At 49.2% G+C, this 55,824-nt stretch carries 51 protein-coding genes and 1 pseudogene; 23 read left to right on the top strand and 29 right to left on the bottom strand.

Going from position 1 to position 55,824, the window contains the following annotated elements; all coding sequences use genetic code 11:
• Positions 1-400: 400 nt before the first annotated feature.
• From H6A28_RS15205 to H6A28_RS12375, 3 genes and pseudogenes are all read left to right on the top strand, one after another.
• Positions 401-601, top strand: a pseudogene (locus tag H6A28_RS15205) (AAA family ATPase); the annotation flags it as partial.
• A 471-nt stretch (positions 602-1,072) separates the two neighbouring features.
• The gene (locus tag H6A28_RS15200) at positions 1,073-1,816 is read left to right on the top strand and encodes an AAA family ATPase (protein WP_239465355.1); all 744 of its coding nucleotides are present in this window, start codon (positions 1,073-1,075) and stop codon (positions 1,814-1,816) included.
• Complete coding sequence (locus H6A28_RS12375) at positions 1,800-3,131, top strand: McrC family protein (RefSeq protein WP_204480641.1); 1,332 nt, start codon at positions 1,800-1,802, stop codon at positions 3,129-3,131. Before H6A28_RS15200 ends, H6A28_RS12375 begins: the two co-directional genes overlap by 17 nt.
• Here H6A28_RS12375 and H6A28_RS12370 read toward each other — a convergent pair whose 3' ends face one another.
• Positions 3,132-3,434: a type II toxin-antitoxin system RelE family toxin gene (locus H6A28_RS12370; protein ID WP_204476397.1), complete on the bottom strand. Its 303-nt coding sequence runs from the start codon at positions 3,432-3,434 to the stop codon at positions 3,132-3,134.
• The gene (locus H6A28_RS12365; RefSeq protein WP_204476396.1) at positions 3,431-3,688 is read right to left on the bottom strand and encodes a hypothetical protein; all 258 of its coding nucleotides are present in this window, start codon (positions 3,686-3,688) and stop codon (positions 3,431-3,433) included. The genes H6A28_RS12370 and H6A28_RS12365 overlap by 4 nt, the downstream gene beginning before the upstream one ends.
• A gap of 125 nt (positions 3,689-3,813) precedes the next feature.
• Here H6A28_RS12365 and H6A28_RS12360 point away from each other — a divergent pair, with 125 nt between their 5' ends.
• The gene (locus tag H6A28_RS12360) at positions 3,814-5,433 is read left to right on the top strand and encodes an RluA family pseudouridine synthase (protein WP_204480639.1); all 1,620 of its coding nucleotides are present in this window, start codon (positions 3,814-3,816) and stop codon (positions 5,431-5,433) included.
• A gap of 368 nt (positions 5,434-5,801) precedes the next feature.
• The gene (locus tag H6A28_RS12355) at positions 5,802-6,374 is read left to right on the top strand and encodes a hypothetical protein (RefSeq protein WP_204480634.1); all 573 of its coding nucleotides are present in this window, start codon (positions 5,802-5,804) and stop codon (positions 6,372-6,374) included.
• Positions 6,375-6,484: 110 nt separating this feature from the next.
• Here the strand turns inward: H6A28_RS12355 and fucP are convergent, their stop codons facing one another.
• From fucP to rlmN, 9 genes are all read right to left on the bottom strand, one after another.
• On the bottom strand, positions 6,485-7,690 hold the full coding sequence (gene fucP, locus H6A28_RS12350) for an L-fucose:H+ symporter permease (protein WP_204476393.1): 1,206 nt from the start codon (positions 7,688-7,690) through the stop codon (positions 6,485-6,487).
• Positions 7,691-7,702: 12 nt separating this feature from the next.
• Positions 7,703-8,425 carry an HAD family hydrolase gene (locus tag H6A28_RS12345; protein WP_204476392.1) on the bottom strand — a complete coding sequence of 241 codons (723 nt, stop codon included), beginning with the start codon at positions 8,423-8,425 and terminating at the stop codon, positions 7,703-7,705.
• Positions 8,418-9,428, bottom strand: a complete 1,011-nt coding sequence (locus tag H6A28_RS12340; protein ID WP_204476391.1) for a lysylphosphatidylglycerol synthase transmembrane domain-containing protein — start codon at positions 9,426-9,428, stop codon at positions 8,418-8,420. Before H6A28_RS12340 ends, H6A28_RS12345 begins: the two co-directional genes overlap by 8 nt.
• Positions 9,428-10,375 carry a CDP-alcohol phosphatidyltransferase family protein gene (locus H6A28_RS12335; RefSeq protein WP_204480632.1) on the bottom strand — a complete coding sequence of 316 codons (948 nt, stop codon included), beginning with the start codon at positions 10,373-10,375 and terminating at the stop codon, positions 9,428-9,430. The genes H6A28_RS12340 and H6A28_RS12335 overlap by 1 nt, the downstream gene beginning before the upstream one ends.
• Positions 10,372-11,241, bottom strand: coding sequence for a hypothetical protein (locus H6A28_RS12330; RefSeq protein WP_204476389.1), 870 nt, complete (start codon positions 11,239-11,241; stop codon positions 10,372-10,374). The genes H6A28_RS12335 and H6A28_RS12330 overlap by 4 nt, the downstream gene beginning before the upstream one ends.
• Before the next feature lie 69 nt (positions 11,242-11,310).
• Positions 11,311-12,018 (bottom strand): nucleotidyltransferase family protein, encoded by a 708-nt coding sequence (locus H6A28_RS12325; protein ID WP_204476388.1) that lies wholly within the window; start codon positions 12,016-12,018, stop codon positions 11,311-11,313.
• 1 nt (position 12,019) lies between these two features.
• The gene (gene pdxA / locus H6A28_RS12320) at positions 12,020-13,114 is read right to left on the bottom strand and encodes a 4-hydroxythreonine-4-phosphate dehydrogenase PdxA (protein ID WP_204480630.1); all 1,095 of its coding nucleotides are present in this window, start codon (positions 13,112-13,114) and stop codon (positions 12,020-12,022) included.
• A gap of 2 nt (positions 13,115-13,116) precedes the next feature.
• Complete coding sequence (locus H6A28_RS12315; protein WP_204476386.1) at positions 13,117-14,184, bottom strand: DUF4837 family protein; 1,068 nt, start codon at positions 14,182-14,184, stop codon at positions 13,117-13,119.
• 12 nt (positions 14,185-14,196) lie between these two features.
• Positions 14,197-15,252, bottom strand: a complete 1,056-nt coding sequence (rlmN, locus tag H6A28_RS12310) for a 23S rRNA (adenine(2503)-C(2))-methyltransferase RlmN (protein WP_239465354.1) — start codon at positions 15,250-15,252, stop codon at positions 14,197-14,199.
• Between the two features lie 89 nt (positions 15,253-15,341).
• On the opposite strand from rlmN, the gene H6A28_RS12305 reads away from it, so the two are divergent.
• Genes H6A28_RS12305 through H6A28_RS12295 form a run of 3 tightly spaced genes read left to right on the top strand, consistent with a single transcriptional unit; the run spans position 15,342 to position 20,371 of the window.
• Positions 15,342-17,774, top strand: coding sequence for a DUF4922 domain-containing protein (locus tag H6A28_RS12305; RefSeq protein WP_204480628.1), 2,433 nt, complete (start codon positions 15,342-15,344; stop codon positions 17,772-17,774).
• A gap of 5 nt (positions 17,775-17,779) precedes the next feature.
• The gene (locus tag H6A28_RS12300) at positions 17,780-19,090 is read left to right on the top strand and encodes a SpoIID/LytB domain-containing protein (protein ID WP_204480626.1); all 1,311 of its coding nucleotides are present in this window, start codon (positions 17,780-17,782) and stop codon (positions 19,088-19,090) included.
• Positions 19,091-19,102: 12 nt separating this feature from the next.
• On the top strand, positions 19,103-20,371 hold the full coding sequence (locus tag H6A28_RS12295; protein ID WP_430622441.1) for an MFS transporter: 1,269 nt from the start codon (positions 19,103-19,105) through the stop codon (positions 20,369-20,371).
• Between the two features lie 22 nt (positions 20,372-20,393).
• Here the strand turns inward: H6A28_RS12295 and H6A28_RS12290 are convergent, their stop codons facing one another.
• The 3 genes from H6A28_RS12290 to H6A28_RS12280 all read right to left on the bottom strand — a co-directional run bounded on the left by H6A28_RS12290 (position 20,394) and on the right by H6A28_RS12280 (position 23,148).
• Positions 20,394-21,290 (bottom strand): LysR family transcriptional regulator, encoded by an 897-nt coding sequence (locus H6A28_RS12290; RefSeq protein ID WP_204476383.1) that lies wholly within the window; start codon positions 21,288-21,290, stop codon positions 20,394-20,396.
• Positions 21,291-21,305: 15 nt separating this feature from the next.
• Positions 21,306-21,887: a DUF6621 family protein gene (locus H6A28_RS12285; RefSeq protein ID WP_204476382.1), complete on the bottom strand. Its 582-nt coding sequence runs from the start codon at positions 21,885-21,887 to the stop codon at positions 21,306-21,308.
• A 154-nt stretch (positions 21,888-22,041) separates the two neighbouring features.
• Complete coding sequence (locus tag H6A28_RS12280) at positions 22,042-23,148, bottom strand: AraC family transcriptional regulator (protein WP_204480645.1); 1,107 nt, start codon at positions 23,146-23,148, stop codon at positions 22,042-22,044.
• A 462-nt stretch (positions 23,149-23,610) separates the two neighbouring features.
• Here H6A28_RS12280 and clpB point away from each other — a divergent pair, with 462 nt between their 5' ends.
• Positions 23,611-26,199 carry an ATP-dependent chaperone ClpB gene (clpB, locus tag H6A28_RS12275; RefSeq protein WP_204480624.1) on the top strand — a complete coding sequence of 863 codons (2,589 nt, stop codon included), beginning with the start codon at positions 23,611-23,613 and terminating at the stop codon, positions 26,197-26,199.
• A gap of 115 nt (positions 26,200-26,314) precedes the next feature.
• On the opposite strand, the gene H6A28_RS12270 is transcribed toward clpB, so the two are convergent.
• From H6A28_RS12270 to H6A28_RS12255, 4 genes are all read right to left on the bottom strand, one after another.
• Entirely contained in the window at positions 26,315-27,229 is a 915-nt protein-coding gene (locus tag H6A28_RS12270) for a glycoside hydrolase family 25 protein (protein ID WP_204480622.1), read from the bottom strand.
• A gap of 157 nt (positions 27,230-27,386) precedes the next feature.
• Complete coding sequence (locus H6A28_RS12265) at positions 27,387-29,030, bottom strand: diphosphate--fructose-6-phosphate 1-phosphotransferase (protein WP_204480620.1); 1,644 nt, start codon at positions 29,028-29,030, stop codon at positions 27,387-27,389.
• Positions 29,031-29,136: 106 nt separating this feature from the next.
• The gene (locus tag H6A28_RS12260) at positions 29,137-29,373 is read right to left on the bottom strand and encodes a DUF6965 family protein (protein ID WP_204480618.1); all 237 of its coding nucleotides are present in this window, start codon (positions 29,371-29,373) and stop codon (positions 29,137-29,139) included.
• A gap of 16 nt (positions 29,374-29,389) precedes the next feature.
• Positions 29,390-31,699 (bottom strand): BamA/TamA family outer membrane protein, encoded by a 2,310-nt coding sequence (locus H6A28_RS12255; RefSeq protein WP_204476378.1) that lies wholly within the window; start codon positions 31,697-31,699, stop codon positions 29,390-29,392.
• A gap of 105 nt (positions 31,700-31,804) precedes the next feature.
• Between H6A28_RS12255 and H6A28_RS12250 the strand changes: the two genes are divergently transcribed.
• Positions 31,805-32,563: a TrmH family RNA methyltransferase gene (locus H6A28_RS12250; RefSeq protein WP_204480616.1), complete on the top strand. Its 759-nt coding sequence runs from the start codon at positions 31,805-31,807 to the stop codon at positions 32,561-32,563.
• Here the strand turns inward: H6A28_RS12250 and H6A28_RS12245 are convergent.
• The 6 genes from H6A28_RS12245 to H6A28_RS12220 all read right to left on the bottom strand — a co-directional run bounded on the left by H6A28_RS12245 (position 32,558) and on the right by H6A28_RS12220 (position 40,063).
• On the bottom strand, positions 32,558-32,884 hold the full coding sequence (locus tag H6A28_RS12245) for a hypothetical protein (RefSeq protein ID WP_204476001.1): 327 nt from the start codon (positions 32,882-32,884) through the stop codon (positions 32,558-32,560). The genes H6A28_RS12250 and H6A28_RS12245 overlap by 6 nt on opposite strands.
• Positions 32,885-32,889: 5 nt before the next feature.
• On the bottom strand, positions 32,890-33,750 hold the full coding sequence (locus H6A28_RS12240) for a DUF4296 domain-containing protein (RefSeq protein ID WP_204476002.1): 861 nt from the start codon (positions 33,748-33,750) through the stop codon (positions 32,890-32,892).
• Positions 33,747-34,406: a lipoprotein signal peptidase gene (locus H6A28_RS12235; protein ID WP_204480614.1), complete on the bottom strand. Its 660-nt coding sequence runs from the start codon at positions 34,404-34,406 to the stop codon at positions 33,747-33,749. Before H6A28_RS12235 ends, H6A28_RS12240 begins: the two co-directional genes overlap by 4 nt.
• Positions 34,407-34,521: 115 nt before the next feature.
• On the bottom strand, positions 34,522-34,902 hold the full coding sequence (locus H6A28_RS12230) for a TraR/DksA family transcriptional regulator (RefSeq protein ID WP_204476004.1): 381 nt from the start codon (positions 34,900-34,902) through the stop codon (positions 34,522-34,524).
• 64 nt (positions 34,903-34,966) lie between these two features.
• The gene (ileS, locus tag H6A28_RS12225; RefSeq protein ID WP_204480613.1) at positions 34,967-38,455 is read right to left on the bottom strand and encodes an isoleucine--tRNA ligase; all 3,489 of its coding nucleotides are present in this window, start codon (positions 38,453-38,455) and stop codon (positions 34,967-34,969) included.
• Between the two features lie 180 nt (positions 38,456-38,635).
• Complete coding sequence (locus H6A28_RS12220) at positions 38,636-40,063, bottom strand: hypothetical protein (RefSeq protein ID WP_204480611.1); 1,428 nt, start codon at positions 40,061-40,063, stop codon at positions 38,636-38,638.
• Positions 40,064-40,525: 462 nt separating this feature from the next.
• Between H6A28_RS12220 and H6A28_RS12215 the strand changes: the two genes are divergently transcribed.
• The 5 genes from H6A28_RS12215 to H6A28_RS12195 all read left to right on the top strand — a co-directional run bounded on the left by H6A28_RS12215 (position 40,526) and on the right by H6A28_RS12195 (position 44,495).
• On the top strand, positions 40,526-40,747 hold the full coding sequence (locus H6A28_RS12215; RefSeq protein WP_204476007.1) for a DUF6140 family protein: 222 nt from the start codon (positions 40,526-40,528) through the stop codon (positions 40,745-40,747).
• Positions 40,748-40,815: 68 nt separating this feature from the next.
• Positions 40,816-41,184 carry an NINE protein gene (locus H6A28_RS12210; protein WP_204480609.1) on the top strand — a complete coding sequence of 123 codons (369 nt, stop codon included), beginning with the start codon at positions 40,816-40,818 and terminating at the stop codon, positions 41,182-41,184.
• A gap of 15 nt (positions 41,185-41,199) precedes the next feature.
• Positions 41,200-43,242 carry a zinc ribbon domain-containing protein gene (locus tag H6A28_RS12205; RefSeq protein ID WP_204476009.1) on the top strand — a complete coding sequence of 681 codons (2,043 nt, stop codon included), beginning with the start codon at positions 41,200-41,202 and terminating at the stop codon, positions 43,240-43,242.
• A 10-nt stretch (positions 43,243-43,252) separates the two neighbouring features.
• On the top strand, positions 43,253-43,765 hold the full coding sequence (locus H6A28_RS12200) for a hypothetical protein (protein WP_204476010.1): 513 nt from the start codon (positions 43,253-43,255) through the stop codon (positions 43,763-43,765).
• A gap of 205 nt (positions 43,766-43,970) precedes the next feature.
• On the top strand, positions 43,971-44,495 hold the full coding sequence (locus H6A28_RS12195) for a hypothetical protein (RefSeq protein ID WP_204480607.1): 525 nt from the start codon (positions 43,971-43,973) through the stop codon (positions 44,493-44,495).
• 19 nt (positions 44,496-44,514) lie between these two features.
• Here the strand turns inward: H6A28_RS12195 and H6A28_RS12190 are convergent, their stop codons facing one another.
• Both H6A28_RS12190 and udk read right to left on the bottom strand, forming a co-directional pair.
• Positions 44,515-45,888 carry a transglycosylase SLT domain-containing protein gene (locus H6A28_RS12190; protein ID WP_204480605.1) on the bottom strand — a complete coding sequence of 458 codons (1,374 nt, stop codon included), beginning with the start codon at positions 45,886-45,888 and terminating at the stop codon, positions 44,515-44,517.
• A complete protein-coding gene (gene udk, locus H6A28_RS12185) occupies positions 45,885-46,496 on the bottom strand; it encodes a uridine kinase (protein WP_204480604.1) in 612 nt (203 codons plus the stop codon). Before udk ends, H6A28_RS12190 begins: the two co-directional genes overlap by 4 nt.
• A 70-nt stretch (positions 46,497-46,566) precedes the next feature.
• Here udk and H6A28_RS12180 point away from each other — a divergent pair, with 70 nt between their 5' ends.
• The 6 genes from H6A28_RS12180 (at position 46,567) to hisB (ending at position 51,961) form a co-directional block, all read left to right on the top strand.
• Positions 46,567-46,866 (top strand): Dabb family protein, encoded by a 300-nt coding sequence (locus H6A28_RS12180; RefSeq protein ID WP_204480602.1) that lies wholly within the window; start codon positions 46,567-46,569, stop codon positions 46,864-46,866.
• 19 nt (positions 46,867-46,885) lie between these two features.
• Positions 46,886-47,371 carry a PaaI family thioesterase gene (locus H6A28_RS12175; protein WP_204480600.1) on the top strand — a complete coding sequence of 162 codons (486 nt, stop codon included), beginning with the start codon at positions 46,886-46,888 and terminating at the stop codon, positions 47,369-47,371.
• A 257-nt stretch (positions 47,372-47,628) separates the two neighbouring features.
• Positions 47,629-48,480 (top strand): ATP phosphoribosyltransferase, encoded by an 852-nt coding sequence (hisG, locus tag H6A28_RS12170; RefSeq protein WP_204476015.1) that lies wholly within the window; start codon positions 47,629-47,631, stop codon positions 48,478-48,480.
• Positions 48,481-48,510: 30 nt separating this feature from the next.
• Positions 48,511-49,794, top strand: coding sequence for a histidinol dehydrogenase (gene hisD / locus H6A28_RS12165; RefSeq protein ID WP_204480598.1), 1,284 nt, complete (start codon positions 48,511-48,513; stop codon positions 49,792-49,794).
• Positions 49,791-50,840, top strand: a complete 1,050-nt coding sequence (gene hisC / locus H6A28_RS12160) for a histidinol-phosphate transaminase (protein ID WP_204480597.1) — start codon at positions 49,791-49,793, stop codon at positions 50,838-50,840. The genes hisD and hisC overlap by 4 nt, the downstream gene beginning before the upstream one ends.
• Complete coding sequence (gene hisB, locus H6A28_RS12155; RefSeq protein ID WP_204476018.1) at positions 50,837-51,961, top strand: bifunctional histidinol-phosphatase/imidazoleglycerol-phosphate dehydratase HisB; 1,125 nt, start codon at positions 50,837-50,839, stop codon at positions 51,959-51,961. The genes hisC and hisB overlap by 4 nt, the downstream gene beginning before the upstream one ends.
• An 81-nt stretch (positions 51,962-52,042) precedes the next feature.
• On the opposite strand, the gene H6A28_RS12150 is transcribed toward hisB, so the two are convergent.
• Both H6A28_RS12150 and nadC read right to left on the bottom strand, forming a co-directional pair.
• Positions 52,043-52,657: a DUF4923 family protein gene (locus H6A28_RS12150; RefSeq protein ID WP_430622434.1), complete on the bottom strand. Its 615-nt coding sequence runs from the start codon at positions 52,655-52,657 to the stop codon at positions 52,043-52,045.
• Positions 52,658-52,730: 73 nt separating this feature from the next.
• Positions 52,731-53,585 (bottom strand): carboxylating nicotinate-nucleotide diphosphorylase, encoded by an 855-nt coding sequence (gene nadC / locus H6A28_RS12145; protein ID WP_204476020.1) that lies wholly within the window; start codon positions 53,583-53,585, stop codon positions 52,731-52,733.
• A gap of 95 nt (positions 53,586-53,680) precedes the next feature.
• Here nadC and rlmH point away from each other — a divergent pair, with 95 nt between their 5' ends.
• Positions 53,681-54,154, top strand: a complete 474-nt coding sequence (gene rlmH / locus H6A28_RS12140) for a 23S rRNA (pseudouridine(1915)-N(3))-methyltransferase RlmH (RefSeq protein WP_204480595.1) — start codon at positions 53,681-53,683, stop codon at positions 54,152-54,154.
• A gap of 5 nt (positions 54,155-54,159) precedes the next feature.
• Here the strand turns inward: rlmH and H6A28_RS12135 are convergent, their stop codons facing one another.
• Positions 54,160-55,050 carry a glucosaminidase domain-containing protein gene (locus H6A28_RS12135; protein ID WP_204476022.1) on the bottom strand — a complete coding sequence of 297 codons (891 nt, stop codon included), beginning with the start codon at positions 55,048-55,050 and terminating at the stop codon, positions 54,160-54,162.
• A gap of 142 nt (positions 55,051-55,192) precedes the next feature.
• Between H6A28_RS12135 and cdd the strand changes: the two genes are divergently transcribed.
• Entirely contained in the window at positions 55,193-55,675 is a 483-nt protein-coding gene (gene cdd, locus H6A28_RS12130; protein WP_204480593.1) for a cytidine deaminase, read from the top strand.
• The last annotated feature ends 149 nt before the right edge of the window (positions 55,676-55,824 follow it).

Below are 55,824 nucleotides of genomic sequence, written 5' to 3'. Positions count from 1 at the left end.
TAGCAGCCATTTGTATTAGACTGCAAAGTTGCAAAATCAAGTCCGTTTCATTTCAAAAGACCGTGTAATTGACTATATTTCAATAATTTCAAAGAACTATTTATCCACTTTTACGGGACAGTAGTGACCCTAATAGGCAAAGCAATGCGAACCGCAGCAATATGAACGGTTATTAACTCATTACTTCCAAACAAGATAATTCTTCTAACTCGTTTAAATTCAACCATCTATATTCCTTATACAGATTTATAGAAAATCTGTGGAACAACCTTGCAAAACGACAAATGAGATTAATAATAAGCACTCATATCCACCAAACTATTACAGCTTTTTTCTAACTTTGTTTCCATATTGTATGGGTTAGTATTACCCGCTATATTTTATCAAACAACTATAAAATATGGAAGAGAAAAATCTAGACTACTATATCCGACTACTGGAAGCAAATAAAAATCTTATTCTGACAGGAGCACCCGGTACAGGGAAAACGTATTTGGCCAAAGCAATTGCGGACAAGATGGAAGCTGAATATGAATTTGTTCAATTCCATCCGTCGTATGACTACACAGACTTTGTGGAAGGTTTGCGCCCTACTCCTCCCGATAAAAACGGAAACATCGGGTTTGAAAGAAAGGATGGAGTGTTCAAGGAGTTTTGCAAGAAAACACTCCTTGAAACATTTACTACTTCCAATAAAGCAAACGAGCCCAATAATACACCTAAAGAAGTACCTCACATTGCCAGCTCATTTTCTAAAGAAAACTTACCTTCATTTTATGTCTTATACGACGAATTAAAGAAGAGAATACAAAATCATAGTGTCACTCTTTATACAGTCTATCCAAGAAGTCAAATGGAGCTTCAAATCTCAGGAAAAGACATAGTGTATAATAAAGGTGGTTCTTTTACCTCTAACTATATAAATGAAGATTACGTCCAAAAAATCTTCAATTACTACCGCGATAGAAATGTATCAGATATAACCAAAGTCCCTTTTAAAGATTTTTGTAATATTATTGGTAACACATTAAATTATACTTATTATAGGGGTATTGTTCAGGAACTTTTGAACATGAACAAAAAATTCATCAATATCCCCCAACTAGAAAAATCTTCATCAATTCAGAAAAATGCTTTTTCGACCGAAGAAGCAAATCCCCAAAATGAGAATATTAAAAAGGCTGATCCATCCCAGCCATACATCTTCATCATCGACGAAATCAACCGGGGTGAAATCTCCAAAATTTTCGGGGAACTGTTCTTCAGCATCGACCCAAGCTATCGCGGAGAAAAAGGATTAGTCAAGACCCAGTATCAGAATCTGATTACCGATGAATCCGACCCGTTCTACGAAGGCTTCTACGTTCCTGAAAATGTCTATATCATCGGAACCATGAACGACATCGACCGCAGTGTGGAGAGTATGGACTTCGCCATGCGCCGCCGTTTTGCCTGGGTGGAAATAAAAGCCAATGAGCATACAGCGATGCTGGACGAGAAACTGACAGACATGAAAGAGGAAATCATTCAGGTCATGACGCGCCTGAATGCCGCCATCTGGGATGAAGAAAACCACACGGGCATAGAAGGATTAAGCCCCGCATATCACATTGGAGGTTCCTACTTCAGCAAACTGACACTTTATCTGGACAACGAACGTACCCACAAGGAGGCAGCCTACAAGCACCTTTGGGAAAACCACCTGAAAGGTGTGCTGTTTGAATACCTGAGAGGTACGGCCAATGCCATGGAAAATTTAGAAATGCTGGAACAAGTGTATTATCAAAAAGAAGGAAAAGATGATATTGAAGGATAACTCACCCTATTCTTCCACATCGGAAAATCTTGAAGAATTCCTGTCTCTACAAAATGTAGCCAACCGTACCCTGTCGGAACTGACGGATGAATGTGGAAACAACTTGCTAATCTACCCTTATTCTTTCGAGGAATGTGAGGATAAAATAGGTAATCAGCCTCTCATGTCCTTACAGACCGATTGGAAAGGGAAGCAATGCACAAAAGTCCACTTAACGACAGGCAATCTGGTGGGATTTATAGGAGTCAACGAACATTCCGTTTCCATCCAGTCGCGTTTTGTTCAGCACACCGGCGAAGATTTCTTCCTGCATTACATGCTTCAAAAGGTGCTGTACCTCAACCTTTTCCGGATGCCACACGAAACAAGCGACGAAGCCGTCTTCGACTTTCTGCTCTATCTGTTTCCCAAATTTCTTAACGAGGCACTGGCGCAAGGCGTCTACAAGGAATACCAACGGAATACGTACAATGACGCGAATGTGCGCGGCGTAATAGACATTTCCCGACAGATAAAATGTAACCTGCCGTTTAATGGCCGTATTGCCTATCGCACCCGGGAGTTCAGTCTGGACAACCAAGTGACTGAGCTGATACGTCACACCCTCGAATATATCTGCACCACCCGATTCGGAAGAGCATTATTGGAAAGCGACACCCAGACCCGAGACAATGTGAGCCAAATAAGGACCGCCACCCCAAACTATCATCGGCAAGACAGAGAAAACGTAATCAGACACAACTTGAAGATTATTCCTCACCCTTACTTCACTCATTATGCGCCTCTTCAGAAACTTTGTTTACGGATACTGCGACACGAAAAAATCAAATACGGGCAGCAAGAGAATCCGATACACGGCATTCTGTTTGATGCGGCTTATTTGTGGGAGGAATACCTCGCCACTATCCTCACAAAACAAGGATTCACGCATCCCAACAACAAAAAAGGTACCGGACGCATCTACTTGGCCAAAGGGCACAAATTTCCCCGTTACCTGGACTTTTTCCGGAAATCCGACGGAACAATCGTGGATGCCAAATACAAGATGACTACAGAGAAAAGAGAGGATGTACATCAGCTCATCACGTACATGTATCGGTTGAGAGGAAAACAGGGCATTTTGATTCATCCCACCTTGCAAGCGCATGCTATCACGCGACATTCCTTGCGAGGATATGGAGAAGATGACAACGCGGAACTGGAAACCTATTTGTTCCACATTCCCCAACAGGCTGCCGACTATCCGGATTTTGTTTCAAAAATGGCAGTATCGGAAGAATTGCTACGGAAGCATTTGCAAAGCAACAAACCCTAGTCACACATCTTTTCTTTGCAGATTCTTTTCCATTTTCTTGTCGTATGCCTGTCCCCTGGGTACAAGATAGAGAAACATCACACAATCATCCACAATCTGCACATGAAAGCTGAAAAAGGCACGGTAACTGCCTATTCTCAGACGGTAAATGAAATCGTAATCCACTAACTTCTTGCAATCCGTCAGTTCCTCGATGCCTTCCGCATCCATCACTTCTTGAACCGCCTCACGTACGGATTCCAACATCTTTCCAGAGAGCTTGCGGACCGACTTCTCAAACTCCTTTGAAAATTCAACTCTCATTTCTCAGTCACGCCCAACCAGTCCATAAACTCCTTACGCTCCTTTTCCTCCAGCTTGACCTTCCCGTCCGGATAGTTTTCTGACAAATAACGGTAAGCCTCACTGTCATCGTATTCCTCCGCTGTCTTGTCAAGCAAATTCTCAATCAGCTTCTTCAGGTTCGTTCCCTGCCGGGCTGCCATGACTGAAAGTGCCTTAAAAGTATCTTCTTTCAGGTCAATAATCTTTCTTCGATGAGTAACGGTTGCTTCCATAATCTTCTTTTTCGCAAAGATAAGAAATATATACGATATATAGGGTATATATGATTTCATTTTTATAAAAGCCATTTTCTTCGTACCTTTGCTCCCGCAATAAAAAACGAACTGAATTTCTCACCATGATCCATTCTTTCCACACCCCGACCGAAGGCATCGCCTTGCCCAAGGCTTTCACTTTCCCCTTCCACTACACCCCTCACCCGCTCACCCGACTGGCGGCGGAAGAGGTGCGCCAATACCTGCTCACACGAGACGACTGGCAGGAAGAGCTCCGGCAGGGAAAGATGTTCGGGGTACTGGTCATCCAGGATACAGAAGGAAAGCTGGGTTACCTGGCTGCTTTCTCGGGCAACCTGGCCGGGAGCAACCACCACGCGTTTTTCGTGCCGCCGGTGTACGACCTCCTGCAACCCGACGGGTTCTTCCGCATCGAGGAGGCGGAGATTTCGGGCATCAACCACCAGATTGCGGCACTGGAGGCCAGCGAGACTTACCGCTCGGCACGGGAGGCATGGAAGCAGGCGGAAGAAGAGGCCCAGGTCACACTGACCCGTGAGAAACAGAAACTGAAAGAGGAGAAAGCCCATCGGGAACAACGGCGAAAAGGAGGGGTGTCTCCCGAAGAGGCCGAAGCGATGTCGCGCGAAAGCCAGTTCCAGAAAGCGGAGTTCAAGCGGTTGGAACGGCGGCTGAAGGAGAAGGTGCAGGAGGCCGGAGAGGCTTTCCAGACACTCGACCAGGAGATTCAGGCGTTGCGCCACGAACGGAAAACACGCTCGGCGGCTCTCCAGTTGCGGCTGTTTTCCCAGTTCCGGATGCTCAACGCCCGGGGCGAGGTGAAAGATTTGTGTGAGATTTTCCGGGCCACTCCGCAAAAGACGCCGCCTGCCGGAGCGGGGGAATGTGCCCTGCCCAAGCTGCTCCAGTATGCGTACCTGCATCATCTCCAGCCCCTAGCCATGGGGGAATTCTGGTGGGGCATGTCGCCCAAGGACGAGATACGCCGCGAGGGGCATTTCTATCCGTCGTGCAAGGGGAAGTGTGAACCGATTCTGAAACACATGCTCGTGGGACTGGAGGTCGAACCGAATCCGCTGGAGGAGGACGTACACCGACAAACGGCATTGGAGATTCTCTACGAGGACGAGTGGCTGGTGGTGGTACACAAGCCGGCGGGCATGCTTTCCGTACCGGGCAAGAACGACCTCGATTCCATCCTCCAGCGGCTGCACAACCTCTACCCCAAGGCTACCGGACCGCTCATCGTGCACCGGCTGGACATGGCGACGTCCGGACTGTTGCTGGCAGCCAAGACGAAAGAGGTACACAAGGAGCTTCAGGCGCTTTTCGAGACGCGTCTCATCCGCAAGCGGTACACGGCCATCCTGGAAGGGGAACTGGAAACGGACGAGGGTATCATCGACCTGCCGCTCTGTCCGAATCCGATGGACCGCCCGCGCCAGATGGTGAGCCAAGAATACGGGAAACGGGCGGTCACATCCTACCGGGTACTGGAGCGCAAGGATGGGAAGACAAGAGTAACGTTTTATCCGCATACGGGGCGCACGCATCAGCTCCGGGTACATGCTGCGCATCCCGAAGGACTGAATCATCCGATTGTGGGCGATGACCTCTACGGCCAGCCGTCCGACCGTCTGTACCTGCACGCCGCCGCGCTGGAGTTCGTACATCCGGTGACGGGAGAGAAAATCCAAATTGTAAAAGAAGCTGATTTTTAAGTATTTATGAATCGGCAGATTTTCGCCTGAAAAACGCCTTTGCGTTTCAACTAAAACGCAAGGACGTTTCATCCAAAACGCAAGTGCGTTTGAAGGAAAACGTAAAGGCGTTTGTCTTGAAACGCAAAGGCGCTTGAGTCCAAACGCACTTGCGTTTTTTCAGGCCCGGAAACCTGAGCCACAAGAGGCGTTTTTCGCAAGTAATTTTCATCATTACTCCGTCATCCTTTAAAAAATTCACATTTCCATTCTCATTTCCCTTTCAAATGTTAAAAGTGGGATTTTTCAATAAACCCTGAGGGGGTCTGGTTGTCTTAGAGTCGTAAGTGCACTGGAAACAAAATGTTCAACTTAAAAAAATGACAACAATGAAAACAACTCGTTTATTCTCTACATTGATTCTCGCTGCATGCCTGGGATGTGGCAGCATGATGGCGCAAAACGCTCCACAGAAAACGTGTCCGGCAAAGGCTGGAAAAGAAAATTGTGCTAAAATGACACCGGAACAGCGGATGGATATGCAGGCTGCCCGCATGGGCAAACAACTGATGCTGGACGATGCCAAACTGGCTCAGTTCACCACCCTCTACAAGGAGTATCTGACCGCGCTGAAGGATTGCCGTCCGGCCCCGGAAGGTGAAAAGGTAAAACCGTGCGAACGGACCGACGCACAGATTCAGCAGGACATTGAAAAGCGGTTTGAAATACGTCAGAAAGTGCTCGACACACAGAAGAAGTATTACAATTCCTTCAAAAAAATCCTGAATGCCCGTCAACTGGAAAAGGTGTTCAGCATGGACCGTCCGGGAAAGATGCACAAGCGCATGGGACAGAAGCCCTGCCCGATGATGCAGGGAAGAATGGGCAAGCCGGGACAGATGCCAGCTCCGGGATGTTCGAACCAATGTCCGGAAGCTCCTCAGGCTCCACAAGGTAAATAATCCCCAATTCTATACTTATCATTTAATACGCCGAAGCGCGGAACCCAGGGTATCGGGAGACACCTCAAGTTCCGCGCTTCTTTTATTTTGTAGCCCCCGATGGGGCAGGTTCAGTTTTTCAGACGCATCATGTGACGGGCATAACACCACACCACTACATAGCCAACAAAGGGTACCACAAAGGCCCAGTGCATATCGGCATAATCGCCTACCAGTCCCATGAGTACGGGACCCACAGCACCACCTACTGGTGACATCATCAGGAAGGAAGAGGCGCGCTTCGTATGGCTGCCCAGTCCTTTCAAGGAGAGAGCGAAAATGGTGGGGAACATAATGGCTTCAAAGGCATAACCGCAAAGCAGGGCCACAAACGACACAGACCCCAGGTCGAGAATCACCAACAAAGTAGTAATTACCGTTCCCGTAGCGCACCAGAAGAGCATTTTCTCAGCCCGCACACGGCGCATAATCCAACTCCCTACGAAACGTCCTACCATAAACAGTCCCAGTCCGCCGAACGACAGAATCAGGGAGGCATCGCGAGCGTTCATCCATCCTACCTCGGTCACGTAGTTAATGAAGAAACTGTTGATGGAAATCTCGGCCACCTCATAAGCGAAGAGGGCAATCAGGCCAAAAACAAACAGTTTATGGGCCCAGAGGCCGACACGGTTTCCTTCGCTGTCTACCTCCTCCTCGTGAGGAATTTCCGGCAAGCGCACCCGCACAAAAGCCAAGGCGGCCAACAGCACAATCACACCCATCACAGCGTACGGGAGGGCCACATTGCCGCTGGCCCCTTTTTCCTCGTCGGCAAACAGGAGAATTCCTGTCAGAATCGGGGCAAAGATGCATCCCAGTCCGTTGAACGACTGGGCGAAATTCAAGCGGCTGGCAGCGGTCTCCTTCGCTCCTAATTCTGTGACATACGGATTGGCGGCCGTTTCCAGGAAGGTCAGTCCGCATCCGATGACGAACAGGGAGAAGAGGAAAAAATTGAATGACATCCAGTGCTGTCCGGGAATGAACAGCAGGGAGCCGACGCCATACAGCAACAGTCCTAACACCACCCCCCGACGGTATCCGTAACGGTTGATGAACAATCCGGCGGGGATGGCCATGATGAAATAACCCATGTACATCGTAGCCTGAATCATGGCCGAGTGAGTACGGGTGATGGTGAGCAGTTCCTGAAAATGCTTGTTCAACACGTCCAGAATGGCATGGGCAAATCCCCACAGGAAAAAGAGTGAGGTAATCAGTACAAAGGGGAACAGGTATTGGCGTTCCACCAGGGCAACTCCTTGTTTTTTCATCCGTGCCCCTCCTTATACATACGACAGCAATTCCGGCAAATCGGTGATGATGAGGTCCGGAAGGGTTTCGTCTATTTCTTCATTTCCCCAGCCCTCTCCTTTCAGCCAGGCCACCTTGCAGCCCACTTTCTTTGCAGGCACCATGTCCTTCGAGAAGGAATCGCCTACCACCAGCACATTCTCGGCGGGCAGGCCCATGGCTTCCACGCCCAAGCGGTAAATGGCCGGATCAGGTTTGCGTACGCCCACCACCGACGACTCGATGATGTCGGCAAAGAAATCGAACAGGCCGAAGTCTTTCAGGATGGTCTGGATGTTTCCGTAGAAATTGGACACCAGCACCAGCTTATAGCGTTCGGAAAGGGTCTTCACCACGGGACGGGTACGCTCCAACACATCCAGCACGTAGCGATAGCAACTGTCGGCCACCTTTTCGGCATAGCGCTCGCGGCTGGTAGTTGCTTCGTCCAGCTTGCCCTGCTCTACCAGGTATTTCACCTGAATGTCGGTCTTGATGCGCAGTACATCGTGGAAGTTATGCTCCGGCTTCACCAACGGCACCCGGGCCAGCGTGCGCTCGCCGTGTACATACGCCTCACGGAAGCTGGCTTTGTCCACCGGCACCTGAAATTCCTCATACTTGCTCCACAGCACTTCCGCCCAGTGGCGGCTGTTTGTATCAATCGTACCTCCGTAATCAAAAATTACGCCTTTCACATCTGTCAGTTTATTCATCTTTTTTTGTAGTATTTTGGGTTCCATTGCCGACTTTCATCAACAACACTCCGATTACAATCCAAATCAATTCGCGCACACGGGTAATCAGTCCGGTATAGATACCGAACGCACTCGGGATGGCCAGTCCGCCCACGGCCAGCGCAAATCCTCCCTCACGGGCACCCAGCTGCATGGGCGAGAAAAAGAACAGGTTGGCAAATAGGGAGGTGAAGGCCATAATCAGGATGCACGACAGGAAACTCACGTGGTCGGTCAGGATATTCAGGATGAAGAACACCTCGGCACAGCTCACGATGCGAGCCATGAACTCCAGTCCCAACGACACGTAGAACGTACTCTTCCGCTGCTTGTGGAGTTCGGCTATCTGTGCGTCCACCCGCTCCAGCGATTCCTTTTTCTCCGTCAGGAAACGATGAGCCCAGCGTTTCACGTAGGGCACATGGCCCAACAACTTGAACGTGCGTACGGCCATTCCGTTGCGGTAGCCTTTCATGAAGAAATAGATGGCCAGCAGGCAGAAGAAGGCTACTACCGCCAGCACGATACCCATTCCCCAGTTCATCGGTTCAAAAATGAGATACAGCACCACGCCCGTCAACCAGAAGCAGAAATGGGAAAAGATGTGCATCATCACGTAGAGGATGACCGACGAAGTGGCCTTGCTGGCTCCCACGTAAGGGGTCAGCTCCATGATGCGGTACGGCTCCCCTCCCATCAGTCCCACCGGAGTGGCATAGTTCAGGGCAAAGCCGGAAACTGTCAACTTATAGACTTTCCAGAAAGGCACCTTGGCATGCTTCCCGTCACGGATGATGACATACCACGACCAGGTGTTCAGGTAGTAGATGAACACCCACAGCAGGATAACGGCCGGAAACCAGATACCGGCTTTCCGCAGATTCTGCCAGAGTTCCTGGTAGTCCATGTCGAACGTGCACAGCATGACCACGATGGCAAAGATACCGAAGAACCAGAATATGTTACGAAATTTCTCTTTCATTATTTGGCGTATTTATGATAAAGGAATGCGCACAAAGCTTCGTGACGGTGACGCATGTACACGAACAAGGAAGTCATCACCACAATCTCGAAGATAAAGTACAACCACGGCTCCCCAATCAGCAGACTGATGTAAAGGGCTATCGCACGGGTGTTGAAGGTCAGGATGTTGGTGTACTTCATCAGCGGGAGGCTCAGGGCACGGAATTCGTCGCGCAGTGCCTGAGGGATGTTGTCGCCATAACGCTCCTGCACAAAGGCATAGAAACGCTGGAAGTTCGGCGTCATCTGTTCCTGCTTGCGGGTATAGTTGCCGTAGAAATACAGAAAAGCCTTCCACCAGAAGTTGCCTTTCCAAGGCAGACTGTGGAAAATCTCGCGCTGCTGCTTGAAATTGTCCAGCTCACTGCCGGCCTTTCCCTTCAGGAAAAACAAGTGGATATTACGGTAATAATCGGCCAGCGTACACTGCTTGCTGTGGCACACCGTACCGGAGAACAGGGCAATCAACCAGATATAAATGCTCCAGGTCTGCCCGGAAGCCTCTCCGATATGGAAAGGAAGCGGTTGGTTGGTCAGGCGCAAGCAAATGGCCACATAGATGGTGAAGAACCAAAGGTCGCCGGCAAATCCGTCGAGCATACGTCCCCAGCGGGTTTTCTTTCCGGTCATACGCGCCAACTGTCCGTCGCAGCTGTCATAATGGTTAGCCCACATCAGCAGGAAAATACCAATCAGCGTATGGGTCATATCGGGATAATAGAACATCACCCCTGCCGCCACCCCGAGGATGATGGACAGGATGGTCACCACATTGGGATGAACGCCGAAACGCTGGAAAAACAAAGCCCACACATAACCGATGGGGCGATTGAAATGGATGTCCAGAAGCTCTTCTGTATCCATGGACTTGAAAGAAGCCTCTACTCCTTTTTTCTCCGTACTCATTCTTTTTCTAATTTGTGCATGATGCGGTTATAAATACATTTGGCTATTTCCGGTCCGGCTTCCACCCGGCAGCGGGCAAAGCTGGGCCAGTCATTGAAATCAATGATACGGATTTCACCGGTGGACGATACCACGCAGTCACCTCCGTAGATAGGAACATTCAGCACTTCAGCGGCCTTGTTCGCATAAGTCTGAAGCTGTTTCACGTCAAAAGGAAATCCACGCGTCTCTCCGTTGATGGCTTCCAAACCGAACTTGCTGTGTGATTGTTCCGTGGGATAAAAACTGTAGAAGAAATCCGTTCCCTGCACGCCGTAGAACTTCACCAAGTCTCCTACCAGGTGTTCGTTGACCACGGCCACCGGAATGTTCCGTTTCCGGAAATCGGCCATCACCACCTCGGCTTCTTCCCGGCATTCCACATATACCACGTCTTCTTTCACCATGGCATGCGAATTGCCCCGCTTAATCCAGCAAGGGAAAATGGAAGGGGTAAACTTCCCGTCGGTGGGAATAATAAAACTCTGCGGATGGGGCACTCCGTTTGCCATCAGCAGTTCCGTCATCCGCTGACGAACACAATTATCAATGCCATAGGCCGAATTTACAACCACAGCTCCGTCAGCTTCCAATTCCTTCAACCGTTCGATGGTGGTTCTATCACGTGCCATGTCAAAGATAAACTTTGCCTCTATTTTTTTAGTCACAAATTCCTTTTCCGGATACATAGTGACCTCACACCCCATTTTCTCCAATGCTTCTGCTGCCAGTCGGATGATGGCAGCGTCATTGTCTACATGATTCGGGGAATACTCATTACCGCGGCTCACACCAACCACCCAAATCTTCTCTCCTCTTTTATACATTCTATCTTTTGATTCTAGATTTTTCGCAAAAAATCAGGTTTAGTTACTTACTCTCTCGTTCTCTTTTCGTTAGTCTTGTCCGTTTAGAAAAGCCTCTGCTTTTACGATGTCGTCCGCATGGTCTACATCCAGAATTTTAGAAAATGGATAAGCTTTAAGCCGCAAGCCGTCAGCTACCAACTGGCGCTGAAAATTGCGCATACGTGACATGCCTTGCGCCATGCATTTCTCCAACGTCACAATCGACTTAGGAGACAAACAATAAATTCCGCCCGAAATGTAACGGGTGTCGGGCTGCAGACTGTCGTAGAACCCGGTAATGCGATTGGCCGCATCCGTACCGATGTACAAGGGTTTCTCGTCGTCGATATAATCGGTTACAGCCATCATGCCGTCGCCGTCAAAAGCCTTGAAGGCTTCAATGAAACGGGCGAACTCTTCTTCCCGGAAAATGGTGTCGACAGTAGTCAGACAGAAACGGTCGTCTTTCAGGTAACGACTCAGTTCATAGAAACTATGCATGGAACTCGGAGTAGTCTTGACCACTACCCGCAAAGGTACTTCCGATGTCTTTTCCAATTCATGCAAATGAGCCTTTGTAAGGGGTACCTCGTTGTTGATGATGACGACCACTTCCTCCGCTCCGTTCTGTGCGAAGATGTGTATCAGGCGGTCAATCATGGCCACACCGTTCAGTTGCACCAAAGGCTTGGGCAACTGAACTCCTTCTTGTGACAACCGGGACCCCTCCCCGGCTGATATGATTGCAAACTTCATGTTATTCTTCTTCTACGCTATCTAATTTCAGTTTATCACTATCATCACGTTTCTCATAATACTGCTTGCGCAACGGGCGTGCACTGATTTCTTTCTCCCAGGCACGGTTGCGGAACACATCCATAGCCACGTACACTGCCTGACGGAACGAATCTTCCGAAGCAATTCCTTTTCCGGCAATGTCGTACGCCGTACCGTGAGCCGGTGAAGTACGTACGATGGGCAGCCCCGCAGTGAAGTTCACTCCCTCATCCATGGCCAGCGCCTTGAACGGAGCCAGTCCCTGGTCGTGATACATGGCCAGAATACCGTCAAAGTGGGTATAGTTGCCGGAACCCATGAAGCCATCTGCTGGATAAGGCCCGAAGCACTGCACGCCCTTGGCAATCATTTCCTTCATGGCCGGAATGATAATCTCCTGCTCTTCCGTACCCAGCAAACCGTTGTCGCCCGCATGCGGATTCAAGGAGAAGACGGCGATACGCGGATTGTCGATGCCGAAATCTTTCTTCAGTGACTGGTGGAAGATTTCCATCTTTTCCATAATCAGTTCCTTGGTCAACATACCGGGAATGTCTCGCACCGGCACATGTCCGGTGACCAGTGCCACACGGAAATCACCTTTCAACAGAATCATAAGAGCCTTCTGTCCGTCGCCCACCCGTTCCTCAATATATTCTGTATGACCGGGAAAGTGGAAAGTCTCCGACTGAATGGTATGCTTATTGATGGGAGCCGTGACCAATACATCGAACAAGCCGTCACGATAGTCAGTCAGTGCTCTTTCCAACGCTGTCAAGGCTGCCTTTCCTGCTTCAGGCGTCGGTTTGGAAAGCTCCACCTTCAATTCTTCTTCAATGCAGTTCACTACGTTTACTCTTCCGTCCTGTGCATCTTCTGCCGTGTTTACGATGCTGAAGTTGGTCGGTATTTCCATGGCTTTGCGATGATAGGCAGCCACCTTCGGCGAACCGTAGATAACCGGCGTACACAATTCCAGCATGGTAGGATCGGAGAAGGTTTTCAAAATCACCTCATAACCAACCCCATTTATATCTCCATGAGTGATACCCACTCTAATTTTACGATTTTCCATATTTATTGCTTGTTCTGTTCAGCTTCTTCTTTGTTCACTTTTTCTTCCGAAATGGTATTGTCTACCGGAATCTCCGACACTTCTTTTTCCGACGGGAGCTGCAAGGTATAAAGCGCCGCATTCAGTTTACGGATTTGGTCGCGTTTCAGCTTGCCCGGGTTATAAACAAACCCTTCCACTACAATGACGCGGGCATGCTCACGGTCTACGCGTACATGAGATACGAACGGACCGCCCATGGCATCATTCTTCATATCCCACAATCCGCGAGCTTCAAACGCATAATCTCCTTTCACAGCAATATTGCGAGTGGTAAGGAAGATGGAATCGGATGTTTCCATATACATGCCTTCACGCTCGCCCGGAAGGTTCACTTTCATGACAGAGTCGCGCTTGTGAATGAAATACTCCTTGGTAAAGGTGTTCTTATCACGGAACGGATAAGAATACATCACGAAGTTCAGGTCATTCAGGTTGCTGGAAGCCCAAAGAAAGTCCTTTCCTACCTTATACGATTCCAGTTCCACCGGCATCCAGATGTCGCAGTCGAACAGACTCTTCACCTTCGTAGAAATCAGTTCACTGTGCTTCTTTTCCAACAGTTTGACCTGACGGTTCATTTCAGCACGGGTGAAGAAATCGATAATCACCTGTCCGTTCTTCGATACATAATCGGCAAATTCCTGCTGATTGGGTGCCTGGATGGTCATAATCATCTGTGGAGAAGAATAGGCATCACGGGTATATTTGAATTTGGGCTGCGTGTAGATGTCCTGAATATCCACAATGATGATGTTGCGGAAAAGACGGACCGACCGGTTAAACGCATCCGGACGCACACGCGAAATACGGAACGAGCGTTCCGACTGTGGCAATCCCGGCACATCGGTGTCCAACACGTGGAAGAGGGCACTGTCCGGACTCATCCAACATTTGTCGTCGGCTACCACCATTACTTCGTAAGGGCGTCCGCTGGACACCGGAGTGATGATACTCTTTCCACCATTACGGCAGGAAGCAAATGACAGCACTGCCAAGGCTATCCCAAGATAATAAGTTACTCGCTTCATGATATTCTGGTATTAAATGGTTTCATTTTCTTTTTCTTTTTTCTCTGCCTGCTGCTGGGCAGTAGACAGCATACCGCAAGCGGCAAAGATATCTTCTCCACGAGAAGCACGGATGGTAGCAAACAATCCATGCTGGGTCAAATAGTCACGGAACGCAATCATCGATTCCATGTCAACTCCCTCCAAATCTACATTCGGGATAGCATGGAAACGAATCAGGTTCATCCGGCAATCGAGTCCCCGCAACAGCTTGACCAGTTCTTTGGCGTAAATCAAGCTGTCGTTCACTCCCTTGAACACGATGTATTCAAAAGACAGGCGGCGTTGCTTACTGAAATCATACTTGCGGAGGATGTCCACGATTTCCGTGATGGAGAAAGCCTTCTCGGCCGGCATCAGTTCCCGGCGCTGGGCAGGAAACGGTGAATGCAGACTGATGGCCAAGTGGCAGTCACTCTCCTGCAAGAAACGTTCCAAACCTTTCCGAAGTCCGACAGACGATACGGTAATACGTTTCGGACTCCATTTGTAGCCATAATCGGCCGTCAGGATTTCCAACGCACGCAGCACCTCATCGAGGTTGTCAAACGGCTCTCCCATGCCCATGAACACCACATTGGTCAGGGTATCCCGTTCGGGCACCGAATAAATCTGGTTCAGAATCTGTGCCGCGGTCAGACTGGTGGTATATCCCTGTTTCCCGGTCATACAAAACTTACAATTCATCTTGCATCCCACTTGTGAAGAAACACAAAGCGTGGCCCGGTCTTCGTCGGGAATATATACGGATTCAATGTAATCACCTTCGGGCGTGCAGAACAGATACTTCACTGTTCCATCTACCGAACGCATCTCATGCACCGGTGCACTGGCTCCCACTTCGTAGTTCTCCATCAACCGCTCCCGGTTCTTCAACGAGAGGTTGGTCATCTCGTCAATTGAACGCACTTTCTTGTCGTACAACCACGAAGCAATCTGTCCGGCCGTGAACTTGGGCATTCCCAAATCCTGCACAATCACTTTCAATTCGTTCAGTGTTTTCCCCAATAAAGGAGTTTTTGTTATCATAATTCTCTTATATTCTACACATTTAGCGTACAAAGTTAGGGAAAAAATAAGATATATTCCCTATCTTTGTCCGTATAAATGTATTAAATATGAATAATCTAGTGACTTGTTTCCTTCCTTACGAAGGTGATAACCAACAAAATAAGACCATTGAGGGACTAAGTGCCAGTTCCCGGACAGACCAGATATTCCTACTAACCGACCACCCGGAGAAGGCCTGTGCCCCTACCGACAAATGCCGCATCCTCCCCTATTTCTCGTTCCAGCAGACCGACGGCATCCGGCAGATGCTGTCGCTGACGCACACGCCTTACCTGCTCATCTATACCAAGACGCAGGCACTGGACATGGGTTACATGGCGCTGGAACGCATGTGCGACTACCTGTGCGCCCTGGAAACCGGCATGGTCTATGCCGACCATTATCAGGTAGTCAACGGAGTACGGCAGCCTCATCCGGTCATCGACTATCAGCCGGGAAGCGTGCGTGATGATTTCGACTTCGGCTCGGTGCTGCTTTTCAAGACGGCGGCCTTGCAGGAAGCCTTTGAATGTATCACCCACCAGCCGGAGTACCGTTACTCGGCCCTCTATGCCGTACGACTTGCCCTCTCCCAGCAGCACGAACTGACCCATATCCGAGAGTATCTTTATACCGAAATTGAAGAAGATACCCGCAAGTCGGGCGAGAAACAATTTGACTACGTAGACCCGCGCAACCGGAGCGTACAACTGGAACGGGAAACGGCCTTTACCTATTATTTAAAGCACATCGGTGCTTTCCTACCTCCGGTACAGCGGGACATCGACCCCACGGAAGGGGAATTTGCCTACGAGGCGTCAGTCATCATCCCCGTACGCAACCGCATCCGCACCATTGCCGATGCCATTGATTCCGTACTGACACAAGAGACCGATTTCCCTTTCAATGTGATTGTCATCGACAACCATTCGACCGACGGTACTACGGAGTGCATCGACCGCTATGCCGGCAATGAGAAGGTAATCCACCTCATTCCGGAACGGGACGACCTGGGTATCGGTGGATGCTGGAACTTAGGTGTGCATCATCCACTCTGCGGACGCTTCGCCGTGCAACTGGACAGTGACGACTTATACAGCAGTCCGTCTACCCTCCAGACCATCGTCGACAAATTCCGCCGGGAACGCTGCGCCATGGTCATCGGTTCGTACCGCATGACCAACTTCCAGCTGGAAACCTTGCCGCCGGGCGTCATCGACCACAAGGAGTGGACCGACACTAACGGCCACAACAATGCCCTCCGCATCAACGGACTGGGGGCACCGCGTGCTTTCTTCACACCATTGCTGCGGGAAATCCGCGTGCCGAACACCAGCTACGGCGAAGACTATGCCTTAGGACTGGCTTTCTCCCGCAAATACCGCATCGGCCGCATCTATGACGTGCTTTATCTGTGTCGCCGCTGGGAAGGTAACTCCGACGCAGCCCTGAGCATCGAAAAACAGAACCAGAACAACAGCTATAAAGACAGCCTACGTACGCTGGAAATACGCAAACGGCAAGCCATGCTTCGTCGTCCACTTTCCTGGGAAGAAGCGTCACCGGAGATTTCGGCAGACGCCTTCATCCACCACCAGCTGGACACTTGGCCATTGGCCCGTAAGAACCACGAAGCCTTGGAGCACGTGCAGACCCACACCCTCCCATTGGATGGTAACGAGATCACCGTGCAGTTCAACCCGGCCCGTGCCGTTTCCACCTGCGCCAAAGTGGACAAGGCTTCCATCGCGGCCCGTCCCTGTTTCCTCTGTCTGAGCCACAAGCCGGAAGAACAGCAGAGTCTCCGCATTATGCTGGACGAAGCCTTCAGCCTTCGTCTGAACCCTTATCCCATCCTGCCGGGTCACCTCACCATTTCTACGGAACGGCACCAGTGGCAGACCTTAGCCGACAAGACCGCCCGCCGATTGCCCGAGCGACTGGTCGACTGGCTGGAAAATCATTTCGCCAGCGGCTACACCGTATTCTACAACGGAGCCAAATGTGGAGCCTCTGCTCCCGACCATTTCCATTTTCAGGCCGTACGCCAGAAAGATGTCCCCCTCATCCAGCAATGGAACAAGCTGATGGGCACCGCCGTAGAAAAAGGATTCGAACCGTTACCGGATGGAAAATCCTGTATCGCTTACGACATTGAGGGCTATATCTGCCCCTTACGTGCTTTCATTACCCAGGGAGGAATGGGTACCGGCACCCGACTGATTGAGAACTATCTGCGCAGCCTGCCCTTGCCCGAAGGAGAGATGGAGCCCCGCTACAACCTGTTTGCTTGGAATGATTCCCGCTACGGGTTTGTCACGGTCTACATTCCGCGAACGGCCCACCGTCCGCAATGCTACACCGCCGAGGGAGGTGCCCAACTGCTTGTCAGTCCCGGAGCCCTCGACATGGCTGGTATCCTGGTGACAGCCCGCGAAGAAGATTTCCAAAAACTGAACGCCGACACCCTGCGGCAAATCTATCACGAAGTAACACATTAAGCATCATGAAAGAACCCGAAATCAACGTGGGCATTGTCAATGCCCTTGAAATACATTTCACCCTCAATGCCAAGTTCCTGGCCAAAGGGGAAACCGTCTCCGGCAAACAGCATGTCTCTTTCGACGAAGGAGGTATCTTTTGGAACGGAAACGTATACCGCGAACTGACCTTCACCCCGCTGGAAGACGATGCGTCTTTCTCGCTTGAAGACGTGACCATCGGCATCAACTTCCATTGGGAACGGCAGGAAACACAGACCTTCTTAGGCACCCTGCGACTGGTGGTGGACGAGGGAAAAATTACGGCCATCAACCAGCTTCCGGCTGAGGACTACCTGACCAGCGTCATTTCGTCGGAGATGAGTGCCACCTCTTCCTTGGAGTTTCTGAAAGCCCATGCCGTGATTTCCAGGAGCTGGCTGCTGGCCCAGATTGAAAAGCGGAAAGCCCTCAGCAAACAAGGAAGCGGCTTCTTCCCCTTCTTTAAAACTGATACAGAATATATTCGCTGGTACGACCGCGAAGACCATACCATCTTCGACGTCTGTGCCGATGACCATTGCCAGCGCTACCAAGGTATCACCCGTGCATCGAACCAGAGCGTAGTGGAAGCCGTCAAGGAAACCCGCGGCCAGGTGCTCATGTACAAGCACACCATCTGCGATGCCCGTTTCTCCAAATGCTGCGGCGGGGTGACCGAAGAATTCAACTACTGCTGGGAGGACAAGAAATATCCTTACCTTAGTGCCGTACGCGACCTGGACACCGAATCCCCGCTGCCCGACCTGACAAAGGAGGAGGAAGCCGAACGCTGGATCCGCCAACGACCGGAATCGTTCTGCCACACCACCGACCCGAAAATCCTCTCCCAGATTCTCAACAACTACGACCAGGAAACACAAGATTTCTATCGCTGGAAGGTGAGATATACGCAGGCGGAACTGGCCGAGCTGATTGTGACTCATACCAAAAGCAATTACGGCGAAATCCTCGACCTCATCCCGGTGGAACGCGGAAAGTCGGGCCGTATCAGCCGCCTGAAGATTGTAGGTACCCTGAAAACGATGATTATCGGAAAAGAGCTGGAAATACGACGGACCCTCTCACCCACCCACCTGTTCAGCTCAGCCTTTGTGGTCGACAAGGGACCGGAGGTAAACGGTGTGCCGGAATGGTTCGAACTGACCGGTGCCGGATGGGGACACGGCGTGGGCCTTTGCCAGATTGGCGCTGCCGTGATGGGCGAAAAAGGCTATGCCTACGACCAGATTCTGCTGCATTATTATCGGGAAGCTGAAATCCGCAAGTTATACTAAATCCTGACGGCCATGCATACACGTTCTCCTTGGTATTGGGTACCTTCACTCTACTTTGCCGAAGGTCTGCCCTACGTAGCGGTCATGATTCTCTCGCTGGTGATGTACAAACGGATGGGTATCTCGAACACGGAGGTAGCCCTCTACACCAGCTGGCTGAACCTTCCCTGGGTCATCAAACCCTTGTGGAGCCCGTTTATCGACCTGCTCCGCACCAAACGGTGGTGGATTGTCCTCACTCAGTTGCTATTAGGAGCGGGATTGGCCGGCATCGCCTTCACCATCCCTACAAGCCATTTCTTCCAGACCACCCTGGCCGTATTCTGGCTGGTAGCCTTCAGCTCCGCCACCCACGACATCGCCGCCGACGGATTCTATATGTTAGGACTTACTCCGCACCAGCAAGCCTTCTTCGTGGGCATCCGCAGCACTTTCTACCGCTTTGCCACCATTGCCGGACAAGGTCTGCTCATCATGCTGGCCGGACGGCTGGAAGAAATGACCGGCCGCACTTCCTATGCCTGGAGCATCACCTTTTTCACCTTAGCAGGCTGTCTGCTGGCCCTATGGCTCTACCATTCTTTCGTCTTGCCACGACCCGATCAGGACCGTCCTTCAGCCAGTCATCCGAAAAACGCCAAAGGTATCCTGACCGACTTCTTGCTTACCTTCCGCTCCTTCTTTCAGAAAGAGCAGGCTCTCACCGCCATTCTGTTCATGCTGCTCTACCGCCTGCCGGAAGCCCAGCTGGCCAAGATGGGTATTCCGTTCCTGCTCGACCCCATGGAACAAGGAGGACTTGGCATGACCACCGCCCAAATCGGCTTTGCACAAGGTACGCTCGGCATCGTCGGACTGACCTTAGGCGGCATTTTAGGAGGTATTGCCGTAGCACGCCACGGACTTCGCCACTGGCTCTGGCCCATGGTATGGGCCATCTCCCTGCCCGACTTAGTCTACGTGTACCTGAGCTACGTCCAGCCCGACAGCCTTGTCCTTATCAACAGCTGCATCTTCGTGGAACAGTTCGGTTACGGATTCGGCTTCACGGCCTACATGCTTTACCTGATTTATTTTGCCAACGGCTCGCACAAGACCTCGCACTATGCCATCTGCACGGCCTTCATGGCCTTGGGCATGATGTTGCCAGGCATGATTGCCGGATGGATGCAAGAAACCTTAGGCTACCAGCTGTTCTTCATCTGGATTATGGTCTGCACCCTGGCCACTTTCGGTGTGACCGCCCTGCTGAAAATTGATCCTGAATTTGGAAAGAAATAAAAAGAAGCGCCCCGTCCGACTCTTACTTCCCCTCAAGGAAATGCCGGACAAAGCGCATGAAATGCAATACGGTATCAGCCTCCTGTCCCTGGGCCGATACAAAACAGAAATGCCGCTTGAACTGCAAGCCTTCAATGTCAATTACCTGAAAGTCGCCTTCCTTCAGTTCCCGCCCCAAGGCGCAGACCGACACGATGCCCATGCAGTCACTGCACCGCAGGAACGACTTGATGCCCTCCGTACTGCCCAGGTGCATCCGCACGTTCAGTGACGAGAGCTTCAATCCTTGCTCAGCCAATACCATCTCAATGGCATCCAGCGTGCCCGAGCCCCGCTCACGAAGCACCAGCGGCACGCGGGTAAACTCGTCCAATGTCAGTTCCTCTTTTCCGGCCCAGCGTCCGCGCGGACACACCACCGGTACCAGCTCGTCGCACAAGAACGGTTCATAGCGCAGGTTGGGCAGGCGGAACACCCCTTCCACCATCCCCACGTCGATGGTATGCTCCTGCAACGCCTTCTCCACGTTGCGCGAGTTGGTATCCATGAGCGACACGCTCATCTGCGGATAACGTTCCGTATAAGCAGCCAGTACAGGTGGCAACACATACTGCGAGATGGTCGTACTCGCTCCCAGCCGCAGTTCCCCCGCATACTCGTTGTTCAGCTGATGCATGTCGTACTCCAGCTTGCGGTAATCGGCCAAAATACGTTCGCAATGCTCCATGAGCAACTTCCCCGCCTCCGTGAGCGAGATGGAGTTCCCCTTTCGGTCGAACAGGCGCACTCCGTAGAGACTTTCCAGTTCGCGCACATGTTTGGTCACGGCCGGCTGGCTCACGAACAATTCCTGCGAAGCCTTGGTAAAGCTGAGGTTGCGGGCCACACTGTAGAATGCTTTCAAACGGAAATCAGACATAGACTACTCCACGGATTAAAGTTCCTCTGCCCGGATGCCCAACGACTGAAGTACGGCAAACCCGAGCATCTCAAAACGGTAACTGCACTCGTGTGCTGGAGGATTCATGCCGAACACCACCACACTTTCCTTGTCTTTCATCTTCTCTGCCAGTTCTGCCACGGCTGAGCCATATTCTCCCTCATCGGGCACCAGCATCACCCGACGCGCATCTTTCGACTCCATGAGCAACTGCAACGATTCACAAAACAAATCTTCTCGCCGAGCCATTCCTGAAGTCTGGAACGCATACAGTGAAAACTCGCCCAGCCGGCTCTGGAAAGCCATGCCGTGAATTTCCTTTTCCAAATCGGAAGGCGTACAGAAATTCATCCGGTCATGTGCCGCATCGTACACAAAAATCACCTGTATTTCATGCTGCCCCGGTTCCAGACCGGCATCCAGTGCCAAACATTCCAGTAGCACCGCGAGGTCGGCCTTAGGCAGTTCACGGCCCACCAAGGGCGCAAAATGAGCCGCCATATCCCCGCCTACGCGGTCCAAAAAAGCAGCATCTATCAAAATTACATCAGAAGCAAAGGGTATTTTCTTTTCCATAAATTAGTTAATGTGTTTCCGTCTATATTCAAAACTCTGTATCCCCATTGGGCATTTCATACATGCACAATAAAAAGCCTTTAGACAAAGGTACGAAAAATATCCGAGAGCCCACCTCTCTCCCGTTATTTAAAATTCACAAGCATGGGTTCCCTCAGAGACGGTTTTTCCGCCACCGGGCCGGCGAACAATTCTCCCGTTCCTTGAACAGACGTATGAAATGACTGGCCGACTGGAAACCCGATCTTTCCGCCACGTCGGCAATCGTCAACTCCCGATGCTGAATCAGTAGGTCCTTGGCATATTCTACCCGCAGCCCAGCAATCCACTCTCGGAACGACGCGCGGTAAGCCGTCTTGATATAAGCGGACAGATAAGTACGGTTGGTTTTCAACAAATCCGACAGTTCCTTGAGCGTCAGCCCCTTCGTAAGATAGCCGCCCTCTTTTATCCATACGGACAGCTTTTCCTCAATACCTGCATAGCAGGCAGGAAGCTCCCCTCCTGCCGTCGCTTCCGGAGTTTCCCCTTCCGAAGGCATTTCCTGCTCGAAAGCCTGCTCTACCTGTTCGTAAAACAGGAGATAGTTCATGTAGGCACAATAGAGGTAGATATAAAAAGGAACAGACGAGAGTACCCAGATATAGATATACTCATCCGGAAGGAAAGTCAGCACACTACACCCCACTCCGAAAATTACGGCACAGTAGGTGAATACCGACAACCACCGTATGTAAGCACCGATATCATCCGAATGGGTGTCATCAAACAAACGCACCGCTCGGCGATAAGCCAAAATGAGACGGCGTGCCAGGATGAATCCATACGTCATCAGCCAGACCCCCATGCTTAGTAATCCCACCTTCTGAGCTACTCCTTCCGGAAAAGTCAGTAGCACCACGCCCGACAAGGCCGTGAACAGCAGCCACTGGCACACATGTACCCTGAAACGGCGGCGTGTAATGTAGAAGCGGTCGAGTAACGTGGTCAATGCGGAACTGAAGAGCCAGTAACATAGAAAATAGGTAGACAAATTCATTAAGATAGCCGCATGGACATTCCAAAAACGGATTTCAAAAAAGAAATGCACGGCATAATTGGCAGCCAGCAACAACAGGGCTGCTCCCATTATCCGCCGTGAACGGAGGTAATTGACAAATATGGCCTTCTCCGGCGTAGAAGCAAACAGAAAATAAAATCCCAAAAACAGCATCAGCGGCAAGGCGATGCAAAGCGAATAACTGTATATAGAATGTGTCATCATGTTTTAAGGCTCCTTTCATGAATCGACAGATAGATCCAATCCACCTTGTCGACTACATATCACGATCTTCCATCACAAAGGAAATCAGATACAAAGATACACAATTTCAGCTACAACCCAGTAGCATTCCGAAAAGCTTTTCCCCTCCTCCAAAAACGCAAGTGCGTTTGAATCAAAACGTCGAAGCGTTTTACCTGAAACGCACTTGCGTTTTGGATGAAACGTACTTGTGTTTTAGTCCAAACGCACTTGCGTTTTCCAGGCTGACAAATATCGCCCTATAACTGACAGATTTTCAGTTAAAAAAGAGCCCAAAATGACAAATCGGCAGGTCTTCTTTCCGCATGGCTTCTGGCAAAGAATTTGTATAAAGGTAAGCGTCGTGAGCCGCCTACCACAAGGCGGGAGGTTCCCGGCAAAGAAAAAGAAAAACAACAAGAACGAGAAAGGAGACCATTTATGAACTTTAACAACTTTACAATCAAATCGCAAGAGGCAGTGCAGGAGGCGGTAAATCTGGTACAGAACCGCGGACAGCAGGCCATCGAGCCGGAACATTTGATGGCAGGTTTGCTGAAGGTGGGCGAAAATGTAACCAACTTCATTTTCCAGAAACTCGGCATAAACGGCCAGCAGATAGAAACCGTACTCGACCGGCAGATTGCTTCCTTGCCGAAGGTATCGGGAGGAGAACCCTACCTGAGCCGTGACGCCAACGAAGTGTTGCAGAAAGCCGTGGAGGTATCCAAGGAACTGGGCGACGAATATGTGTCACTTGAAGCCATGTTGCTGGCACTGCTGAACGTGAAAAGCACGGTGTCTACCATGCTGAAGGATGCAGGACTGACCGACAAGGAATTGCGGGCTGCCATCCAGGAATTGCGTCAGGGACAGAATGTGACCTCACAATCAAGCGAAGATACGTATCAATCACTGAATAAATATGCCATTAACCTGATAGAAGCTGCACGAAGCGGAAAACTCGACCCGGTCATCGGCCGTGACGAGGAAATCCGACGGGTGCTGCAGATTCTGAGCCGGCGTACGAAGAACAACCCGATTCTGATCGGTGAACCGGGTACCGGTAAGACGGCCATCGTAGAGGGACTGGCACAGCGAATTCTTCGGGGCGATGTGCCGGAGAACTTGAAGAACAAACAGCTGTTCTCACTGGATATGGGTGCGCTGGTAGCAGGTGCCAAATACAAAGGTGAATTTGAGGAACGTCTGAAATCGGTCATCAACGAAGTGAAGAAATCCGATGGAAACATCATCCTCTTCATCGATGAAATCCACACCTTGGTGGGTGCCGGAAAAGGCGAAGGTGCCATGGATGCAGCCAACATCCTGAAACCGGCCTTGGCCCGTGGGGAACTGCGGAGCATCGGTGCCACTACCCTCGACGAATACCAAAAGTATTTCGAAAAGGATAAGGCGTTGGAACGTCGTTTCCAGACCGTCATGGTAGACGAACCGGATACGGCCAGCTCTATTTCCATCTTGCGTGGACTGAAGGAGCGTTACGAAAACCACCATCAGGTGCGTATCAAGGATGAAGCCATTATCGCGGCCGTGGAACTGAGCAGCCGGTATATCACTGACCGTTTCTTGCCGGATAAGGCCATTGACCTGATGGATGAGGCAGCTGCCAAGCTGCGTATGGAACGTGACTCTCTGCCGGAAGAACTGGATGAGATTGAACGCCGGTTGAAACAGCTCGAAATTGAACGCGAGGCTATCAAGCGGGAAAAGGACGAGGCGAAACTGGCTCAGTTGAACAAGGAGATTGCGGAACTGAAGGAACAGGAGACTTCTTACAAGGCCAAATGGCAGAGTGAGAAGGAACTGGTGAACAAGATTCAGCAGAACAAGAAGGAAATCGAACAACTGAAGTTCGAGGCTGATAAAGCAGAACGTGAAGGCGACTACGGAAAGGTGGCCGAAATCCGTTATGGAAAGCTGCAGGCACTGGAGAACGAAATCAAGTCCATCCAGGAAGACCTGAAGAAGAAACAGGGCGACAACGCCTTGATCAAGGAAGAGGTAACGGCCGAAGACATCGCCGACGTGGTATCCCGCTGGACGGGTATACCGGTGAGCCGTATGTTGCAGAGCGAGCGTGAAAAGCTGCTCCACCTGGAAGACGAACTGCACAAGCGGGTTATCGGACAGGATGAAGCCATCCAGGCTGTGGCTGATGCCGTACGTCGTAGCCGTGCCGGACTGCAAGACCCGAGACGTCCGATTGGTTCGTTCATCTTCTTGGGTACGACCGGTGTCGGTAAGACCGAATTGGCCAAGGCCTTGGCAGAATACCTGTTCAACGATGAATCGCTGATGACGCGTATCGATATGAGTGAGTATCAGGAAAAGCATACCGTGTCACGTTTGATCGGTGCCCCTCCGGGATACGTAGGTTACGATGAAGGGGGTCAGTTGACTGAAGCCGTACGTCGGAAACCGTATTCAGTAGTCTTGTTCGATGAAATCGAGAAGGCGCATCCGGATGTGTTCAACATCTTGTTGCAAGTACTGGACGATGGACGTCTGACCGATAACAAGGGACGTACGGTGAACTTCAAGAACACCATCATCATCATGACTTCCAACTTGGGCAGCTCGTACATCCAGAGTCAGTTCGAGAAGATTAACGACCAGAACCATGACCAGGTGGTAGACGAGACCAAGAAAGAGGTGATGAACATGCTGAAGAAGACCATCCGTCCGGAGTTCCTGAACCGTATCGACGAAATCATCATGTTCCAGCCGTTGAACAAGCCGCAAATCGAACAGATTGTCCGCTTGCAAATCAAAGGCATCCAGAAGATGCTGGAAGACAACGGTGTAACCTTGCAGATGAGCGACGAAGCCATCGACTTCCTGGCTACTGCCGGCTACGATCCGGAATTCGGTGCACGTCCGGTTAAACGTGCCATCCAGCGCTACTTGCTGAACGATTTGTCAAAGAAACTCCTGTCACAGGAAGTGAACCGCGAGAAACCGATTATCGTAGAGCGCGAGGGTGATGAATTGAAGTTCCGTAACTAAGTCTACGGGATTTTTCCCTTATCTTCTATTATATAAAATGAACCCTCCACAGGGAGTCCTGAAAAGGATACCTGCGGAGGGTTTTTTGTTTGTATCTCTCTTGTGATTCCGGTACTCAGGGAATGGTCATGCGTTTCAGCTCGTCGAGCGTGCCGTTGAACACGTTCAAATCCACCTCTTCGCGGATGCCCGGCAGACGGCCCACGTCGGTGTGCTGCCAGAATCGCCACTGCCCTTTGTATTCCACCGAGTCGGCGTAGTAGTGGGCAATCCAATAGGGATAGGAGTTGAAGACAGAGTCGTTCAGGTAACGGGTCTTGAACTTGTAGGATGTATAGAGAATCGGTTTCACCCGATAATAATGTTCGATTTTATCCAGCCAGATTTTCAGGTCGTGGCGAAGTTTCTTCTCGCTCTCTCCCCTCACCTCGATATCGAGCACCGGAGGCAGGTCGCCCGACTCCAGTTTCACGGAGCGAATAAAGAAATCGGCCTGGCGGGAAGCATCTGTCTTGGGATTGTAAAAATGATAAGCCCCGCGGATGAACCCATGCTTGCGAGCCTCATCAAAATTATGAATGAAAGCGGTGTCGCTGAAATCACCTCCCTCGGAGGCTTTCATGAATACGAAACGTACAGGAAACGGTGAATTCTGTGTTTTCTGAAGTTCCGCCCAGTCAATCTGTCCCTGATGGTGCGACACATCGAAACCATGTACCTCAAAACCGTAAGGCAGACATACCCCGTAGGCTTTCAAACCGTAGCAAGGTTTCCAGCGGTAGGCATAGGGACGGATAAAGAAATAATAGAATACGATGACAAAACAAGCCCCAATCCCCCCCAGTAACAGGTAATAACACCAGGAAGGCATCTGCCAGCGACGGATTTTCTTTTTCCCACGCGGAGTTCTTCCCGACGGCTTGCGGGAAGCTGTCGTTCGCCGGCCTGTGTTTTTTCTTGCCGTAGGACGCTTGCGGGAAGTTTTTTTTTCGGCTTCGTTCACCGCGAGAATGGGTGATTTTTTGGTCATCGTCAATGTGTTTATGAAGAATGTCTAAAGATGTACCGCCATGCGGTAGAAATTGATTCAACAAATAGCGAAGAATCCGGCACTCATAAAGTCCCCTGATTCTTCGCTAAATGATATGTGAAAGTTGAACTTCCCTTATGGGAACTCAACTTTCAATTTATTTTGCCTGTTCGTACTGCAAAGTCTTAGTAGGCTGGTCGCATACTTCAGACGGACCGAAGTACTGGATCGGACCCGGATATACGTAAGCAGTTTCCTTAGCCCAAGTGTCACGCATAGCAGCGAATGCTTTGAACGGAGCACCATCCAGTTTTACCAGTGCTTTCTGGATAACCGGCTTCATTTCACCGTGACGACGTTCCATGTTCATCATCATAGTGATAGGCACACCACCTGCAATCCATTCTGCAGCAGGAGCGGTTGTATTGCGTACAGAAGACATGTAACCAGTCTTACCGTTGGCAATCAACATAGAAGCTGTGTAACCCAGAGAGTAGCAGTAGTCAGCATCGAAGTTAGACGGAGCAGCGCAACGTCCTTCGTAACCGAAGAAGTGGTGCTGAGCAGCGAACTTACCTACGAACTTGCCTTCTTCTTTCCATGCAGCCAGCTTGTTAGCTACCATTTCAGACAACAGCTTTTCAGTTTCAATCAAAGAAACCTGAACGTTTCCGTGCGGGTCACGGTCGAGTGACAACTGACGAGCTACACCTTCCGGCAGAGAAGCATAGATAGCAGCGTTTTCAGGAGACAGCTTGCTGATGATGTATTCACGCTGTTTAGAACGCTTGATGCTGTTGAATTCTTCACCGTTGACAGCCAGGAAGTCGTTCAATTCTGCAATCAGACGCTTCATAGCCGGGATGAATTCAATCAAACCTTCCGGAATCAATACTGTACCGAAGTTGTTGCCGGCAGCAGCACGGTCAGCAACTACCTGTGCAATGTGAGTCACGATGTCATCCAAAGACAAGTTCTTGGCTTCTACCTCTTCAGAAATGATACAGATGTTCGGCTGAGTCTGCAAAGCACATTCCAATGCGATGTGAGAAGCAGAACGTCCCATCAGTTTGATGAAGTGCCAGTATTTACGAGCTGAGTTACAGTCACGTTCGATGTTACCGATTACTTCAGAGTAAGTCTTGCAGGCAGTATCGAAACCGAATGAAGTTTCAATCATTTCGTTCTTCAAGTCACCGTCGATAGTCTTCGGGCAACCGATTACCTGGATACCGTACTTCTTGGCAGCATAGTATTCAGCCAAAACGCAAGCGTTTGTATTTGAGTCGTCACCACCGATGATTACCAGTGCCTTGATTCCCAGTTCTTTCAGGATTTCGTATCCTTTTTCAAACTGGTCTTCTTTTTCCAGTTTTGTACGTCCTGAACCGATGATATCGAAACCACCAGTGTTACGGTATTCGTCGATGATATCGGCTGTCAGTTCCATATATTTGTGGTCTACCAAACCGCCAGGACCCAGGATGAAACCGTAGAGTTTGTTAGCCGGATTCAGTTTCTTGATACCGTCGAACAAACCTGAGATGACGTTGTGGCCACCAGGAGCCTGTCCACCAGACAAGATTACGCCGACGTTCATCGGAGCAAATTCCTTAGCTTCACCTTCCACGAACTGAATCAACGGCATGCCGTAAGTGTTCGGGAACAGTTTCTTGATTTCTTCCTGATCGGCTACAGACTGAGTCGGTTCGCCTTCCTTGGCTACTACCGCACCCTTCAATGCTTTCGGCAATTTCGGCTGGTAAGCAGCTCTTGCAATTTGTAATGCACTTTTTGTCATAATTGTTATATTTATAAAGGTGTATTGAAATAATCTTTTTCGTTGCTGTGCAAATTTCGTATTTTTTTCGCAAATATGAAAGAAAGCCGGCAATTTTAGGCATATCCTAATTCTTTTTCTCTTCCTCCAAATGGGCCTTGATGCGTTCCAGCAAACGGAGGCAGCCCTGCAAACGAGGGTTCTCATAGCATACATGAGCCTGCAAGAACAGACGGCGTACGGTTTCTTTCACATCGGGTATGTAGACTGCCTTATCCAGCTGCATTTCAGCCGGAAGTTCCGTCTGGTCGAACCAGGCTTTCAGCTGCTCTACTTCTTCAAGAGTATATACATTCTTACTCATAGTCATATATAAAGGATTAAAACGGATAACCTACTGCAAAATGGAACGCGAAGTCGCGTTTAAAATTGGGAGAGATAATTGGATAGTGGTCGCGCCCGGTGTACATCGGATTGATGGCCTTCATACCTCCATCGAAACGGATAATCAGGAAATCCAGGTCGAAACGCAGTCCCAGTCCGTAAGCCACGGCCAGCTGTTTGTAAAAGCGGTTGAACTTGAACAGTCCTTCAGGCTGCAATTCCCGGTTGCGGATGGACCACACATTTCCGGCATCGATGAACGCCGCTCCATTCAATTTCCAGAACAGATGCGTACGATACTCCAGGTTCAGGTCGAGCTTGATGTCGCCCGTATGGTTCACATAATCCAAACTGTTGCTATCGCCCCGGTAGCCTCCCGGCCCCAACGAACGGACACTCCATCCACGCACACTGTTGGCTCCCCCGGAGAAATACAGTTTTTCAAACGGAAGACTCTTGGAGTTTCCATAAGGTACGGCCACCCCCACTCCCACGTGAAACACCAAGGCATTACGGTCGTCAATCATAAAATTCTTGGCATAGTCAAAGTCCGCCTTCACATACTGGGCAAAACCGATATTGGCCATCTGAAAACTCTCTCCATTTTTCGGCTTTCCATTAATGGCTTTCGAAAAGAGATACAACAGGTTACCCGATTCCTCAATATTGAAACGGATAGAATAGGAATTACGCTGTGCCGTTTTCTGTGACATCGCCCCCGAACTGTTATAAGTATACGTATATCCCATACGCACGATAAACAAGTCCTCATAACTATAGCGCAGCAAAGGGTTCTTTTCGTCCATCAAATTCAGGTATTCACGGAAAGTTTCCGACCGATACGGCATATAAATGTAGTTCAGGTCGAACACATCGAAACGATGGGTAGCCCGGCGCTTGCTCCAATGATAACTCCAACCCGCAGAAGCCACCGTGCGTTCAAACTCCGGACGAATCTGCCAGTTGTATTTCACACTCACCTCCGATGTGGCACGGCTCCTACGACGAAAATCAGCCGAAAGGAAGGGAAACATAAACTCCGGGAAACTCAGGCTGCTCTCCACTCCATATTCCATGTAGTTGCTGTTGGCATATCCTTCCAGACCTGTTACAGCCTCATACGCTCCACGCACTTTAATCGTGAAGGTTTCAGACCCCTTGAACAGATTTCGATGAGTATAAGCCACAGATGCCGCCGCCCCCAAATCGCCTGCGGAGTTGGTACCTTCAATCTCAAACGAAAGCGATTTGTTCTTGTTGCGGGTCAACATGACATACGCATCCAGGTAAGCCGAATCAGCCCGCAGGTCCTCCCGGAAACGAATATTAGAATATTTCAATATATTCAGTCGCCCGAGTGCCGAGTACGTATTCTGCACATCGCGTACACGATATATCCTTCCAGGTCTCAAATGGTTGTTATCGTTGATAACCTGAGGGCGCAAAAACAGTTTATCTTTGAAATAAAAATTCAGTCCTCCCGAACGAAGAGAGTCAATGCCCTTCAGACTCTCGGAAGCAAGATCGGAAAAATCTACATCGAACACGAAACCCACATCCCGGAGGTAATACTGACGGTGCGGAGAAGGCGGATCCTCTTTCTTTCGACGGTAAGGATGCAGTTGCATGATCAGGTCCACATTACGCGAATTGCGCATGGTGTCCACCTGATACGTGATGAAATCTTTATTGAAACGATAATATCCACGGTTCTGCAAGAACTGCGTGATACGGTCACGTTCCTGATCCAGCTGGTTGATATCCAGACGCGCTCCTTCCTTCAGATAGGAACGGGCTGAATCAGCCATCAGATAATCGTGAATCTGATAATCGGCAATATCATAGGCCACCCGTGAAATCAGGTAAGGATCACCGGAATGAATCTGATAATAAACCTTGATTTTTTTCCCCTTCACCTGGGTATGCATGCTCACCTGCCCGCTCATATAACCCATGTTACGTACAGCCTGCTCAATCTGCAAACGTGTTTCCTCCGCCAGATCCGGATCATAAATACGAGGGGCATCTCCTATCCGATAAAGAAAACGGTTCATCCACTTGGTGGAGTCCTTGCCGGCAGCTCCGTAAATGTACATCGGCAGTTTTACCAGACTAAACCACTTGGCATTCGGGGTCTGACGAAGATAGGCCGTCATTTGGGAAGATTTGATTTCTTTGTTGTCCGATTCTACCTTCACATTATCCAACAGATAATGACCCTCCGGTATGAACTTACTGACCGAACATCCGCTCAGGAAAAGCAGCATCGCACACAGACCTATATAAAAACGGGGGGATATCTTCATACAAACAAGCGGATATATGCAAAATTACATGCAAAGATAGGCAATAATTAAAAATATCTTCTTAGCTTTGTTCTTAAAATATAATTAAAAATTCCCGTCACAAATATGCTGAGCAAAAACAGAATCAAATACATCCGGTCACTGGAAATGAAAAAGTACCGGAAAGCCGAGAATTCTTTTCTGGCCGAAGGCAACAAACTGGTAAGCGACCTCTTAGGACATTTCTCCTGCCGCCTCCTGATTGCCACCACTGCCTGGCTGGAACAACACCCTCTCCTACTGGCTCAGGAAACCATTGAAGTGACGGCAGAAGAACTGGCTCGTGCCAGTCTGCTGAAAACGCCGCAGGAAGTGCTGGCCGTATTCGAGCTTCCGTCGTACTCCTACGACGATACTCTTCCAGCCCGTTCCCTCTGTCTGGCCCTCGACGATGTGCAGGACCCCGGCAACCTGGGTACCATTATCCGCATTGCCGACTGGTTCGGCATAGAAGACATTTTCTGCTCACCCGGTACAGCCGATGCCTTTAACCCCAAAACAGTGCAGGCCACCATGGGAGCACTGGCTCGCGTCAAACTACACTATTGTGATTTGAAAGCGTTCATCCGTTTGCAAGCCGAAAGAAAGATTCCCGTATTTGGTACATTCCTGGACGGGACCAATATCTACTCGCAAGAGTTATCGCCTAAAGGAGTGATTGTCATGGGCAATGAGGGGAATGGGGTATGCAAGGAAATTGAAGCGATGGTTTCAAAGAAACTGCTGATACCGAACTACCCACAGGGACAAGAAACCAGCGAATCACTCAATGTAGCGGTCGCTACAGCCATTGTATGTGCAGAGTTCCGCCGCCGGATGTCATAAACGCTGCAACCGGCTTCTTGAGGTGAATTCCATTTTCCGCAAGTCGAAATCGGATACGTGAAAAGCATACAATTCTTCTCTACCCGCTACTGATTGGGACACCCGCTGACAGAAATCAAGAAACGACTCTCCTTTCCTTCTCTCTGTCCGACAGGGAGCCAAAATAATCAGTCCGTTCAACCACTGTGTCTGACGGACCTCCTCTTCAAGTGATTCCATCGAAAGAAACACATGGCTGGAAGCATCAAGTCCTATACGCTGCATGCGGAACAGTTGGTTCTGCCCCGCATGCCAGAGATAATGAGATGCGTAATATTTCATTGTCATCAGCGTTTCATGAGTTCCGGACGTTTTACCCGTCGAAGAGAATCCTTTGGAAGTGTATCGGCGGGTTGCACAGCCAATGAGTCGGTCACTACCGGCAGATTACGTTCAGGCACATGATAACGTCGTAACTGGATGTTGCTTACCAGTACCGAAGATTTTTCTCCTCCGGTATAATACATGAACCCGGTTACATGTTTATACTTGAAAGCTGAATCGGGCATAATGACCAAACGCTGCATTCCCGACATGCTGATCACCCGCGTCATACCCTGTGTACTGTCATTATCGAACGTCAGGTTCAATCCCATCACAAGCTTACCCGAGGGTGTTCCCTTCGGCATGAAAGTAAAGTTGGCCTCCCACACCAATCTGTCCTTCTCATGGAAAGAGGTATCGGCCTTCATTTCAAAAGCCAATTTGTTTGTCAAGCCAAAAGGTGTAAGCCAGTACACAGTACGATCCTGCCACAAATCAACCGTATCACCTGCCACCGACATGGCAAATTCACCCGTATGACGAACAGATTGTTTCTTCAATTGCTCCGCAGTGGTTTCCATCCGCTTCTGCAAGTTCTCATAGATGGTCGTCATCTCATCGCTATGGCGGGAATACCACACCATAGAAGAATCGAATTCCGCCTCTGTGACATGATGCTTCTTGAAGACATAAGCCAGATAAGCCTCCTTCTTGTAGTTTTCATTGTAGGGTAAATCAGCACTTAGCGTAGTGGCCAGATGATAATCATAAAGCAAATCCTCCATGGCCTGGGGCTGGATGATATCCTTAGGTACCTTCTTTCCGCACCCGAACAAGCCGCACAGCATCAATGCCGAAACTCCTATAACTGCAATCTGTTTCATTTCTTGGATTCTTTGGAAGTAGGAGTAGCCTCCGTATGTGCCCCTGAATTGAGGTAACGTGAATAGAAGATAAGCAGCGCGATGATGCCACAGCTGATGGCAGCATCGGCAAAGTTAAAAATCGGACTGAAGAAAATAAAATGGTCACCTCCCACCAGCGGCATCCAATCAGGCCAATAAGTATCGATAATCGGGAAATAGAACATATCGACGACCTTCCCATGCAACCAGCTGGAATATCCCTCTCCAAGCGGTACCCATGAAGCAATCTGCCAATGCGAGCTCTCACTGAAAATCTCACCGTAGAACACGCAATCGATGATATTTCCTACCGCTCCGGCTAAAATCAAAGAAAGACATACCAGATAACCGTTCTTTACCTTGTTCTGGCTCCGTTTCACCAGCTTGGTAAGATACACCGTAATCAACACGGCTGCCACAATACGGAACAAAGTCAGGAACAGTTTGGCGAAAATCTCAAGACCGAAAGCCATACCATTGTTCTCGGTGAAATAGATATAAAACCAATCGGTCACATGAATATTCTCATGCAGATACATGTTTGTCTTTACCAAAATCTTGATGACCTGGTCAATAATCAACACCCCTGCCACCACAAGCGTTACCAAACGACCCTGAGTGAGAAATTTCTTCATTTTCTTCAAAATTCAATACAAATCAGTTCAAAAAAATTGAGAACTGAAAACCGAAAATGAGGCACTTCAGACCGTACCGTTTCTCAATTTTCAATTCCCAACTTCAAGTTAAATACTAATGTTTTCCATGCTGTTTAGCCTCAATGCTCAATGTAGCATGAGGAACTGCACGAAGACGTTCAGCAGGAATCAGCTTACCTGTTTCACGGCAAATTCCGTATGTTTTGTTTTCAATACGTACCAATGCCGCACGCAAGTTCTGAATGAACTTCAACTGACGGGCAGCCAAGCGGGTGGTTTCCTCCTTCGACAACGTGTTGGCTCCTTCTTCCAAGACTTTGTATGTAGGAGACGTATCGTCTGTATCGTTGCCATCCGCATTCATTATACTGCTTTTCAGTTTCTCATAGTCGCGTTCCGCGAGCTGAAGTTTCTCCATGATAATGGCGCGGAACTCTTCCAGTTCAGCGTCAGAATACCTCGTTTTTTCAGCCATAGTGCTTAAAGTTTTAAGTTAATAAATAGTATCCACCCGACAAGGCCGGGTGGATGGGTTCATATTACAGTTTCGTTACATGAATATACAACGAAAAGTCATCGAAACTGATTTCCGTGCCGTCGGCCACCTCATCAGCCAGTACCAATGAGTTAGCCAGCACTTGGTTGCAAATATAATTATTATATTCATTTATCGCGTCATCGGTATTCGGATTTTTTGACAGCACGATGGCAATCTTGTCGGTAATCTCGAAACCGCTGCTCTTACGGATATTCTGAATACGGTTCACCAGTTCACGGGCAATACCTTCACGCTTCAGCTCGTCGGTCAGTGTCACTTCGAGTGCGACGGTCAGCTTGCCTTCATTGGCTACCAACCAGCCCGGGATATCTTCGCTGAAGATTTCCACATCGGCAGCTTCCACCACGGCTTCTCCGCCTTCCAGCTGGAAGGTGTAGCTTCCGTTTTTCTCCAATTCAGCGATGGCTTCCTGCGACATGCCTGCCACAGCCGCAGCTACGGCCTTCATCTGCTTTCCGAATTTCGGACCCAGCTTCTTGAAATCACATTTCACTTTCTTCACCAGTACACCTGCTGCACCGTCCACGAACTTAAGTTCCTTTACGTTCACTTCGCTCATGATCAGGTCTTTCACAGCTTCAATGTGCTGTTTCTGGGCTTCATCTACTACCGGAATCATGATGCACTGCAGCGGCTGACGTACCTTGATGTTCACCTTACGACGCAAAGCCAACACCATGGAAGTGACATCCTGTGCCATCTGCATGCGAGCTTCCAGTTCCAGATTGATCAGACTTTCATCGGCTACCGGGAACTTGGCAAGATGTACGGAAACCACCTGATCACGTCCGGTCACGCCAATCAAGTCCATATACAGACGGTCGGCATAGAACGGAGCAATCGGTGCCATCAGTTTGGCCACGGTCTCCAGGCAAGTATAGAGTGTCTGGTAAGCAGAGAGCTTATCGGTCGACATAGCACTGCCCCAGAAACGTTTACGGTTCAGACGCACGTACCAGTTACTCAAGTTATCGTTTACGAAGTCGGTGATCAGACGTCCAGCCTTGGTCGGTTCGTAATCCGTGAAGCAAGCATCCACGTTCTTGATCAGCGTGTTCAGCAACGACAGAATCCAGCGGTCGATTTCTGGACGCTCGTTCATCGGCACGTCTTTTTCTGCGTAGGTAAAGCCGTCCACGTTGGCATACAAGGCGAAGAATGAATACGTGTTGTACAAGGTACCGAAGAACTTGCGGCGTACTTCATCCACCCCTTCCGTATCAAACTTCAGGTTGTCCCACGGAGAAGAGTTGGTAATCATGTACCAACGCAATGGGTCGGAACCGAACTTCTCAATGGCACCGAACGGGTCAACGGCATTGCCCAGACGCTTCGACATCTTGTTGCCGTTCTTGTCAAGCACCAGACCATTGGAGATAACGTTCTTGTAAGCCACACTGTCGAACACCATCGTGGCGATGGCATGCAGCGTAAAGAACCATCCACGTGTCTGGTCCACCCCTTCTGCAATGAAGTCTGCCGGATAGTAGCTGCGAGAGTCTATCAGTTCCTTGTTTTCAAACGGATAGTGCAGCTGTGCATACGGCATAGAACCAGAATCGAACCATACGTCAATCAAATCCGACTCACGTTTCATCGGTTTGCCCGAAGCGGATACCAAGATGATATCGTCTACATACGGACGATGCAAGTCAATCTTATCGTAGTTCTCCTTATTATATACACCCGGCTGGAATCCCAGTTTCTTGTACGGATTTTCCGTCATGAAGCCGGCAGCCACTGATTTTTCAATTTCATTATACAATTCTTCTACTGAACCGATGCAAATTTCTTCGCCTTCCTCGCTTCTCCAGATAGGCAACGGTGTACCCCAGTAGCGTGAACGACTCAGGTTCCAGTCATTCAGGTTTTCCAACCATTTTCCAAAACGGCCTGAACCCGTAGATTCCGGTTTCCAGTTGATGGTCTTGTTCAGTTCCATCATACGTTCCTTGCAAGCCGTAGAACGGATGAACCAGCTGTCCAGCGGATAATACAACACCGGTTTGTCGGTACGCCAGCAGTGCGGATAGTTGTGTACATGCTTTTCAGTCTTGAACGCCAGTCCCTGCTGTTTCAGCATCATGCAGATATACACGTCGAGTGATTCGGCTGCCTGAGCGGCTTTCTCGTCGTATTTGCCATCGACAGTGAACTGCGGATCGTAGGCATTCTTCACCCAGCGACCTTCGTATTCCTTGTATTTCTCTACATCCACACATTCCTTCACGAACGCCTCATCCAGTTCCTCCATCAGATAGAACTTACCGGTCAGGTCGACCATCGGACGAGTTTCACCCTTTTTGTTGATCATGAACAAAGAAGGAATGCCGGCCGCACGTGCCACGTTGGCATCGTCGGCACCGAATGTCGGCGCGATGTGTACGATACCCGTACCGTCTTCCGTGGTCACATAGTCACCCGGAATCACGCGGAACGCTTTGTCAGCAGCCTCTTTCCACGTACCGTCCTCGGCAGCTTCCACCGGTTTCACCCACGGGATAAGCTGTTCGTATTCCATACCCACGAGGTCGGTACCCTTGTACTCACCTACCACCTTGAACGGAACCAGCTTGTCGCCCGGCTTGTAGTCTTCCAGTGCCAAGCCTTCTGCCTTCTTGTTGAAGTGTGCATACAGCAACGGTTTGGCCAGAACCACTGTCATCTTCTCTCCATTGTATGAATTGTAGGTCTGGACGGCCACGTAGTCAATCTTCGGGCCCACGCAGAGGGCAGTATTTGAAGGCAAAGTCCACGGAGTAGTCGTCCATGCGATGAAGTACGGTGTACCCCACTCCGCCATTTCCGGTTTCGGGTTCTTCATCTTGAACTGAGCCACCACAGTCAGGTCCTTCACGTCGCGGTAGCATCCCGGCTGGTTCAGCTCGTGCGAGCTCAATCCCGTACCAGCAGCCGGAGAATACGGCTGGATAGTGTATCCCTTGTAGAGCAGGCCTTTCTTGTAAAGCTGCTGCAATAGCCACCACAAGGTTTCAATGTAGCGATTGTCGTAAGTGATATACGGGTTGTCCAGGTCTACCCAGTAACCCATCTTATGTGTAAGGTCGGTCCATTCTTTCGTGAACTTCATGACATCCGTGCGGCAGTGCTTGTTGTAGTCTGCCACCGAAATCGTTTTACCGATATCCTCCTTGGTGATGCCCAGTGCCTTTTCCACTCCCAGTTCCACCGGCAGTCCGTGTGTGTCCCATCCGGCTTTACGCTTTACCTGGAAGCCCTTCATGGTCTTGAAACGGCAGAATGTATCCTTAATCGTACGCGCCATCACGTGGTGAATGCCCGGCATACCGTTGGCTGAAGGGGGACCTTCGTAAAATACGAAAGAAGGACATCCCTCACGTTCTGTCATACTTTTAGAGAACACATCGTTCTCATCCCATGTTTTCAGCACCTCCTTGTTGATTTCCGACAAGTTGAGCTGCGAATATTCAGTAAACTTCTTACTCATAATAATTATGTGATTTTTTATCTATTATCTAGTTTATCAGGGAGAACCCTCCCAAATTTAGGCTGCAAATTTATAAGAAAAAAAAGTTATATAAAAGAAATCGGCGGAAAAACGATGAAGGGCTAGCATACATAAAAAAATCGAAGATCTCAGCACATATAACATTTCCTTCCACAATCTTCAATCCACTTGTGTAAATTCTGCTAACCGAACAGCATAGCCCAGCAAAGGCCATTCCACATAAATGGCCTCATCTTCCCGATGTTTGGTAATCATAATACGAGACGAGGGATGGATGCCAGATAAGAACGCATACCGTGAAACCGATAACCGATACGTATGTGTAGCTCCTGCACTCTCCAAAACCAAGGAGAAAAAAGTGCGGTCAAGTATCACATTTTTTATACTATATTTGGCCGACAGATCAACAATCCCCAACCAATCCTCCAAAGCTTTCTGATAAATCTTTCTGCCATTTCCTTCTTGGTCGAACTTTCCCATAATCCGACTCCACACCTTTTCATCTTTTCCGTCTGGAGACTGCAGGTCAACCCGCTGCAAAACCTCAGGCAGTCCGTACTTATTACCATATTCCGGCACGACAGAGAAATACAACATTCTTTTCTCTTCTTCATAACGATAAACGTAGTAACAAGAATCTTTCTGCCCATTGCTCATCCGAGCAACAGACAGAATGGAGCCATCGGACTCATTATCGGCCGTTAAAAACTGGAAAAGACAGACCTCATCCACATGAAAAGCGTCAATCGTTTTCCCCACTGTCAACCGAAGCACAACATATAATCCATATGCATCGGTCTGAAAATCATTCTCCACCAGCAACCAGACAGTCTCTCCCTCCTGATAATTTGCCCCTGGCGCAATCCAGTAACTACGGGCAGGCCAGTCGAACAATACTGCACTCTTAGCCACTTTTCGGATAAAATCTGTTTCCGTATAATATCGGAACAACAGAATGGCATCGAACAACAAGCGCCAGACAGAAAAGGAAGAATGAGGAGTCTCCATCACGTTTTGTGCGGCCTGATGAGCCTGCAGATTCTCTGGATACAATGCATACAAAATCTCATCCAGCTCATGAAGTAAGCGCCGTCTGATTGTACAAGCCTCCTTCTGATAGGGTTCGATTTTCTTTGCACGGATATAAAACAAGACAGCCATTCCCCAGAACAAATTCGGTTCCTCCTGCTTCCACTCTTTCAATACCGGCACCACCTCTTTCTTAAAAGCCTCCGAGTGATAATCATACGTGTCTTCCACTAAAGACATTATCACATTCTCTACCCACTCCGGATGCCGGATATTCATTTCTGGGAGAACCGCCTCATAAAATTCCTTTGCCGCATAGCAAATTCGAGTTATAGCATAAAGATCATCGTCCTCCAAGTAATAAACCGTCTTTAATCGTTCCCATACCTCCTCGACCGTTTTTTCGGAGATTTCTCCTTTCATTATTCTATAAAAGGTCATCTTACCCTTGTATCCCAACTCCTGAGCCAACGCCGAGGAAGAAGAAGCAAACATCCGATTTTCAATCAGACATTGCAGTATTTCCAGTTTTTCACTCATCGCAGTATCATTTTTCATGGTTTCTGGTACTTTTTATTGGCAGGTCCAAAAAGTGTACACCAATTCTTGGTCCCATATAAAAGACAACCTTATTTTTGCAGTAAAGAATAAGTAAAGGTAAAAAAACTCCTCCACAAGAGCGTCATGTTCGGGTTAAAAATGTATATTTGCAATGTCAGACTGGAGAAATGGCCTGACAGAGTGAAAGCGTTTTTTCCGCTTATCCTGAAAAACGAAATCGCCAATTTCAACCACTCAAGGGATAAAAAGGACATGACGCTCATCTGTTTGTATATGTGTGTACAGCCAATGCTGTATCTACATACCAAAACGGCGTGGGAGTACTGTTTCTTGTTCATCTTGAGTGAGGCGTTTGGCGATGCCTGTTTTTCGGTGAATAGCAGACAAGTCCTCACGCCTTTATTATGTCAAATCTAATGCTGAATTCTGAGGACTTATAGGCGTATAAGGAGAATAGCTATGCCGTTATTTAGAATTACCGTAAAAAGGATGAAAAACACCAATGGTATCCGTCTTGAACCGGGAATGTATGTAGAAATTCCAAGTAATTCATTCAGTAATCCCGTCACGACCAATGGAGGGCAAATCGTAGTCGATGCTTTCTATCGTATTTACGGAGTAGACATCAAAAGAGCCGGTGCGTTGAACATGAATGACTTAGATGTTCAAAAAATAGGCTAAAATCACCCCAATGGAGAATTTAATTTCTAAATTCTCCATCCTTTTTTCAACCACTAAATTCTACAAACATGAAAAATCGATATATAGCTGCTGCGTTAGCCTTCTTTTTAGGAGGACTGGGAGCACACAAATTCTATTTAGGAAAATGGATAGGCATTATTTACCTTCTCTTTTGCTGGACCTATATTCCCAGCATCATTGCCCTCATTGAAGGAATCTTCTATTTGGTGAATGGAGAAGAGGATTTCAATAGAAAATACAATTGCAGAATTAAAACCAGTCGTCCAGACAGCTACATCAGCTTCAATCCCCCTATAAATACAAGTTCGACTCCCCGCTTATCCGATACAACCGATACGGATATTGTTTGCCCCCAATGTGGACATATCAACGAAGCAGGCAGCAACTTCTGTGAATCATGCGGACAAAAATTATAACTAAAAGGTACAACTATGTTTTGTAAAAAGTGTGGTAAAGAACTCAATCAAGGAGCTAAGGTTTGTCCCAACTGCGGCACAAAAGTTTCCTCAGGCACATCAATCATCAACCTCTTCAAAAACAGCAAATACTTGTGGGGTAATGAACTGAACCAAAGCGATTGTTGCATATCCCCGATACCAGAAGATATAAAAAGCAATATGCGACTGAATTTCGGCATCGGCTACAATGAAAAAATCCTATTCATCAGAGACACTTCTTTTTGGAATTCAAGAGACCAAGGACTGGTACTGACCGACGAGGGCATCTGCTGCATTCCTGATAATGACAAGCCTACCGAAAAGATAATCCTCCCTTGGAGTGCAATACAACGGGTAGAATACAAGGACCTGGTTTTATATTTCTGGGGATACGGAGATGAAACAGATTATTGTCCGATACACATCTCTTATTTCATGAAAAATGAGGACAATGAGAAAGCACGCCGTATTGGCAGTTCTCTCGCCAGATTATTTACCCAAATGGCACAATGCGTAGAACCGGAAGCCGATCCGTTTGACACGGCGGCCAACCACTACGACCAACTCATACAGGAAGGCAAAGCAGACGAAGCTTTGCAGTTCGCCTTGTCGTGCAAAGACCAAGATGGACTGGAAATATTTTATACTGCGGCCGCAAAAGAATATTTCCTACGAGAGGAATATGAAAAAGCCCTCACCCTATGTGAGGAAGGACTGAAACATTGTGAACCTGGCAGTCCCATAGAATATCTGCTACAAACAATGAAATATAATGTGTATGAGAAACAGGGAAACTGCACAGAGGCCCGAAAACTGGCTTTATATGTAAGCCAAGGAGCCGCAGACGACTTACAATACCCTACCACTGATGTATTCATCAAAAAGAGTGCAGTGACAGACTTCAAAAGCTATGATTCCCAATATGTATCCTCCTATCTGGAACAACCGTACAACCAAAGAAAGGTATTATTACCCGTCAATGACTATACGGATTTACGGCAGAACTATTTAAGTGTCATCCAGATTAAAGAACTGGCTCAATCAGGTATTGACTTCCCCATCGGACATCCTGTGGCCTATCAGTTATATGTAGGACATCCATACATCAAACAAAAATACCTACCGTTCGAAAATTACGAACTGGAGCTGATAGAAGATAAAGTACGCGAATTCTGCCAACTAGTGCAATGTTTGGGAGCAAAAGAAATCCACATCGAGTGTTTGAACACTTCTTCCAGTGACCGAAATACCAACTCGGAGCAACAGGTTACAGGAGAAGTCAATTATAGAGTGGCTTCTGCTTCCGGTAAAGCCAATCGCAATCAAAACCAACATTTGATTGATGAAATCAGCCAGTCAATCAACCTCCACCAAACATTTCTGCCTACAGCAAAGCCACATTTACCCGAAAACTTGGTATGGTATCCTAATGAACCGTCCTGGCAACGCTTATACGAACAGCGCCTGCAAGGCAGTCTGCAACAACACGAAGAAAGAATTGAGACTCGAAAAAGCCGGGTACTGGAAGGGTCGGAATTAAGCTCCATAGAAGGTGAGTTCAAGAACTTGTTACTGACCGTCAACGGACAATGGAACAAGAAATTAGAAGAAAAGTTCGAAGTGCAGGAAAATGCCGTACTGGCCATCCACGTACACTTTGCTTCACTCAATGAACTGGGACAGCCTGCCTCACAGGCCTCACCTGCTACCTCCTACACCCACGAAGAAGAAGAATACCTGAATGAGCTACAGATGTGCCTAACGGAAAATAAAGAAATTTCTCCCGGAGAACGAAGATTATTGGAAAGGCTGCGCAAACATTTAGGTATTTCCGACACGCGTGCACAAGAACTGGAGAATAGTTTAAAGCCTTCACTCACTGAAGACGAAAAGGAATACTGGGAGGAATATAAACTATGTTTGGAAGAAGGGAATGAAATCACAGCCAGTGAACGACGGTTGCTGGACAAGCTGAAAGCACAACTTCACATTTCGGACGAACGGGCCAAAGAAATAGAAAAAATCATCCACTTATAATTAAAAAACAATGTTCACATTATTAATTCTCATTATTGTTGTATTAGTCATATCCACCACATACATCAGACACAAGCAGGAACAAATTGTCAATTTGTCTCAAAAAGAATTGTTGGAAAAGCACCGGCATGCCTGTGCCATTTACCGGGGATGGCTGATATTCGCCATCTTGCTCTTTGTAGGAGGCTATCTGCTATCGGTCTGTTATCCCATGTACGAAACGGAAGAATATGAATATTGGCTTTTCGGTACACAGAAGGGAACACGGGAAGTCCTGACAACCTCTGCCTGGTGGTCCTACATTCTAAGAACACTCGGTGTCTTGATAGGTATTCCTGTATCGATTGGGTTCTTCGACCGTTGGAATGCCATTAAAAGATATAAAAAAATGTCACTCCATGAATTTTCAAACCTCCAATATACCACTCAACAAAATATTGACGAACAAGATCAAGAGACCAAAAAAGTCAAAAAGGTCAACCTCATTCTCAAAATCTTAGGAAAAATCATTTCTGCCGGATAAGCCTATCCACCAGGAGATAGATTCTATCAGAAGAATTATGAACGCATCGTTCACTCTATCACTATGAAAATGGAAAGGAAGAATCGTACCAAAAACAGCTTATTTGATACGATTCACCTTTCCTCTTCATTTTATCTAAAACAAGCTTCTACATATTCTTCCATAAATACGATATTTACAAAAAGAACATTTAAATAAATGCACTATGAATAAAGCCATCTTATCTGTTTGGAAAAAATTCCAATTCAAACACAACATTAAAAAAATCCGTACAACCATTGTTTCGTATCTCACGGATGAAGGTATTCAAAATGAAATAGTAGAAGGAAACATCCAATTCACTTATGAAGACTACAAATATTCCGTTGAGTTCAGATTGAACGAGGAATACCCCTGCTGCTACATTGATTTCCAACTTGCAGACGAAGATTATCAGAAACTGAATCTCTCACAAAAGACTTTCATTGCAGACAAAGTAAATACAGACGAAATCAGACATGCCGTTGTGAAGTGTTTCAATGATCAGGTAACGGTAGATACCCATTTCTATTTCACCAACAAAGATATGTTGCTGACTCTATTCTATACATATTTCACGGACCTGAAATCAACGGTAGATGCCATGCTGGAAATAACCATTGATAAAATACAAGAAAACGAAGGGAAAAAACCGATTGGATTCAGCATACCCCCCAAAGACTCAAAAGCAGAAAACGCTCAAGCCATATAATACTTTCACGCAGAGCCTCCTATTTCTTGATTTTCCGTTTGTAAAGCTCCGTCCGCGCCAGAATCTCCCGCACGAACTCATAAGTATCACTGCCGCGGAGATAACCATTCTTGCAGACAGGGTCCTGATAGTATTCCTTGTTGCTCTTAAGCAGCATATAATGGGCCACGTGGTGTTCCCACAGGTAACGGTTGCGCCCATACTTCTCGGCCAGGGCCATAGCATCGGTCACATGGCCTATTCCGCAGTTGTAGGCGGCCAGGATGAACTTTTCCTGCTCCTCCTTGTCGGTTACTTTGCTGAACGTGCGCTGCATTTGAGCGATGTATCTCACCGCGGCCTTGATGCTCTCTTCCGGGTCCTGCTCCTTACCGGGCGGCACCCCCATGGCACGAGCCGTAGCAGGCATCAGCTGCATCAACCCCCTGGCACCGGCCCAAGAGATGACATTCGGATTGAAGTTCGATTCCGTATAGGCCAAGGAGGCCAGCAGTCGCCAGTCCCACCCGATTTCCTTGGAATAGCGTCGAAACAGTGCATCGTAATGGGAAATCTTGCCATCTTTTACGGAAAGGATGGACCCGTGCGAAGGACGCTTGGCCAGTTCGAAATAACGGCGGGCACTGGCTCGGAACTCCGGTGAATTGATGTTCTCACGGTGCCACTTATCAGCCGCGGCGGCCAGCTGGGGCGAGGTCTTGCGCACGGCCCACGATGAACGCTGGTCAAAGCTGATGGCCAGCTTGATGTCCAGCACCGGATAATAAGTTCGGTTGATTTTGGCGATTTCGTCGGTGGCCACCGTATAGTCGATACGGCCCTCCGCCACCCACGTAATCAGGTCTTCCGACGAGACACTGTCGGAGGAGACCTCACAGATGTCGATGCCACCTCCTAACTCCCGGTTCAGGTTCTCCAGCCGGGTGCGGTATTTTCCGGAATTGACATAGACCTTCTTCCCCACCAGTTCCGTCACGTCCTTCAGGGCTTCCTTTCCGCGCCGTTGCACGATGACCTGGCGGGTGATGTCTTCCTCCCCGCAATAAATCAGACTGTCTTTCAGGGCGTTGGTCATGATGAGGTTATAGGCCACCAGGTCGCCTGCCCCACTGAGCAGACTGTCCACCAGCCCTTCTTCGTCTTTCACCACCTTCACCTTCAGGGTCACGCCGAGCGACTTGGCAAACTGCTGGGCCAGTTCGTACTGGAATCCCATGGGCTCGCCGCGATAATTAAAGTACGACACGGAACTGTTGACCGTGAGTACCACCAGCTCTTTCTTCTCCAGTATCTGCGGCAAGTCAACGGCCACTTCCTCCGCCTTCTTCTCCGACTGACAGGAAAAGAGCAGCAGCACCATCGCCCCTACCAGACATCCGATCCAGGTTTTCATCGGTCGACAATTTTTTCGATATACATTTTCAAAATCTCAATGGCTTTTTCGTTATGTCCTCCCTGCGGGATAATCAGGTCGGCAATCCGCTTGGCCGGCTCGATGAACTCCAGGTACATGGGTTTCAGCACCCGCACATAACGGTCCATCACGGCCTCCGCCGTACGGCCACGTTCAATCACATCCCGCTGGATGACGCGAATCAGACGTTCGTCAGGGTCGGCATCCACAAAGATGCGCAGGTCCATCTGCTTGCAGAGACGCCGGTCGCTCAAGGCAAGAATTCCCTCGATGATGACCACCTTGCGCGGCTCCACATGAATAGTCTCTTTCTGGCGGGTACAAGTCAGGTAGGAATACACGGGCTGTTCGATGGCTTCCCCCCGGCGCAGCATATCCACATGCTTCGAGAGCAAGTCCCAGTCGAAGGCAGAGGGATGGTCGAAGTTGATGTTCTGCCGTTCTTCCACCGGCACATGGCTGCTATCCTTATAATAAGAGTCGAGCGGAAGCACTGCCACTTCGTTTTCCGACAGACTTTCTACAATCCGTCGCACCACAGTTGTTTTCCCGGAGCCTGTTCCTCCTGCAATTCCAATAATAATCATAACTTGTTTCAATAATTAATTTCTATATTTGCAATACACAAAAATAGTAAAATCATAAAAACAAACAAACATGGTCAAACACATTGTTCTATTCAAACTGAAAGAATCTCTTGCTCCGGCAGAGAAAACCGACATCATGTACCGTTTCAAGGATGCTATTGAAGCCCTTCCGGCTACCATTTCTTTTATCCGCGACATCCATGTGGGACTGAACGAAAACCCGGCAGAGACATGGGACATCTGCCTGGACAGCAGTTTCGACACCCTCGACGACGTAAAAGCCTATTCTATCCATCCGGCCCACGTGGCTGCAGCGGGTATTCTGAAAGAGGCCAAGGAAAACCGGGCCTGCGTGGACTATACCCTCTAACCTTCCAACCTCGACGCACATGGAAAAGATTATCAATCCCTGGGAAGGAATAGAAGGATACTTCTGTTTCGGATGTGCTCCCCACAACGAGGACGGACTGAAAATGGAGTTTTACGAAGACGGAGAAGAGATTGTGTGCCTGTGGAAACCGGAGACCCGCTTCCAGGGCTGGGTGAACACCCTGCACGGGGGCATACAGGCCACAATGCTCGACGAAATCTGTGCCTGGGTCATCGCCCGCAAGATGCAGACCTCGGGGGTGACTTCCCGCATGGAAACGCACTACCTGAAGCCGGTACATACCACCGACTCGCATCTCACGCTCCGGGCCCGGCTGAAAGAAGTAAAACGGAACTTCGCGTTCATCGAAGCGGCTATCTTCGACGAGCACGACCAGCTTTGCACCAAAGCCGTGTGTACGTATTACCTCTTCTCGAAGGAAAAAGCGGAAAAGGAAATGTGCTTCAAGGGCTGCTATACGGAAAAAGAGGTGGAGAATTTATAAAACTGACAGCAAAACCGACTTTTTTCTGATAAATATTTGCTTTTTCAAATCTTATCTTATAATTTTGTCGCAACAAAAGAAAGAAAATATGATTTTAAACACTGTACATCATCGCCATCATCATTTCCTAACGGTTCACACGGTAGGCTGAGAAGGCGTGTAGTTACAGAGAAGAGATAAGATAACAAAAAGGCTTGCCGTTAGGAATCATCCTCGGTAAGCCTTTTTTATTTGGACACTTTTAACCGAAAAAGAACATGTTAAGAATTGCCGTACAATCCAAAGGGCGTTTGTTTGAAGACACAATGGCCCTATTCACAGAAGCCGACATCAAGCTGTCTACTTCCAAACGTACTTTGCTGACACAATCTACCAACTTCCCCGTGGAGGTGCTCTTCCTGCGCGATGACGACATTCCGCAGTGCGTGGCCAACGGCGTGGCCGACCTGGGTATCGTAGGAGAAAACGAGTTCGTGGAACGTGCCGAAGAAGCTGAAATCGTTCACCGGCTGGGATTCAGTAAATGCCGTCTCTCGCTGGCCATCCATAAAGAAACCGAATACAACGGGCTGCAGTGGTTCAACCACAAGAAGATTGCCACCTCCTACCCGCACATTCTGAAGAACTTCCTGGACGAGCAGCAGATTGAGGCGGACATCCATGTCATCACAGGCTCGGTGGAAATATCTCCGGCCATCGGATTGGCAGATGCCATCTTCGACATCGTCAGCTCGGGCTCGACCCTCATCAGCAACAATCTGAAAGAAGTGGAAGTGGTGATGAAGAGTGAGGCCTTGCTTATCGGCAACAAGAACCTGTCGGCAGAAAAGAAGGAAATCCTTCAGGAGCTGTTGTTCCGCATCGATGCCGTGAAGACAGCCGAAGACAAGAAGTATGTGCTGATGAACGTGCCTACTGACAAGGTAAATGACATCGTGGAGGTACTGCCGGGCATCAAGAGTCCCACCATCATGCCGCTGGCCACGGAGGGATGGAGCAGCATCCACACCGTCATCGACCAGAAACGTTTCTGGGAAATCATCGGCAAACTGAAGGCCATCGGGGCACAGGGTATCCTGGTGCTTCCCATCGAGAAAATGATACTTTAACCGTTGAATCATTTCACACCAAATGCTACTATGAACATCATTACTTATCCTGAGAAAAGTACATGGGCCGACTTGCTGAAACGGCCTACTCTCCAGACAGAATCGCTGCGGGAGACGGTACTCGAAATATTGAACCGCATCAAGTTTGAAGGCGACAAGGCCGTGCGGGAGTATGAAGAGAAATTCGACAAGGTACGGCTGGACTCCTTGCAAGTAAGCGAAACGGAAATCGCCGAATCCGACAAGAAGGTCAGCATCGAACTGAAAGCGGCCATCACACTGGCCTACAAGAACATCCACACCTTCCACGCGGCACAGGTGTTCCAAGGGAAAAAGATTACCACCCTGCCGGGCGTCACTTGCTGGCAGAAGGCGGTCCCCATTGAGAAGGTGGGACTGTACATTCCCGGCGGAACGGCTCCCCTCTTCTCGACCGTGCTGATGCTGGCCACTCCGGCACAGATTGCGGGCTGCAAGGAAATCATTCTCTGTACCCCACCCAATAAAGAAGGAAAGATTCATCCGGCCATCCTGTATGCCGCCAAACTGGCGGGTATCAGCCGTATCTTCAAGGCAGGGGGCGTACAGGCCATCGGAGCTATGGCCTACGGCACGGAAAGTATTCCGAAAGTATACAAGATATTCGGTCCGGGCAATCAGTATGTCACGGCGGCCAAGCAGCAGGTTTCCCTGCGCGACGTGGCCATCGACATGCCGGCAGGTCCGTCGGAAGTAGCGGTACTGGCCGATGAAACCGCCAACCCGACCTTCGTGGCAGCCGACCTGCTTTCCCAGGCGGAACACGGCGTAGACAGTCAGGCCCTCCTGATTACCACGAGCGAAACCTTACTAAAAGCGACCATGCAAGAGGTAGAACGCCAGTTGGACGTGTTGCCGCGTAAGGAAATCGCCAGCCGCTCCCTCGCAGCCAGCAAACTGATTCTGGTAAAAGACATGGACGAGGCAGTGGCCATGGTCAACGAATATGCACCGGAGCACCTGATTATCGAAACCAAGGACTACCTGGAAGTCAGCGAACGGATTGTCAATGCAGGCTCTGTATTCTTAGGATATTATTCGCCGGAAAGTGCGGGCGACTATGCTTCGGGCACCAACCACACGCTGCCGACCAACGGCTATGCCAAAGCGTACAGCGGGGTAAGTCTGGACAGCTTCATCCGCAAAATCACATTTCAGGAAATCACGCCCGAAGGCATCGCCATGATTGGCCCGGCCATTGAGGTGATGGCGGCCAACGAGCAGCTGGACGGCCACAAAAATGCAATCTCCGTACGTTTAAAGAAAGAATCATGAAACCATTGAAAGAACTTACGCGGCCGAACATCTGGGCCTTGAAGCCTTACTCTTCGGCACGCGACGAATATAGCGGAAAAGAGGCATCGGTGTTTCTGGATGCCAACGAGAATCCTTACAACACTCCCAACAACCGGTACCCGGACCCGCTGCAACGGGAACTGAAGGGACTGATCGGGCGTATCAAGAAGGTATCGCCCGAGCATATCTTCCTGGGCAACGGCAGCGACGAAGCCATCGACCTTCCTTTCCGGGCGTTCTGCCGTCCGGACATTGACAACGTAGTGGCCATCGAGCCGACCTACGGCATGTATCAGGTCTGTGCTGATGTCAACGACGTGGAGTACCGCAAGGTGCAGCTCGATGCGAATTTCCAGTTCAAGGCTGCCGACCTACTGGCGGCTGCCGATGAGCATACCAAACTGATTTTCCTCTGCTCGCCCAACAACCCGACGGGCAACAACTTGTGCCGGGAAGAGATTCTGACCCTGCTCCGGCAGTTCGAAGGGCTGGTCATCGTGGACGAGGCGTATGCGGATTTCTCCGACCAGCCGTCGTTCTTGCAACAGCTCGACGAGTTCCCGAACCTGATTATCCTGCAGACCTTCTCAAAGGCCTGGGGCTGTGCGGCCATCCGTCTGGGCATGGCGTTCGCCTCCAAGGAAATCATTGATTTGCTGAACAAAATCAAGTATCCTTACAATGTGAACCGGCTGACACAGCAGGAAGCCATCCGGATGATTGAAAAGCATTATCAGGTACAGCAATGGGTGGCTTCCCTGTTGAAAGAACGTACCCGCCTGATGACTGAATTTGAGAAACTTCCGTGCTGCGAGCACATCTACCCCACCGATGCGAATTTCTTCCTCACCCGGGTGAGCAATGCCAAGAAAATCTACGACTACCTGGTAGACAAAGGCATCATCGTCCGCAACCGGAGCAACGTGGCCTTGTGCCACAACTGTCTGCGCATCACCATCGGTACGCATCCGGAGAATGATGCGCTGCTGGAGGCCCTGAAAAACTACAAGGAGGACGAAGCATGAAAAAGAAAGTCTTATTTATCGACCGCGACGGAACCCTCGTCATCGAACCGCCCGTAGATTATCAGTTGGATGCCTTCGAGAAGCTGGAGTTTTATCCCAAGGTGTTCCGCAACCTGTATTTCATCCGGCAAAAACTGGATTTTGAGCTGGTCATGGTAACCAATCAGGACGGACTGGGTACGCCTTCTTTTCCTGAAGAGACTTTCTGGCCCGTACACAACCTGATGCTCCAGTCTTTCAAGAACGAGGGCATCGAGTTCGACAATATTCTGATTGACCGGAGCTTTCCGGAAGACAATGCGCCTACCCGCAAGCCCCGCACAGGCATGCTGACGGCTTACCTGCAAAATCCGGACTATGACTTGCCGGGCAGCTTTGTCATCGGCGACCGGGCCACGGATGTGCAACTGGCCCAGAACCTGGGCTGCAAGGCCATCCTGCTGCAACCGGATAAAAGTATATTGGCCGGCAGCGGACTGGAGGACACTTGTGTGCTGGCCACCACCGACTGGGACCGCGTGGCGGAGTTCCTCTTTGCCGGCGAACGAATCGCAGAGGTGTGCCGGAAGACCAAGGAAACCGACATCCGTATCCGCCTCAACCTGGACGGCAACGGCACCTGCCACATTGACACGGGACTGGGTTTCTTCGACCACATGCTGGAGCAGATTGGCAAGCATGGCGGCATCGACCTCGACATACACGTGGACGGTGATCTGAACGTGGACGAGCACCACACCATCGAAGACACGGCCATCGCCTTGGGAGAATGTCTGTATCAGGCCCTCGGAAGCAAACGAGGCATTGAACGCTACGGCTACTGCCTGCCTATGGACGACTGCCTGTGCATGGTGGCTCTCGACTTCGGCGGACGGCCCTGGCTGGTATGGGATGCGACCTTCACCCGCGAAAAAATCGGCGACATGCCTACCGAAATGTTTCTTCATTTCTTCAAGTCGCTGAGTGACTCGGCCCGCATGAACCTGCACATCAAGGCAGAAGGCACTAACGAGCACCACAAGATTGAAGGTATTTTCAAAGCACTGGCCCGCAGCATCAAAATGGCTGTGCGGCGCGACATCCATCATTTTGAGATTCCCTCCAGCAAGGGATGCATCTGAAAACAAAAAAGAAGCATGGATTCCGAGAGAAATTCTCTCCGCATCCATGCTTCTTCTTTTCTTATTCGTCTACAAACAGAGTTACTGCTTTGTCAACTGTACCCCCAGTTGTAAGCCATCATACTGCCCTAACAGCGAGCTGGCTGTACTGACAGCCGAATTAGAAGACTTGCTGGCTACCGCACCCGTAATGGTTTGTGCCAACGACATCAGCTTGTCGGCCTTGAACAGCAGACTCATCGTATTGCCGGTAAGCCCTTTGGAAACCGTAGCATTTACCTTCAATCCCAGACGTGTTTTCATCGTCAACTCCTTGGTGTCGGCATTATAGCTGTAAGTACCGCTGACTGTTTTTCCACCGATGACAGAAGTATACGTACTGTCTTCATTGAAAGTATAAGTAGCCCCCTCTTTGAATCCTAACTTTTCCAGTACACCGCTCATTTTTTCTTCCACTTTCTTGGCTGCCACTTCACCACCAGCTTTGGCCAGCAGATTGTCGCTTTCAAACTTACAGTCAGGTCCTGAATAAGCCCAGGTACCCGTCAGAGAAGTACTTTCACCAGTCACTTTATTGGCTACAGCACCTACCACACCCGAAAGAATTGATTTCAGGTCTTGTGCCATTCCATTGGCTGTTCCAGCAAAACACAATGCCAGAACCAGCATACTTTTCCATAAAATACTTTTTTTCATCATTCTCCTCTATTTTTAGTTGGTAGTTACTTTATTCAAAGAAGCGGCAGACTCATTTTCTGTCACTACAGCTTCAACAAGCCTTGAAGCTCATATCCAAACCTTTGACAGAATGGGTCAACGCACCCACGGAAATATAGTCTACTCCACACTCCGCATAGTCGCGCAGCGTGTCAAACGTAATGCCACCGGAAGATTCCAGTTCCACACGTCCGCCCACCATTTCCACGGCCTTGCGGGTATCCTCCGGCGTGAAGTTGTCGAGCATGATACGGTCTACTCCACCCAAGTCGAGTACCTGTTGCAATTCGTCGAAGTTGCGTACCTCGATTTCAATCTTCAGGTCCTTGCCTTTTTCCTTGCAGTATTCCTTGGCACGAGTAATCGCCTTGTCGATGCCACCTGCGAAATCCACATGGTTGTCTTTCAGCAGAATCATGTCGAACAGACCGATACGATGGTTCACACCTCCACCGATTTTTACCGCCATTTTTTCCAGGATACGCATGCCCGGAGTCGTCTTACGCGTATCGAGCACCCGTGTCTTGGTTCCTTTCAGGCGTTCCACATACTTGTGTGTCATGGTCGCAATACCGCTCATACGTTGCATGATGTTCAGCATCAGGCGTTCGGTCTGCAGCAAAGACTGCACCTTGCCTTCCACTACCATCGGCACATCCCCCGGTTTGACGTGTGTACCGTCCTGCATGAATACGGTCACCTTCATGTCCGGGTCGAAACGATGGAACACTTCCTTGGCCACTTCAATGCCGGCCAGGATTCCTTCTTCCTTAATCAGCAGTTTCGACTTACCCATGGCATCCGCCGGAATACACGACAATGTAGTATGGTCCCCGTCGCCTATATCCTCTGCAAAAGCGAGGTCAATCAGACGGTCAATCAAATCCTTTACAATTTTTTCGTCCATTTTGTTCAAAATATTAGGTGATATTACATGTAGCAAAGGTAATTATTATTCATATCTTTGCAAAGACAACCCGTTTTAATCAAAGAAAAAAAGATATGAAATTTACCCTACTTGTGGTCGGCCGGACGGTCGAAAAGCACTATATCACAGCCATCAACGACTATATAGAACGCACCAAGCACTACATTTCGTTCGACATGGAAGTGATTCCCGAACTCAAGAACACCAAGAGCCTCAGCATGGACCAGCAGAAAGAAAAAGAAGGCGAAGCCATCCTGAAAGCCCTTCAGCCGGGCGATGTGGTGGTACTTCTCGACGAGCATGGAAAAGAATTCCGCTCCATCGAGTTTGCCAACTGGATAGAGCGGAAAATGCATACGGTGAACAAGCGGCTGGTGTTTATCATCGGCGGACCCTACGGATTCTCTCCGGCAGTCTATCAAGCTGCACAGGAAAAGATTTCCCTATCGAAGATGACCTTCTCACACCAGATGATACGGCTTATCTTCGTGGAACAGCTTTACCGGGCCATGACCATTCTGACCAACGGCCCCTATCACCACGAATAAACCGGTCAGCGCAGCCGCAGAATGTCGCCCACCTTCGGAGCCGGGGCATCCGGTTCCATTTTATTCAGTTTGTACAAGTTCTTCAAACGAATGCCGAACTTCTGCGAGATGGAGTACATGGAATCGCCCTGACGTACCACGTAGACGATGTATTCCTTCGTAGCCCGGCGACGTTTCTTCTCCAGATACACGATTTCACCCCCTGTAAATTCATAATCCTTGGGCAGTTCATTGTAAGTGCGGAGTTTCTTTTTGCTGATGCCCAGCTCATCCGAAAGCGACTTGAATGTATCTCCCCGACGGGCGATGATGTACACCATGTCGTTGGCCAGATACGGCTGATGCGGGTTGGGGAACTCCTCGGCCCATTCCAGTCCCTTCTTACTGTCGTAGCGGTCCAAGTCATACAGTTCGATGATGTTGATCAGCCGGTCGGCATAACGCGGGTCGGTAGCATAACCCGCCTTTTTCAACCCACGGGCCCATCCCTTGTAGTCCGTAATCTTCAAACGGAACAAAAAAGCATACCGTGCCCCGGTACGCAGGAACTTGGAATGGTCACGATAAGAATCCTTGGCATGACGGTAAGCCCGGAAACATTCGTTCGGGGCATCGTCATCGGCACGCACCGTACGTCCGTCCCAGCTCCGTCCACACTTGATACCGAAATGGTTGTTCGACTTGCGAGCCAGTTCGCTCCGTCCGGCCCCTGATTCCAGCAGTCCCTGTGCCAATGTAATACTGGCCGGGATGTGATAACGCTTCATCTCTTCTACCGCAATTTTGTGATACTGGCGGATGTAATCTTCGTACGCCTTGTTCCTCCGCTGGGCTGCTCCCAAAGAAAGCACCATCCCCACCAGGCAGAACACCAAGATATATCTTAATGATTTCATGCGATTCTTCTTTACAGTTTTCGTACAAAGATAAGCGATTCAACACAGATGCCTTACGGGCAAAGGCTTAAAAATACAGAAATGAAGGGAGAAAAGCGATATTTATACTATATTTGTTTACTGAACCACAAAAACAACCGCCATGAAAGAAATTAAACTGGAAATTTGCATCCACTCTTTGCAATACGAAGAACTTACCCCGCAAGACCGGGAGCTGATCGACAAGGCCAAAGAAGCCACTTCACGCAGTTATGCCCCCTACTCCAAATTCTCAGTCGGTGCCGCCGCCCTGCTGAAAAACGGGGTTATCGTCACGGGAACGAATCAAGAAAACGCCGCCTATCCTTCCGGTCTGTGTGCCGAACGCACGACCTTATTCTATGCCAACTCCCAGTATCCCGACCAGGCGGTGCTGACACTGGCCATTGCCGCCCGCAACGAAACCGGCTACCTTGACACGCCGATTCCTCCCTGTGGAGCCTGCCGCCAAGTATTACTGGAAACGGAACAACGCTACCGGCAGCCCATGCGCATCCTGCTGTATGGCGAGAAAGCGATTTACGAGGTGAACGGTACGAAAGACTTACTTCCTTTGTCATTCGGAGGGGAATTCCTGACCAAATAAGAGGCCTTTTAAGGGCATGAAAAAAGAGGCTGTCTCAAATTGAAATATAATTTGAGATGGCCTTTTTTGTGTCTGCAAAAAAAATCGGGCAAGCCCAAACTTCGCTCAGTCAGGACTTGCCCGTCTCCCTAATTTTTCGTATCTTAGGG

The sequence above is a fragment of the Bacteroides mediterraneensis genome (assembly GCF_016900355.1).
In the GTDB taxonomy this organism is placed as follows: domain Bacteria; phylum Bacteroidota; class Bacteroidia; order Bacteroidales; family Bacteroidaceae; genus Phocaeicola.
The sequence above is the reverse complement of the archived record's forward strand: the minus strand, read 5'-3'. Positions and strand labels throughout refer to the sequence as shown.

Coding starts and splice junctions, on each gene's coding strand:
- H6A28_RS15200 (WP_239465355.1), top strand. CDS start 1,073: ATGAACAAAAAATTCATCAATATCCCCCAACTAGAAAAATCTTCATCA.
- H6A28_RS12375 (WP_204480641.1), top strand. CDS start 1,800: ATGATATTGAAGGATAACTCACCCTATTCTTCCACATCGGAAAATCTT.
- H6A28_RS12370 (WP_204476397.1), bottom strand. CDS start 3,434: ATGAGAGTTGAATTTTCAAAGGAGTTTGAGAAGTCGGTCCGCAAGCTC.
- H6A28_RS12365 (WP_204476396.1), bottom strand. CDS start 3,688: ATGGAAGCAACCGTTACTCATCGAAGAAAGATTATTGACCTGAAAGAA.
- H6A28_RS12360 (WP_204480639.1), top strand. CDS start 3,814: ATGATCCATTCTTTCCACACCCCGACCGAAGGCATCGCCTTGCCCAAG.
- H6A28_RS12355 (WP_204480634.1), top strand. CDS start 5,802: ATGAAAACAACTCGTTTATTCTCTACATTGATTCTCGCTGCATGCCTG.
- fucP (WP_204476393.1), bottom strand. CDS start 7,690: ATGAAAAAACAAGGAGTTGCCCTGGTGGAACGCCAATACCTGTTCCCC.
- H6A28_RS12345 (WP_204476392.1), bottom strand. CDS start 8,425: ATGAATAAACTGACAGATGTGAAAGGCGTAATTTTTGATTACGGAGGT.
- H6A28_RS12340 (WP_204476391.1), bottom strand. CDS start 9,428: ATGAAAGAGAAATTTCGTAACATATTCTGGTTCTTCGGTATCTTTGCC.
- H6A28_RS12335 (WP_204480632.1), bottom strand. CDS start 10,375: ATGAGTACGGAGAAAAAAGGAGTAGAGGCTTCTTTCAAGTCCATGGAT.
- H6A28_RS12330 (WP_204476389.1), bottom strand. CDS start 11,241: ATGTATAAAAGAGGAGAGAAGATTTGGGTGGTTGGTGTGAGCCGCGGT.
- H6A28_RS12325 (WP_204476388.1), bottom strand. CDS start 12,018: ATGAAGTTTGCAATCATATCAGCCGGGGAGGGGTCCCGGTTGTCACAA.
- pdxA (WP_204480630.1), bottom strand. CDS start 13,114: ATGGAAAATCGTAAAATTAGAGTGGGTATCACTCATGGAGATATAAAT.
- H6A28_RS12315 (WP_204476386.1), bottom strand. CDS start 14,184: ATGAAGCGAGTAACTTATTATCTTGGGATAGCCTTGGCAGTGCTGTCA.
- rlmN (WP_239465354.1), bottom strand. CDS start 15,252: ATGATAACAAAAACTCCTTTATTGGGGAAAACACTGAACGAATTGAAA.
- H6A28_RS12305 (WP_204480628.1), top strand. CDS start 15,342: ATGAATAATCTAGTGACTTGTTTCCTTCCTTACGAAGGTGATAACCAA.
- H6A28_RS12300 (WP_204480626.1), top strand. CDS start 17,780: ATGAAAGAACCCGAAATCAACGTGGGCATTGTCAATGCCCTTGAAATA.
- H6A28_RS12295 (WP_430622441.1), top strand. CDS start 19,103: ATGCATACACGTTCTCCTTGGTATTGGGTACCTTCACTCTACTTTGCC.
- H6A28_RS12290 (WP_204476383.1), bottom strand. CDS start 21,290: ATGTCTGATTTCCGTTTGAAAGCATTCTACAGTGTGGCCCGCAACCTC.
- H6A28_RS12285 (WP_204476382.1), bottom strand. CDS start 21,887: ATGGAAAAGAAAATACCCTTTGCTTCTGATGTAATTTTGATAGATGCT.
- H6A28_RS12280 (WP_204480645.1), bottom strand. CDS start 23,148: ATGACACATTCTATATACAGTTATTCGCTTTGCATCGCCTTGCCGCTG.
- clpB (WP_204480624.1), top strand. CDS start 23,611: ATGAACTTTAACAACTTTACAATCAAATCGCAAGAGGCAGTGCAGGAG.
- H6A28_RS12270 (WP_204480622.1), bottom strand. CDS start 27,229: ATGACCAAAAAATCACCCATTCTCGCGGTGAACGAAGCCGAAAAAAAA.
- H6A28_RS12265 (WP_204480620.1), bottom strand. CDS start 29,030: ATGACAAAAAGTGCATTACAAATTGCAAGAGCTGCTTACCAGCCGAAA.
- H6A28_RS12260 (WP_204480618.1), bottom strand. CDS start 29,373: ATGAGTAAGAATGTATATACTCTTGAAGAAGTAGAGCAGCTGAAAGCC.
- H6A28_RS12255 (WP_204476378.1), bottom strand. CDS start 31,699: ATGAAGATATCCCCCCGTTTTTATATAGGTCTGTGTGCGATGCTGCTT.
- H6A28_RS12250 (WP_204480616.1), top strand. CDS start 31,805: ATGCTGAGCAAAAACAGAATCAAATACATCCGGTCACTGGAAATGAAA.
- H6A28_RS12245 (WP_204476001.1), bottom strand. CDS start 32,884: ATGAAATATTACGCATCTCATTATCTCTGGCATGCGGGGCAGAACCAA.
- H6A28_RS12240 (WP_204476002.1), bottom strand. CDS start 33,750: ATGAAACAGATTGCAGTTATAGGAGTTTCGGCATTGATGCTGTGCGGC.
- H6A28_RS12235 (WP_204480614.1), bottom strand. CDS start 34,406: ATGAAGAAATTTCTCACTCAGGGTCGTTTGGTAACGCTTGTGGTGGCA.
- H6A28_RS12230 (WP_204476004.1), bottom strand. CDS start 34,902: ATGGCTGAAAAAACGAGGTATTCTGACGCTGAACTGGAAGAGTTCCGC.
- ileS (WP_204480613.1), bottom strand. CDS start 38,455: ATGAGTAAGAAGTTTACTGAATATTCGCAGCTCAACTTGTCGGAAATC.
- H6A28_RS12220 (WP_204480611.1), bottom strand. CDS start 40,063: ATGAAAAATGATACTGCGATGAGTGAAAAACTGGAAATACTGCAATGT.
- H6A28_RS12215 (WP_204476007.1), top strand. CDS start 40,526: ATGCCGTTATTTAGAATTACCGTAAAAAGGATGAAAAACACCAATGGT.
- H6A28_RS12210 (WP_204480609.1), top strand. CDS start 40,816: ATGAAAAATCGATATATAGCTGCTGCGTTAGCCTTCTTTTTAGGAGGA.
- H6A28_RS12205 (WP_204476009.1), top strand. CDS start 41,200: ATGTTTTGTAAAAAGTGTGGTAAAGAACTCAATCAAGGAGCTAAGGTT.
- H6A28_RS12200 (WP_204476010.1), top strand. CDS start 43,253: ATGTTCACATTATTAATTCTCATTATTGTTGTATTAGTCATATCCACC.
- H6A28_RS12195 (WP_204480607.1), top strand. CDS start 43,971: ATGAATAAAGCCATCTTATCTGTTTGGAAAAAATTCCAATTCAAACAC.
- H6A28_RS12190 (WP_204480605.1), bottom strand. CDS start 45,888: ATGAAAACCTGGATCGGATGTCTGGTAGGGGCGATGGTGCTGCTGCTC.
- udk (WP_204480604.1), bottom strand. CDS start 46,496: ATGATTATTATTGGAATTGCAGGAGGAACAGGCTCCGGGAAAACAACT.
- H6A28_RS12180 (WP_204480602.1), top strand. CDS start 46,567: ATGGTCAAACACATTGTTCTATTCAAACTGAAAGAATCTCTTGCTCCG.
- H6A28_RS12175 (WP_204480600.1), top strand. CDS start 46,886: ATGGAAAAGATTATCAATCCCTGGGAAGGAATAGAAGGATACTTCTGT.
- hisG (WP_204476015.1), top strand. CDS start 47,629: ATGTTAAGAATTGCCGTACAATCCAAAGGGCGTTTGTTTGAAGACACA.
- hisD (WP_204480598.1), top strand. CDS start 48,511: ATGAACATCATTACTTATCCTGAGAAAAGTACATGGGCCGACTTGCTG.
- hisC (WP_204480597.1), top strand. CDS start 49,791: ATGAAACCATTGAAAGAACTTACGCGGCCGAACATCTGGGCCTTGAAG.
- hisB (WP_204476018.1), top strand. CDS start 50,837: ATGAAAAAGAAAGTCTTATTTATCGACCGCGACGGAACCCTCGTCATC.
- H6A28_RS12150 (WP_430622434.1), bottom strand. CDS start 52,657: ATGAAAAAAAGTATTTTATGGAAAAGTATGCTGGTTCTGGCATTGTGT.
- nadC (WP_204476020.1), bottom strand. CDS start 53,585: ATGGACGAAAAAATTGTAAAGGATTTGATTGACCGTCTGATTGACCTC.
- rlmH (WP_204480595.1), top strand. CDS start 53,681: ATGAAATTTACCCTACTTGTGGTCGGCCGGACGGTCGAAAAGCACTAT.
- H6A28_RS12135 (WP_204476022.1), bottom strand. CDS start 55,050: ATGAAATCATTAAGATATATCTTGGTGTTCTGCCTGGTGGGGATGGTG.
- cdd (WP_204480593.1), top strand. CDS start 55,193: ATGAAAGAAATTAAACTGGAAATTTGCATCCACTCTTTGCAATACGAA.